General features: G+C 69.3%; 43 protein-coding genes (1 of these 43 running past the window's edge). 22 read left to right on the top strand and 21 right to left on the bottom strand.

Translation table 11 applies throughout. The features are described 5' to 3' along the window. Positions 1 to 8,444, bottom strand: the 5' portion of a protein-coding gene (locus OFY01_RS17690; RefSeq protein ID WP_266601014.1) for a ricin-type beta-trefoil lectin domain protein. 262 nt of this gene lie to the left of the window's left edge; only the first 8,444 of its 8,706 coding nucleotides appear in the window; its start codon is at positions 8,442 to 8,444; its stop codon lies beyond the left edge, outside the window. Between the two features lie 423 nt (positions 8,445 to 8,867). On the opposite strand from OFY01_RS17690, the gene OFY01_RS17685 reads away from it, so the two are divergent. The 3 genes from OFY01_RS17685 to OFY01_RS17675 all read left to right on the top strand — a co-directional run bounded on the left by OFY01_RS17685 (position 8,868) and on the right by OFY01_RS17675 (position 13,923). Then, positions 8,868 to 13,223, top strand: coding sequence for a LamG-like jellyroll fold domain-containing protein (locus OFY01_RS17685; protein ID WP_266601012.1), 4,356 nt, complete (start codon positions 8,868 to 8,870; stop codon positions 13,221 to 13,223). Positions 13,224 to 13,372: 149 nt separating this feature from the next. Beyond that, positions 13,373 to 13,663: a hypothetical protein gene (locus OFY01_RS17680; RefSeq protein ID WP_266601010.1), complete on the top strand. Its 291-nt coding sequence runs from the start codon at positions 13,373 to 13,375 to the stop codon at positions 13,661 to 13,663. Between the two features lie 68 nt (positions 13,664 to 13,731). Next, positions 13,732 to 13,923, top strand: a complete 192-nt coding sequence (locus tag OFY01_RS17675; protein ID WP_266601127.1) for a hypothetical protein — start codon at positions 13,732 to 13,734, stop codon at positions 13,921 to 13,923. On the opposite strand, the gene OFY01_RS17670 is transcribed toward OFY01_RS17675, so the two are convergent. Beyond that, a complete protein-coding gene (locus OFY01_RS17670; protein ID WP_266601008.1) occupies positions 13,916 to 14,440 on the bottom strand; it encodes a type III secretion system chaperone family protein in 525 nt (174 codons plus the stop codon). The genes OFY01_RS17675 and OFY01_RS17670 overlap by 8 nt on opposite strands. Further along, positions 14,433 to 15,788 (bottom strand): D-inositol-3-phosphate glycosyltransferase, encoded by a 1,356-nt coding sequence (gene mshA, locus OFY01_RS17665; protein ID WP_266601006.1) that lies wholly within the window; start codon positions 15,786 to 15,788, stop codon positions 14,433 to 14,435. The genes OFY01_RS17670 and mshA overlap by 8 nt, the downstream gene beginning before the upstream one ends. Before the next feature lie 247 nt (positions 15,789 to 16,035). On the opposite strand from mshA, the gene OFY01_RS17660 reads away from it, so the two are divergent. The 3 genes from OFY01_RS17660 to OFY01_RS17650 all read left to right on the top strand — a co-directional run bounded on the left by OFY01_RS17660 (position 16,036) and on the right by OFY01_RS17650 (position 20,226). Further along, positions 16,036 to 16,839 carry a class I SAM-dependent methyltransferase gene (locus OFY01_RS17660; protein WP_266601004.1) on the top strand — a complete coding sequence of 268 codons (804 nt, stop codon included), beginning with the start codon at positions 16,036 to 16,038 and terminating at the stop codon, positions 16,837 to 16,839. Positions 16,840 to 17,083: 244 nt separating this feature from the next. Continuing rightward, positions 17,084 to 18,268, top strand: coding sequence for a C40 family peptidase (locus OFY01_RS17655; RefSeq protein ID WP_266601002.1), 1,185 nt, complete (start codon positions 17,084 to 17,086; stop codon positions 18,266 to 18,268). A gap of 419 nt (positions 18,269 to 18,687) precedes the next feature. Then, a complete protein-coding gene (locus tag OFY01_RS17650; protein WP_266601000.1) occupies positions 18,688 to 20,226 on the top strand; it encodes a PP2C family protein-serine/threonine phosphatase in 1,539 nt (512 codons plus the stop codon). Between the two features lie 30 nt (positions 20,227 to 20,256). Here the strand turns inward: OFY01_RS17650 and OFY01_RS17645 are convergent, their stop codons facing one another. The 5 genes from OFY01_RS17645 to OFY01_RS17625 all read right to left on the bottom strand — a co-directional run bounded on the left by OFY01_RS17645 (position 20,257) and on the right by OFY01_RS17625 (position 23,782). Beyond that, a complete protein-coding gene (locus OFY01_RS17645) occupies positions 20,257 to 20,604 on the bottom strand; it encodes a DUF2516 family protein (protein WP_266600998.1) in 348 nt (115 codons plus the stop codon). Positions 20,605 to 20,776: 172 nt separating this feature from the next. After that, complete coding sequence (locus OFY01_RS17640) at positions 20,777 to 21,406, bottom strand: hypothetical protein (protein WP_266600996.1); 630 nt, start codon at positions 21,404 to 21,406, stop codon at positions 20,777 to 20,779. A gap of 38 nt (positions 21,407 to 21,444) precedes the next feature. After that, positions 21,445 to 21,852, bottom strand: coding sequence for a helix-turn-helix domain-containing protein (locus tag OFY01_RS17635; RefSeq protein ID WP_266600994.1), 408 nt, complete (start codon positions 21,850 to 21,852; stop codon positions 21,445 to 21,447). A 183-nt stretch (positions 21,853 to 22,035) separates the two neighbouring features. Continuing rightward, positions 22,036 to 22,563, bottom strand: coding sequence for a hypothetical protein (locus tag OFY01_RS17630; RefSeq protein ID WP_266600992.1), 528 nt, complete (start codon positions 22,561 to 22,563; stop codon positions 22,036 to 22,038). Between the two features lie 355 nt (positions 22,564 to 22,918). After that, positions 22,919 to 23,782 carry a hypothetical protein gene (locus tag OFY01_RS17625; protein WP_266600990.1) on the bottom strand — a complete coding sequence of 288 codons (864 nt, stop codon included), beginning with the start codon at positions 23,780 to 23,782 and terminating at the stop codon, positions 22,919 to 22,921. A gap of 1,281 nt (positions 23,783 to 25,063) precedes the next feature. On the opposite strand from OFY01_RS17625, the gene OFY01_RS17620 reads away from it, so the two are divergent. Then, positions 25,064 to 26,322 (top strand): IS3 family transposase gene (locus tag OFY01_RS17620; protein WP_266601125.1). Its coding sequence is split into 2 segments (ribosomal slippage): positions 25,064 to 25,406 and positions 25,406 to 26,322, totalling 1,260 coding nucleotides; the frame shifts between segments, so codons are not numbered across the junction. Positions 26,323 to 26,482: 160 nt separating this feature from the next. Here the strand turns inward: OFY01_RS17620 and OFY01_RS32790 are convergent. Both OFY01_RS32790 and OFY01_RS32785 read right to left on the bottom strand, forming a co-directional pair. Next, positions 26,483 to 26,986, bottom strand: a complete 504-nt coding sequence (locus OFY01_RS32790) for an IS630 family transposase (protein ID WP_266601123.1) — start codon at positions 26,984 to 26,986, stop codon at positions 26,483 to 26,485. Further along, the gene (locus tag OFY01_RS32785; RefSeq protein ID WP_266600989.1) at positions 26,938 to 27,528 is read right to left on the bottom strand and encodes a winged helix-turn-helix domain-containing protein; all 591 of its coding nucleotides are present in this window, start codon (positions 27,526 to 27,528) and stop codon (positions 26,938 to 26,940) included. Before OFY01_RS32785 ends, OFY01_RS32790 begins: the two co-directional genes overlap by 49 nt. A 502-nt stretch (positions 27,529 to 28,030) precedes the next feature. Here OFY01_RS32785 and OFY01_RS17605 point away from each other — a divergent pair. Next, positions 28,031 to 28,951 (top strand): hypothetical protein, encoded by a 921-nt coding sequence (locus OFY01_RS17605; protein ID WP_266600988.1) that lies wholly within the window; start codon positions 28,031 to 28,033, stop codon positions 28,949 to 28,951. On the opposite strand, the gene OFY01_RS17600 is transcribed toward OFY01_RS17605, so the two are convergent. Beyond that, complete coding sequence (locus OFY01_RS17600; RefSeq protein ID WP_266600987.1) at positions 28,938 to 31,100, bottom strand: DNA methyltransferase; 2,163 nt, start codon at positions 31,098 to 31,100, stop codon at positions 28,938 to 28,940. The genes OFY01_RS17605 and OFY01_RS17600 overlap by 14 nt on opposite strands. A gap of 185 nt (positions 31,101 to 31,285) precedes the next feature. On the opposite strand from OFY01_RS17600, the gene OFY01_RS17595 reads away from it, so the two are divergent. After that, positions 31,286 to 31,669 (top strand): GntR family transcriptional regulator, encoded by a 384-nt coding sequence (locus tag OFY01_RS17595; RefSeq protein WP_266600986.1) that lies wholly within the window; start codon positions 31,286 to 31,288, stop codon positions 31,667 to 31,669. 84 nt (positions 31,670 to 31,753) lie between these two features. On the opposite strand, the gene OFY01_RS17590 is transcribed toward OFY01_RS17595, so the two are convergent. Beyond that, positions 31,754 to 33,082, bottom strand: a complete 1,329-nt coding sequence (locus OFY01_RS17590) for a TniQ family protein (RefSeq protein ID WP_266600985.1) — start codon at positions 33,080 to 33,082, stop codon at positions 31,754 to 31,756. A 245-nt stretch (positions 33,083 to 33,327) separates the two neighbouring features. On the opposite strand from OFY01_RS17590, the gene OFY01_RS17585 reads away from it, so the two are divergent. The 7 genes from OFY01_RS17585 (at position 33,328) to OFY01_RS17555 (ending at position 39,106) form a co-directional block, all read left to right on the top strand. Continuing rightward, on the top strand, positions 33,328 to 33,924 hold the full coding sequence (locus OFY01_RS17585; protein WP_266600984.1) for a PadR family transcriptional regulator: 597 nt from the start codon (positions 33,328 to 33,330) through the stop codon (positions 33,922 to 33,924). Next, positions 33,921 to 35,135, top strand: a complete 1,215-nt coding sequence (locus tag OFY01_RS17580) for an FAD-dependent oxidoreductase (RefSeq protein WP_266600983.1) — start codon at positions 33,921 to 33,923, stop codon at positions 35,133 to 35,135. Before OFY01_RS17585 ends, OFY01_RS17580 begins: the two co-directional genes overlap by 4 nt. Before the next feature lie 90 nt (positions 35,136 to 35,225). Next, on the top strand, positions 35,226 to 35,876 hold the full coding sequence (locus OFY01_RS17575) for a hypothetical protein (RefSeq protein ID WP_266600981.1): 651 nt from the start codon (positions 35,226 to 35,228) through the stop codon (positions 35,874 to 35,876). Positions 35,877 to 36,021: 145 nt separating this feature from the next. Continuing rightward, positions 36,022 to 36,552, top strand: a complete 531-nt coding sequence (locus OFY01_RS17570) for a SigE family RNA polymerase sigma factor (protein WP_266600979.1) — start codon at positions 36,022 to 36,024, stop codon at positions 36,550 to 36,552. A gap of 6 nt (positions 36,553 to 36,558) precedes the next feature. Beyond that, on the top strand, positions 36,559 to 37,362 hold the full coding sequence (locus OFY01_RS17565) for a hypothetical protein (protein WP_266600977.1): 804 nt from the start codon (positions 36,559 to 36,561) through the stop codon (positions 37,360 to 37,362). Positions 37,363 to 37,734: 372 nt separating this feature from the next. Further along, entirely contained in the window at positions 37,735 to 38,340 is a 606-nt protein-coding gene (locus tag OFY01_RS17560) for a hypothetical protein (RefSeq protein WP_266600975.1), read from the top strand. 106 nt (positions 38,341 to 38,446) lie between these two features. Further along, positions 38,447 to 39,106: an HAD family hydrolase gene (locus OFY01_RS17555; protein WP_266600973.1), complete on the top strand. Its 660-nt coding sequence runs from the start codon at positions 38,447 to 38,449 to the stop codon at positions 39,104 to 39,106. A 140-nt stretch (positions 39,107 to 39,246) separates the two neighbouring features. On the opposite strand, the gene OFY01_RS17550 is transcribed toward OFY01_RS17555, so the two are convergent. Both OFY01_RS17550 and OFY01_RS17545 read right to left on the bottom strand, forming a co-directional pair. Continuing rightward, positions 39,247 to 39,456 carry a DUF397 domain-containing protein gene (locus OFY01_RS17550; protein ID WP_266600971.1) on the bottom strand — a complete coding sequence of 70 codons (210 nt, stop codon included), beginning with the start codon at positions 39,454 to 39,456 and terminating at the stop codon, positions 39,247 to 39,249. Then, positions 39,453 to 40,286, bottom strand: coding sequence for a helix-turn-helix domain-containing protein (locus tag OFY01_RS17545; RefSeq protein WP_266600969.1), 834 nt, complete (start codon positions 40,284 to 40,286; stop codon positions 39,453 to 39,455). Before OFY01_RS17545 ends, OFY01_RS17550 begins: the two co-directional genes overlap by 4 nt. 106 nt (positions 40,287 to 40,392) lie before the next feature. Between OFY01_RS17545 and OFY01_RS17540 the strand changes: the two genes are divergently transcribed. Further along, positions 40,393 to 40,641, top strand: coding sequence for a hypothetical protein (locus OFY01_RS17540; protein ID WP_266600967.1), 249 nt, complete (start codon positions 40,393 to 40,395; stop codon positions 40,639 to 40,641). Next, entirely contained in the window at positions 40,638 to 40,922 is a 285-nt protein-coding gene (locus tag OFY01_RS17535) for a DUF7848 domain-containing protein (protein WP_266600965.1), read from the top strand. Before OFY01_RS17540 ends, OFY01_RS17535 begins: the two co-directional genes overlap by 4 nt. A 203-nt stretch (positions 40,923 to 41,125) precedes the next feature. On the opposite strand, the gene OFY01_RS17525 is transcribed toward OFY01_RS17535, so the two are convergent. The 3 genes from OFY01_RS17525 to OFY01_RS17515 all read right to left on the bottom strand — a co-directional run bounded on the left by OFY01_RS17525 (position 41,126) and on the right by OFY01_RS17515 (position 43,809). After that, a complete protein-coding gene (locus OFY01_RS17525) occupies positions 41,126 to 41,638 on the bottom strand; it encodes a DinB family protein (RefSeq protein ID WP_266600963.1) in 513 nt (170 codons plus the stop codon). A gap of 49 nt (positions 41,639 to 41,687) precedes the next feature. Further along, positions 41,688 to 42,506: a VOC family protein gene (locus tag OFY01_RS17520; protein WP_266600961.1), complete on the bottom strand. Its 819-nt coding sequence runs from the start codon at positions 42,504 to 42,506 to the stop codon at positions 41,688 to 41,690. A 223-nt stretch (positions 42,507 to 42,729) separates the two neighbouring features. After that, complete coding sequence (locus OFY01_RS17515) at positions 42,730 to 43,809, bottom strand: DUF1259 domain-containing protein (protein ID WP_266600959.1); 1,080 nt, start codon at positions 43,807 to 43,809, stop codon at positions 42,730 to 42,732. 118 nt (positions 43,810 to 43,927) lie between these two features. Here OFY01_RS17515 and OFY01_RS17510 point away from each other — a divergent pair, with 118 nt between their 5' ends. The 4 genes from OFY01_RS17510 (at position 43,928) to OFY01_RS17495 (ending at position 52,896) form a co-directional block, all read left to right on the top strand. Then, a complete protein-coding gene (locus OFY01_RS17510; protein ID WP_407700367.1) occupies positions 43,928 to 45,172 on the top strand; it encodes a cytochrome P450 in 1,245 nt (414 codons plus the stop codon). Between the two features lie 306 nt (positions 45,173 to 45,478). After that, on the top strand, positions 45,479 to 45,628 hold the full coding sequence (locus OFY01_RS17505) for a hypothetical protein (protein WP_266600955.1): 150 nt from the start codon (positions 45,479 to 45,481) through the stop codon (positions 45,626 to 45,628). A 451-nt stretch (positions 45,629 to 46,079) separates the two neighbouring features. Next, the gene (locus OFY01_RS17500; RefSeq protein WP_266600953.1) at positions 46,080 to 48,695 is read left to right on the top strand and encodes a discoidin domain-containing protein; all 2,616 of its coding nucleotides are present in this window, start codon (positions 46,080 to 46,082) and stop codon (positions 48,693 to 48,695) included. A gap of 67 nt (positions 48,696 to 48,762) precedes the next feature. Beyond that, positions 48,763 to 52,896 (top strand): discoidin domain-containing protein, encoded by a 4,134-nt coding sequence (locus tag OFY01_RS17495; RefSeq protein ID WP_266600951.1) that lies wholly within the window; start codon positions 48,763 to 48,765, stop codon positions 52,894 to 52,896. 77 nt (positions 52,897 to 52,973) lie between these two features. Here the strand turns inward: OFY01_RS17495 and OFY01_RS17490 are convergent, their stop codons facing one another. The 4 genes from OFY01_RS17490 to OFY01_RS17475 all read right to left on the bottom strand — a co-directional run. Then, positions 52,974 to 54,023 (bottom strand): hypothetical protein, encoded by a 1,050-nt coding sequence (locus tag OFY01_RS17490; RefSeq protein WP_266600949.1) that lies wholly within the window; start codon positions 54,021 to 54,023, stop codon positions 52,974 to 52,976. Between the two features lie 111 nt (positions 54,024 to 54,134). Next, positions 54,135 to 55,751, bottom strand: a complete 1,617-nt coding sequence (locus OFY01_RS17485; RefSeq protein ID WP_266600948.1) for a glycoside hydrolase family 13 protein — start codon at positions 55,749 to 55,751, stop codon at positions 54,135 to 54,137. A 50-nt stretch (positions 55,752 to 55,801) separates the two neighbouring features. Beyond that, entirely contained in the window at positions 55,802 to 56,707 is a 906-nt protein-coding gene (locus OFY01_RS17480) for a carbohydrate ABC transporter permease (RefSeq protein ID WP_266600946.1), read from the bottom strand. Between the two features lie 13 nt (positions 56,708 to 56,720). Further along, positions 56,721 to 57,671: carbohydrate ABC transporter permease (locus tag OFY01_RS17475; protein ID WP_266600944.1), on the bottom strand; the 951-nt coding region annotated here is incomplete at its 5' end.

Genomic DNA, 57,671 nt, shown 5'->3' with positions numbered 1-57,671 from the left:
TCCTCGGGCATCGCGATCTGCACCACGGCATCGGCGCCGTACTGCTCGGAGTGAGTTGCGAAGATCGTAGCAACTCCCGGATCCGAGGAGGTCGGCGTCACGCCGGCCCTCTGGACTCCCGGACTGCCTCCGTATCCCTTCGTGGTGCCACGGAAAACCGGTCCACAAGTGTTGTGCACCAGGACCGGGACGCCGCCCGGCACAACGTAGTACGTGTGAAGTTGCTGGACGGTGAGGTTCCAGCGGTTCGCCGCACCGGGTGTGGCGTGCAGGGTGACGACGTGGGCGTGGCCGTTGTCGGCGGTGTTGAGGGCGTCGCCGCGGTGGAGTTTCCCGGCGGGGACCCAGGTGTGGGTGGTGTCGTCCCAGAAGGGGTGGTTGGCGGTGGTGTGGAGGGTGGCCTTGCGGCCGTCCTCGGTGCGGATCGTGACGTCGACCAGGTCGTGGTCGTGGTTGATCCACACGTGCTGGACCGTGCGGGGGCCCTGGTGCTTGCCCGTCTTGGGGCTGGCGGATTCGACCTTGTCGCCGGTCTTGATCTTGCCGATCGGCTTGGTCTTGCCGTGGGCCATGAGGACCGGGGTGTCCGGCGAGAAGCTGCACCCCTTCGGCCTCGGCTTGGTTCCCTCGCTGCCGACGTGCGGGCTGTCAGGCTCGGCGGCATGCCTGTTCGCGGCGGCGGAGCCGTCCTGCAGGTCGCGGGGCTTGCCACCCGACTTTCCGCCCCCGCCGCCCGAGTCGCCCTTCGGCCCCTTGGGAGTCCCTCCGCCGTCGTGGCCGAGGCCCTTGGCCGCCGCGTTGCCGCCCGAGACTCCCTCTTCGACGTCGCGGGCCGCCCGCAGGGCCTTCAGGGCCCTGTATGCCTCCACACCCTTCGACGCGACTCCGACGCCGTCGGCCACGAATCCGCCGACGAAACCGGTCCAGTTTCCGGCCTTGTAGGAGGTGCTGTTGGTCTTGACGCCGAAAAGGTGGGCGAACGGATGGTTGTGGTTCGTCCTGAACGGGTGGGCGTGCGTGTTCAGGTGAGGGAGACCCCAGGAGGAACCCGACCTGTTCACGGACCAGTTCCACCCCATGGCGAGGCCGTCCGCGACATGGTTTCCGAAGGCGCTGCCCAAGTTCCAGAAACTGGTGAACGCGTCGCCGGCGAACCCGTCCAGCACACCGGTGAGGAAGTGGCCGATGCTGCCCCAGCCGAACAGGCCCGTCGGGTCGCTCAGGCTGACCGGGTTGTCACCGGCGTAGGTGTATCCGCCCATCTGGTTGGGGTCGCCGGCCTCGAAGAGCGGGTCGGGGGTGAGGAAGCGGCCGGTCGTCGGGTCGTAGTTGCGGGCCCCGAGGAGGTCGAGGCCGGAGGATGGGTCGGTGGGCTTGCCCAGGAAGCCGTGGTTCTCGTCCGGGGCGACCCACGTCGAGGGCTGGGTGCCGCGGGGGTTGCCCCACGGGTCGTAGGCACGCCGGGTCACGGCGAGGCTGCCCGCGTCGACCGCGGTGGTCGCCGTGCCCTGCGTGGTGGCCATCTCGTAGTTGACCGAGCCGGTGGAGGAGCGGGTGATGCGGGTGCCGTCGGGGCCGGTGTAGAAGCGCAGGCCGGTGAAGGTCTTGGCCCTCACGTCGAGGGTGATCTGTTCGGCGCCGCCGAAGAGGTAGAGGACGCGGGTTCTGGGGCTGCCGTCGACGGAGGCGGTCTGTTCGAGCAGTCCGCCGTCGGCGTCGTAGAGGTAGGTGCTGGTGTGGGTGTGGGTGCCCTGCGTGGTGGCGACTGTGGCGGTGTGGCCCTCGGCGTCGTAGGTGAAGTCCTGTTGCTGGCCGGGCAGGACCGGGCCCGCCTTGATCGTCGTCCACACGTCACCGCTGGAGGAGCAGCCCGAGACGGTCAGCTGGGTGCCCTTGGTGGCGGAGGCGGAGGGGTCGGTCAGGCACAGGTTGTTGTTGGCGGCCAGGGCGAGTTTGCCGCTGGTGGTCGTCCTCCACTGCTGGGTCGGGTCGCCGTTGCAGGTGTCGATGACGACCTTGGTGCCGGAGGTGGTGGCGTTGCCTGTGGTGTCCAGGCACATGCCGTGGACGCGCACGGTGTGGTCCGTGCCGATCGACCATTTCTGTGCGCTCGTGCCGTTGCAGGTGTAGACCTGCACCTTGTTGCCAGGGGTGGTGGCGGACAAGGCGTCGTCGACGCACAGCTTGCCGCCGCTGGAGAGGGTGAACGCGGTGACGATCGGGCCGACCGTGGTGACCTTGCGGTCCATCGCGTTGCCGGCGTTGACGTTCGGGCTGTAGCCGGTGTCGGTGTGGGTCTCGGTCTGGGTCGCGGTGCCCAGGGTGGGGTTGGTGACCGTCTCCGTGCCGGTCTGGTCGGGGTGGGTCGCTGCCGTGGTGCCGTCGGTGCCGGGGTAGGTGATGGCCTGGGTGGTGTTCGCGAGAGCGTTGCCGGTGGTGTCGTGGTCGACCTTGCCGGTGCGGTCACCGAGCAGGTCGTAGCTGTAGGTCTGCCAGTACGGTGCCGGGCCGCCCACGGTCGTGGAGGCGTCCTGGACGCGGCTGGTGGTGCAGCCGCCGACCTGGCCGGGGGTGGCGGTGCCGGGGTTGGTGATGCCCTTGGTGTCGGTCCAGGCCGCGGTCAGGCGCTGGAAGGAGTCGTAGGAGAAACACTGTGTGTCGTGGGTGGTGTTGTCGCGCAGGTCGTCGATCGCGGTGATCTCGCCGGCCTGGTTGTAGCGGTAGTCGACCACGTCCAGCGCGCTGGTCTGCGTCTGCAGCATGCTGGAGGTCTGGGTGAGCCGCCCGGTGGTGGAGTCGTACTGGGCGTAGGTCGCCAGCTCCTGCCCGTTGGGGCCGTAGTTGGCCTGGGTGGTGCGGCCGAACGCGTCGTGGCGGGTGTCGTCCAGGTACGACGGGGTGTTGACGGGCGTGATGAAACCGCCGAAGCCCGTCAGCGTGCCGTCCTGGTTGTAGCCGTAGCCGATCTCCTCGGCCGGGAGGTTGCCGTCGGCCTGGTAGGTCGTGGTGTTCAGCAGCCCGATCGTGGGGGTGTAGCTGGACGACAGCGTGTAGGTGACAGTGCCCGAGGACGGCGGGGCGGACTGCCCGGCGGCGGCGAACCCGTCACTGGCGGGGATCGTCAGCGTGCTGCCGGTGGGCTGGTAGGCCGTGTTGTAGCCGGTCACCGCCTGCGTGTACGCCTTGCCCGAGGCACCGCCGACATAGCGGGTTCCCGAAGTGGGGTAGCCCTTGGCAAGGGTGTCGTAGCTCCAGGCGGCCAGCTGCTTGGCCGCGTCCGGGCTCGACGCGTAGGCGGAGGCGTACTCGGCGGTCTTCCGGTTGTCCCAGTCGTAGTGGTAGGAGAGCACCTGCCCGCGCGGGTCGGTGAACTGCAGCAGGTTCCCGGCGGTGTCGTACTTGTCGTAGGTCGTGGTGCCGGTGTTCGGATCGCTCTGCGAGGTCAGCTGGCCCAGCAGGTTGTAGGAGTACGACCAGGTGTTGCCCGCGCTGTCCTTGACGGTCGAGGTCTGGCCCGCCGTCGTGTAGGTGTAGCGGGTGCTGGCATCCGCCGCCGTGGCCTGACCGGCCGTGCCGGAGGACCAGAGCGAGGTGCCGGCGCTGTTGTACACGGCCAGGTCGGCGTCGTTCTGGAGCTTGAGCACCGAACCGCTGGTGGCCGCCAGACCGGTGGACCACAGCTGCGTACCGGAGGGGCTGTAGACGGCGAGGTTGCCGTCGGTGGTGAACTTCGCGTACGCGCCCGCGCTGGTGGAGGTCGCCGCGAACAGTGTCTTGAGCGTCTTGTTCGTGGCCAGCGAGGACAGGACCAGACTGCCGTCGGCCCGCATCTCAAGACGGGTGCTGTCCGACGTCAGCGAGGTACCCGACGGGATGATCTGCCCACCGGTGAGGGTGACAGTCGAACCGGTGTTCCTCACCACCGACTTGGTGGTCTGCCCCAGCGCGTTCTTGTACGTGACGATGGTGCGGCCACCGGCCGGGCCGGTAGAGGTGGCCTCGTCCGCTCCCGGATAACTGGTGGTCGTGCTCCACTGCTTGACCGCCTGGTGCCACAGCGTGGAGGCGGTGGGGCGGCCCTGGCCGTCGTAGGTGGTGGTGGTCTCGGCGGGGATCTGGTTCTCGTTGGCCGCGTACAGCGTCGTCGACGGGTCCGTCGTCGGCTCCGAGTACGGCGCGTACGTCGCCGCCAGCCAGCCGTGGGAGTCGTAGAACGTGTCGGAGATGATCCGGCCGGTGCTTGAGTCGCCCAGAGCCGGGGTCTGGGTCTGGCGCGGCTGGAGCATTCCGTCGTAGATCGTCACCGACGTGCTGTAGGTGCCGTCCTCGCGCAGCGTGTGCGTGGTCACCGACGACGGGGCGCCCGGCTGCGTGATGGTGCCGCCCGGCGCGGCGACCGCGCCCGGGTCGATCGAGTACAGGAACGTCTTGTCCGCGCTCTGGCCTGCGGACTTGTCCCGGCCCGGCAGCCACACCGCGGTGCGCCGCCCGAGCGCGTCATAGGTCATGTCCGTCTTGCGGCCGTTGACGTCCACGTCCTCGGTCGGCAGACCACGCAGCGGGCTGAGCGTCGTGGACACCTGCCAGCCCTGGCTGTTGGTGGTCGTGTACGAGGTCGGGTTGGTGTTGCCACCCGCCGACGACCAGGCCGGGCTGTACGCGGTCGTGGTCGTCTGGCCGGTGGCGTCCGTGGTGGCGCTGACCCGGCCGGCGCCGTCGTACTTCACCGCCTGCGTCGTACGCCAGGTCTCGGCGCCGCTGGTGAAGCCGTCCGCGACCTGTGTGGCGGTCGGCCGGCCGGTCGACGAGAGCGCGCCGAACGTGCCGAGGTTCGACAGAGTGCCGTCACCGGTGTAGTAGACCTTCTGGTCCGCGATCAGGCTGGTGGCGGAGACGGCGGTACCGCAGGCCCCCGCCACGGCCGTGGTGCGGTCCGGGTAGTCCAGCATCATCGGATTCGCCGACGGTGGGCTGGCGTACGTGGTGGTGGTGCACTTCTCCTGCGACGTGTCGCTGACGTCGCCGTGCGCGTCCACCGTGGACGGGCGGCCCTGGCTGTCGTAGGTGCTGTCGGTGCGGGTGTGGCGCCAGGTGCCGTCCGTGAGCAGCGCGTAGCCGTCGGTCCGGGAGGTCTTCATCCGGTACGCGGCCTGGTCGGGCAGTGTGGACAGGGCGGGCTTGGTGCCGGTGTTGTCGGTGGTGTTCCAGCTCGACCATGCCGTCTGCGCCGCGTGCGCGGTCGTCGTGAACGTGAACGGGCCGTTGACGCTGACGGCGTTGATGGTGCCGCCGGCCTTGGTGTAGGTGTCGGTGTCGAGCACCGTGCCGGCCAGCTGGGCGGAGTCGGTGACCGTCTCCACGGTGGAGCCGCCGACGGTGGCGGTGCGGGTGACCGAGCGGCGGGTGCCGTCGGCCAGGTAGTCACCGTCCATGCCCTGCAAGTAGTGCGTGGTGGTCTGCGTGACCGGTTCGGGCGCGGTGCCGGTCTGGACCGTGACCGTCTTGAATCCGCGGAACTGGTCCCAGGTGCGGTACTGGTCGTCCGTCAGTGACGAGTCGTTGCGGTGCCAGGCCGGGCCGCTGTACGTGTAGCGGGTCGTCTGCGGCTCGGAACCGGCCGGGATGTTCTGCGAGTCGGGCTTGTACTGGGCGGCGACCGTCAGATCGGAGACGGTCACCTCCCGCACGGTGGTCAGGTTGAACCAGTCCGCGGTCGGCTTCGAGGCCCCGGCCACGGTCCAGTACACGGGGTAGCACGAGTGCGTGTTGGTGTCCGCGTCGGCCATGGTCAGCGTCAGGCCCGCGCACGGGTTCAGGTTGTAGTCGACCGCGATGGACTCGCCGGTCTCGGTCTGCACGCTCGCGATACGCGGCCGGTACAGCGGCGGCGCGGACGGCGAGGCGTCATTGACCCGGTTGTCGATCTCCGTACCGGTGAAGGCGACCTTGTTCAGCGCGATGTCGCTGTTGCCGTTGCCGTACGTGTCCTTGCCCGTGTGCTGGACGGTCTGCAGCCACATCACCGCCTGCAACTGCCCCGCGTCCTTCGGGTCCACCGACGTGCCGGTGACCGGGTCCACCGTGCCGCCCGCGTCCGAGTACACCTGGTGCAGGTGATACGAGTCCACCGGCTCCATCGCGTCGGTGGAGGAGTCCTTCACATGCACCTTGGTCGTGATGTCCGACAGCCGCGTCGTCGTCCAGAACGTCGGCGCCGGCACGATGCACACGTTCGACGGCACACTCGTGGCGTCGGACGCGAGCACGGTCGTGTCGGTCGAGTCGCAGTGCAGGTCCCAGGGCACGTCCGGCCAGTGCGTGGCCGTACTGTCCTTGAGATTGCCCGCCGAGCAGTCGGTGAAGGTGCTCGTGGTCTGGCAGCGCTGAGCCGGCGTGAAGTCCACCTCGGCGGACGGCTTACGCCCCGCCTTCTCATCGGCCAGCGTGTAGCCGTAGCGGATCGACGTCAGCGCCCCGCCACGCGTGTAGGACGTCAGCGTGCCGTGCGAGCCGCTGGCCGCCTGGCCGCCGCCCAGGTCGTAGTAATTGCTCTGCCGCGCATAGCCGTAACGCTGCACCGAGCCCGACGGCGCGACCACGAAGTCCAGGTTCCAGCGCCAGCCCTCCGGCTTGGCGCACTTGGACTTCTTGCCGTCCGTGGAGTTGTAGCAGGGGTCCCCGGACACCGGGTGCAGCACCGGCACGCCCCACGCGGAGGCGGTCGAGGAGTCGGCGGGGCTGGACGGGATCGTCGCCGACCCGCCCGTGCCGCTCGGCGCGTGCTCCGCCCCGAAGTAGGCGGCCGTGCCGTCGGTCGTCAGCACACGGAAGTAGAGACCGTCCTGAAGACCGTTCGGCGCACCGGACAGCTCCTGCACCAGCGTGCCGTCATCGCCCTGAAGCCGCCACTGCTTGATCTCACCCGTCACCGACGAGTCCACCCCGTCCGGCACCAGCCGCCCGGAATGCGAACCGAACGACAGGATGGCGTTGTCGCCACCCCAGCACTCGTCGCCCGAACCCTTGAGGATCAGCTTGTCGCTGGAGTCGACCAGGCTGCCGCACGACCGGTAGGAACGCTCGACGAAACCAGGCTCGTAGGACCAGCCGTCCCCGACCCACGACGCCTGCGAGTTGCGGGCCGAGGTCTCCCCGTCCTGCGACTGCGAGTCATAGCCGAGCGACACCGCCGGCGCACTGCCGTCGGCCCCACTGGGCACGTCGATCGGGTACGAGTACGTGAAAGCGCCGGAGGGCGAGGTCTTCCACGCTCCTGCCGGGTTGAGCGAGGTCGCCGAGTAGTCACCCTGCGAACCGGAGGTGGAGGAAGTCACCGCCAGCGTCGTCGACGAACTCGTACTCGTGGTCGACATCGGGGCGAGGGAGCCCAGTTGCGAGCCAAGACCGCCCTCGCCGGACGCGGCCGCGGAGGACGAAGGCGCGGACGGGGCGCCGGGAAGGGTGACCGTGGCGGTCAGCTGGTTGGCGCCCACCCGGTTGGTGAAACGCACCGGGGTGCGCTTCTGACAGGCCGCGTCCTGCGGCGTGGTCAGCACACAACTGGGCAGCTGCACCAGCTCAAGGCGCGAGCCGTACCCGCCGCCGTACGCCTTGGCCAACTGGGCGTAGTCCACGACGACCTCGACCTTGCCACCCGCACTCCCACCAGCGGGCCTCAGCGTGAGCAGCATGCCGTTCGCACCCGCCCGCAACGCCGCCTTGTGCGAGGCGACACTCACATCCACCGCCCGCGGAACCCCGGCGGCCGCCGCCTTCCTGGCCTGTCCACCCGTCTTGGCGTGTCCACCCGTCTTGGCGGGAGCCAGCCACACCGGCAACCCGGCCGCCTTCACCGGCCCCTCGACCGGCATCTGGGCGGACTGCGGCGTCACCGAGCTCTGCGGAGCGGCACCCGCACCGGCGTCGGCCGACGGCGCGGGGCTGCTCGCGGACGCACTCGGGTTCGCACCCGAGGTCGCACTCGCGGACGCGCCCGACGACGCCCCCGGTGACGCGCTCGCCGTGCCGGAGGGCGTGACCGAAGAGGTCGGTGAGGCCGAGGACTTCGCGGTGGACGTCCCTGCGGGAGTCTTCGAGGGCGCCTCGGTCGGCGCTCCCGCCGGCGCCTTGTCCGGCGTCTTGGTGACGGTCCCCGCGCTCGTCCTGTCCGCATGCGTCAGCCGAACCGTCGCGGTGCCCGCCTTGGGCCACACCGGCGCCTTGCCTCTGTACGTGCCCAGGGGCTTGACGTGCTTGCCGCGCGGGGTGACCTGACGGGCCGTCAAGGCGTGTCCGCTCACCGGCGGAGCGGTCTGCGGCTTGTTCGGCCGCCACACCTTTCCGTCGAAGTGGTAGCCGCTCGCGAACGGATCGATGTGCTGGGCGAACAACCCCGTGCCGAGCCCCTGGGAGATCCCCAGCGGCACCAGCAACGCCAGCACCACAGCCGCGACCGTCCAACGGCCGATTACCGAGCCCCAAAGGACTCGCCACAAGCGCGCCGACGCACGCCGATTCCCCGTCACGCGGACCCCCACGCAGAACAGCGGCCCTGTTCAGGGCCGCTGTGAAGCCAATGACCGTACGAACGTGCGATCGCTGAGGGAGAGTATTGATCAGCCATGACGTGGCTCAATAGTCTGCGCCGACGCCATGGACCGGGTGTTCCCCACCAGTTGTCGCGCTTCCCGCATCAATGCGAGGACGAATCCCGACTCTGCATGACAATCCGGCACGCGGCATCACCCGTCACACCCACCCCACACCTCGGGGGTGACGGATGTCACATCCGTTGAGCGTTCCTGAGAAGAAGGAATCTTTCCTCAGTGTTTAACAGATCTTTCCATATACCCCCGAGGCACCGGAAGTTGAGACGCCGCACGCCACTCGTGGCGGCCTTCGCCGGACTCGTGCTCGGCCTGCCCGCGCTGCCCGCCGCGGCCGACGCCGCCACCACACATCCCACGGACCCGATGCTCGCCGCGCGGCAACAGGCCGTGGACAGCGGTCACAGCGTGCGGGTCGACTCGAAGACCACTCAGACCACCGCCGTCGAGGCCAACCCGGACGGCACGTTCACCGAGACCACTCATCTGCTGCCGGTCCGGGTGAAGAAGAACGGCGTCTGGACGAAGGTGGACGCCACCCTCGCCCGCAACAGCGACGGCACGTACTCCCCCGCCGCCACCCCCAACGCCGTCACGCTCTCCGGCGGCGGCACGGGCCCGCTGGTCACCCTCACCCACGCCGACGGCGCGCGCATGCGCCTCGCCCTGCCGTTCGAGCTCCCCGCCCCGCAGGTGACCGGTGACACGGCGCTGTACAAGGCCGTCCTGCCCGGCGTCGACCTGTCCGTGTCCGTCACGGACCAGGGCGGATTCAGTGATGTCCTGATCGTCCACGACGCCGCCGCGGCCGCCGACCCCCGCCTCAAGTCCCTCACGCTGGCCGCCACCACGCACGGCCTCTCCCTCAAGCCCACCGATTCCGGGGGCATGCGGGCCACCGAACCGGACGGCACTCTGGCCTACACCAGCCCCCGCCCGCTGATGTGGGACTCGTCCCTCGGGGCCACCGCGCTGACCACCCTCCCCGCGGCCGCGAGGAAGGCCACCGACACCGGCCTTGCCACCGGTGGCCGGGCCCCCGCCTCCTCGGCGCACGGCCCGGGCGCGGGCGCCGTCGTCGATCCGGTCGCGATGAAGACCGGCTCCCGCGGCCTGACGCTCACCCCCGACCGGTCCTTGCTCACCGGCCCGAACACCACGTACCCGGTGTACATCGACCCCTACACCAACCCGGTCTCCTCCACCGCCGGGCACTACGACGAGGTGTACTCAAGCTCCACCTGCCACAACGCCCCGCAGTACGACAAGCCGCAGACCGGCGGTGAAGGAGTGGGCTACCAGCGCTGGGGCGGCTCCTGCGGCACCGGCCTGGAGCGCACCTACTACGCCATCAACACCTCGGGCCTGCACTCCTCCTTCGTGATCTACGACGCCAAGATCGCCATCTCGACGACGTACGCGGCCAGTTGGTCCTGCTCCCAGAACCAGCCGATCACCCTGCACACCACCAACGCCATCAGCTCGTCCACCGACTGGGACAGCCGGCCCGGCACCCACGACGTCGCCTTCCCGACGGTGACGACCCACGTCCCGTCCGGCGCGAACCCCAACAGCAGCTGCAGCAACCACAGCGCCACCTTCACGGTCACCGACGAGGCCCAGAAGATCGCCGACCAGGACGGCGACGGCTACAACTCCTCCGGCACCTTCGGCGCGCAGACCAACACCTGGACCATCGGCCTGTACGGCGACGAGTCCACCTCCTCCAGCAACAACGACTACCTGCGCACGTCCCAGACGCTCACGCTGACCACCAAGTTCGACATCAAGCCGAACACCCCCACCAGCATGCACACCGTTCCGGCCGCCACCGGCGCGAGCAGCGCGTGCACCATGAGCGGCGACGGCTGGATCGGCGCCACCACGTACTCCGACGCCGGCAGCAACGTGCACCTGCACGCCAACGTCACCAGCAACGTCTCCGGCGAGCTCGTGGCCGCCCACTTCCACGTCTGGGACCGCACGGTCGTGGACTCGAGCGGCAACGCCCTCTCCAAGTCCACTCCGGCCACCTCCTACCTGGCCTCCGGTTCCGACGCCTGGGCGTCGATCGGCTTCACGCTCCTGGACGGCCACGAGTACGGCTGGGACGTGTACTCCGAGACGAACTCGACGCTCCACCTGAAGTCGTCGATCAGCGGCCACTGCTGGTTCAGGACCGACCTCACCGCGCCCGACACCCCGACCGTGGCCACCAACCCGTCCTTCCCGCCGGTCGGCAGCGGCCCGGCCAACCCCGTCGTCTACGCCGGCAGCGGCAAGACCACCACCTTCACCATCCACGGCACCGACGCGGCCGCCACCGACTCCACCTGCTCCCCCAACCCGTGCCTGGCCTCCGGCATCGACCACTTCCTGTGGAAACTGGACGCACCGCCGACCGCCGCCGACAGCACCACCGCGGCCGTGACCAGCACCAGCAACGGCGTCGCCACCACCACACTCACCGTCCCGATCACCACCTGGGGCGTACACACCCTCTACGTCGCCGGTGTCGACAAGGCCGGCAACATCTCCACCGCCCCCACCAGCTACACCTACACCGTCCCCTGGAACCCGGCCACCAAGGCCACATCCGGAGACGTCACCGGCGACGGCATCCCCGACCTGCTGACCACCACCAAGGGCGGCAACCTGCTGGTCGTGCCCGGCAACACCGACCCCGCCCAGAACGCCCTCAAGACCACCGCCCCCACCACCAGCAGCTACACCGGACCGCTGGTCGCCGCCGACACCGACCACACCCCGGCCGGCACCAGCGGTGACAGCTGGGCCAACTACCTCATCGCCCACCACGGCAGCCTCACCGGCCACGACGTGGACGACCTGTTCGCCCTGCACACCACAACAACCCCCAAGCAGCTCTACCTCGTCCCCAACGACATCAACTACGCCACCACCACCTACGGCTACAGCGACTACGCCGACAACACGTCCGACGTCATCACCAAGCCGTCCTGCCAGTCCTTCACCCCTGCCGACCGTTGCAGCGCCGCGAACTACACCACCGACTGGAACGCCACCAGCAAGATCGCCGCTCCCGGCGACGTCTACGGCACCGGTCTGGCCGACCTGATCACCGTCGAGAACGGCCGACTGTGGCTGTACCAGGGCCGCAGCGGCGGCGCCCTCGTCAACCCGGTCCTGCTCGGCGACGGCGACTGGTCGGACTTCGACCTGCTCAGCCCCGGCACCGTCGACAACACCCCCACCCTGTGGGCGCGCAACCGCTGGACCGGCGTGCTGTACACGTTCCCCCTCACCGTCGACACCACCACGTACCTGCCACCGCTGCTGCACGCCCCGGTCAGCACCCCGCTGCAGTCCGCCGTGACCCCCTCAAGCGGCCACCTGTGCCTGGACGTACGCGGCGCGAACACCGCCGACGGCACCCCCATGCAGATCTACACCTGCAACGGCACCCACGCCCAGCGGTTCTCCCTGCTCTCCGACAACACCCTGCGTGTGTACGGCAAGTGCGTCACCGTCGCCCAGGGCGGCACCGCCGACCACACCCTGGTCGAACTGGACCACTGCACCGGCTCGGCCGCCCAGCAATGGCAGCCCTCTGCCACCGGCGGCCTGACCAACCCGCAGTCCGGGCGCTGCCTTGACGACCCGTCGGCCTCCACGACCACGAGCACCCAGGTGCAGATCTACACCTGCAACGGCACCGCCGCCCAGAACTGGACCTCCGGCGCGAACACCGGCTGGGACACCAACACCGCGGCCGCGCTGGACACCGGTGTGCCCACCCTCGACTACCCGCTGATCGCCACCGACGGCGACACCACCAGCCCCGCCGGCGGCCCCGACGGCCACCCCGACCTCTACACCACCGACACCTCGGGCCAGCTCCTGCTCCACCCCGGCGGCGCCCTCAGCAACGGCGTGCCCACCCTCACCACACCGGTCTCCCTGGGCAGCGTCACCGACGCCGCCCGTGACTGGTGGAACCTCGACGAAGGCACCGGCACCACACTGACCGACAGCAGAGGCAGCCTCGACGCCACCCTCACCGGCGACTACACCTGGGCCACCGGTACCACCCACGGCACGGTCCTCAACCTCAACGGCACCACCGGCTACGCCGCCACGACCGGCGCGGCCATCGACAACTCCAAGAGCTTCTCCGTCTCCGCCTGGGTCAAGCTCAACTCCCTCACGTCCAACTCGACGTTCGTCTCCCAGTCCGACACGGCGGGCAACGCCAACGGCTTCCAGCTCTACTACTCCTCCTACGCCCACGCCTTCGCCTTCAACCGGCACAACGACGACACCACCGGCAACAGCTTCTCCGCCGCCTACGGCGGCACCCCGACCACCGGAACCTGGACCCACCTCGTCGGCGTCTACGACGCCACGACCAAGCAACTGAGCCTGTACGTCAACGGGCACCTGGCCGCCACCAAGGCATACACCGGCATCACGTGGAACGCCTCGGGCGACGTCCAGATCGGCCGCCGCCTCTACCAGGGCACCTACGCCGAGTACACCAACGGCCAGCTCTCCGACATCCGCATCTACGACACCGCCCTGCCGGCGGCGGACGCCTCGGCCACCAACGACCTGCCCAAGGCGGTCCGCATGAGCTGAGCCGACACGCCGGACACACTGCACCACCGGCACCACCGGCACCACCGGCACCACCGGCACCACCGCATCAGCAGGCACGGGCCCGCTCCGATCCATGTCGGAGCGGGCCCCTCGCGTGAACCGGCGAGCCGGCGGGTAACTGCCCCTACATGTCCGACGCACCACGGCCCGGGTCCCGCCCCCGCCCCCGCCCCGAAGAACCGCCCAGAACGCTGGTCGGCGGCGTGGAGGTCGACGTTCCCAACAGCATCCCGGCGATCCGCGCGGCGCTGCCCGCCACCCGCCGCACCGAGTTCGACAAGGCCATCAACGGCGCCGGGGTCGACGAGATCCACGCCGTGATGCGGCACTGGATGCTGGAGGCCGTACCCGATCCGGAGGCCGACGCGATCCTCGCGCGGCTCGCCCATGACGAGGCGGAGCGGCGGGGCTCGGTGTGAGCCGGCGACGCAGGCGCAGCGCCTGCCATATCGCGTACGCGCCGCCCGCCGACGACACCCTGGCCAAGATGGCCGACCCCGAACGGTTCCGCGCGGAGATGGCCCGCACGGTCGCCCACGACCCGTACGGGTTCGGGTCGAGTTCGGTCTGCGGCGAGCGGGACCGGCGGGAGGCGACGGTGGGCGGGGCGATAGTCCTGTACTACGTCTCCGGGTCCGTGCTCACCGTGACCGTCGTACGGATGGTCGCGCTCAGCTAGAGCCGGTCCGGCGGGTCAGGTGGGCGAACGCGTCCAGGTTGCGCGTGGACTCGCCGCGCGAGACCCGCCACTCGTACTCCCTGCGGATCGCGGACGCGAAGCCCAGCTCCAGGAGGGTGTTGAAGGCGCCGTCGGCCGCTTCCAGGACCGAGCCGAGCAGACGGTCCAGTTCGTCGGGCGTGACGACGGTCAGCGGGAGTTTGCCGGTGAGGTAGATGTCGCCGAGCCGGTCGACCGCGTAACCGACACCGTAGAGGCGCAGATTGCGTTCGAGGAGCCAGCGGTGGACTCCGGCCTCGTTCTCGTCGGGGTGTCGGATCACGAAGGCGTTCAGGGACAGGCTGTGGCGGCCGACGCGCAGCGAGAGCGTCGTGGAGAGCTTGCGGGTCCCGGGCAGTGTGACGACGTACGCGCCCGGTTCCGGGCTCTCCCACTCCAGGTCGGCGTCTTTGAGGGTGGCCTCGATGGTCCGCGCGGCGGAGTCCGTGGTGTCCGTACCGTTCGTGTCGTCAGCCATGGTGCGAGGGTATGTGACGGCGGTGCTCGTGCACGGCAGCGGTGTACACGTCCGCCGTCTCGGCCGCCGACCTGTCCCAGCCGAAGGAGCGGGCGTGCCGGGCCGCCGCGGCGCCCATGCTGTCCACAAGGTGGGGATGGTCGGCGAATTCGCGCAGCACGCGCGCATAGCGGGCGGGTTCGTGGCCGTCGATCAGGAAGCCGGTTTCCTCGTTCCGTACCGCCACGGGCAGGCCGCCCACCGACGCGGCGAGCACCGGCGTGCCGGTGGCCTGCGCCTCTATGGCGACCAGGCCGAACGACTCGTTGTAGGAGGGCATGACGAGGACGGACGCCGCGCGGAACCAGTCCGCGAGCTGCTCCTGGCCGACCGGCGGCTGGAAGCGTACGACGTCGCTCACGCCGAGCTGCGCGGCGAGCTTGTGCAGGGCGGCGGGCTTGGCGAGGCCGCTGCCGCTGGGGCCGCCGACCACCGGCACGACGATGCGCGAGCGCAGCTCGGGCCGCTCGGCGAGCAGCGCGGCGACCGCCTTGACCAGGACGTCCGGCGCCTTGAGCGGCTGGATACGGCCCGCGAAGAGGGGGATCAGGGCGTCCTGCGGCAGGCCGAGGCGGGCGCGTGCGGCGGCCCGGCCGTCGCCGACCGTGAACCGCTCCAGGTTGACCCCGGGGTGGACGACGGCGACCTTCTCCGGGTCCGCGTCGTAGTGCCGGACCAGCTCGTCGGCCTCTTCGGCGGTGTTGGCGATGAGCCGGTCGGAGGCGCGCACGATCTGGGTCTCACCGATGACGCGGGCGGCCGGTTCGGGGGTGTCACCGACGGCGAGGGCGGCGTTCTTGACCTTGGCCATGGTGTGCATGGCGTGCACGAGCGGCACGCCCCAGCGCTGCGCGGCCAGCCAGCCGACCTGCCCGGAAAGCCAGTAGTGCGAGTGCACGAGGTCGTAGTGGCCGGGTCGGTGGCCCGCCCACGCCTGCATGACGCCGTGTGTGAAGGCGCACAGCTGGGCGGGCAGGTCCTCCTTGGCGAGGCCCTCGTAGGGGCCCGCGTCGACGTGCCGTACGAGGACTCCGGGCGCGAGCTCGACCACCGGAGGCAGGCCGCCCGCCGTGGCGCGGGTGAAGATCTCGACCTCTACGTTGATCGCGGCCAGGCGGCGGGCCAGCTCCACGATGTAGACGTTCATGCCGCCCGCGTCGCCGGTGCCCGGCTGGTGGAGCGGCGAGGTGTGCACGCTGAGCATCGCCACCCGGCGGGGGCGGCGCTGGATGCCGGGGAAGCGGAGCCTGGCCGCCGGGGTGGTCCCGGTCGCCCCGGTGCGGCGGAACCTGGTCACGTACTGACTCACGTGGCGGGTCCTCCTCGTGGGGCTCACTGCGGGCACGGCTCACAGAGGGCGCGCCCTCTTCCTACGGCGGAACACTGGAGCGCTCTGCTCCATTTCCACCCCTCCTCCACTTTGCCCAATCATTACCTTTCCGAGCTCAACCGAGGGCCGGCACGGCAGGTGGGGCACACCGGAGGGGCGGGGCGGGGCGGGCCGCGGCAGGGGCGGGCCCGCAACCGAGGGGCGCGCACCGCATACCCTCGTACGCATGAGCCCGCGCCACCCGTCCCGCCCCGTGGGAACCGTGACGCGCGGCACCACCAACCCCAACCGGCTGCGCCGCATGGACCGCTGGATCGCCGCCACGCACGGCGCCGCGCTGCGCCGCGCGGACGACCCGGTGGCGGTCGACCTCGGGTACGGCGCCGCGCCCTGGACGGCGGTCGAGCTGCTCACCCGGCTGCGCGCGGCGGCGCCGCACACGCGCGTGGTGGGCGTCGAGATCGAACCGGCGCGGGTCGCCGCCGCGAAGCCGTACGAGCGCGAGGGCCTCACCTTCCGGCACGGCGGCTTCGAGCTCCCGCTCTCCGCGCCCGCCGGGCCGCCCCTGCTGATCCGCGCGGCGAACGTGCTGCGCCAGTACGACGAGGCACAGGTCGCGGGGGTCTGGGAGCGGCTGTGCGGGCGGCTCGCGCCGGACGGGCTCCTCGTGGAAGGCACGTGCGACGAGATCGGGCGGCGCCACGTGTGGGTGGCGCTCGGCCCCGAGGGGCCGCGCACGGTGACCTTCGCGACCCGGCTCGGCTCGCTCACCACCCCGTCCGACCTGGCCGAACGGCTGCCCAAGGCGCTGATCCACCGCAATGTGCCGGGGGAGCCGGTCCACGCGTTCCTGCGCGACTTCGACCGGGCGTGGGCGGCGGCCGCACCCTACGCCTCGTACGGCGCGCGGCAGCGCTGGATCCGCGCGGTGCGGGACCTGACGGCGGACTGGCCGGTGACGGACGGTCCGGCGCGGTGGCGGCAGGGCGAAGTGACGGTGGCGTGGGAGGCGCTGGCGCCGCGGGGGTGACGGTGGCGTTTCGGACGAGCCTGTCGCGCGAGGCGAGGCCGCCGCGTGCGGTCGCGCGAGGCGAGGCCGTCGCGTGAGCGGGAACGATTTCGCACCGGACGCCGGAACGATCTCGGCAGGCCGTTCGTCACAGGCTGCGGGGTCTGTCGCTTTTCGCCCACGCGTGGCACCATCCCCGGAGCATTCGAAGTTACTGACGAGACATCAGATGTACGGGCCTGTCCGGGCCGTGGGGGTAGAGCGGATGAACAGCCGGAACAGGCAGAACAAGCGGAACAAGCGGAACAGACTCGGTGGTGGCAGGCGGGGTACGTCGATGGCGGTGATCGCGGCGGCGATCGGCGCCGTGACCGTACTGACGGCGGGCGGCACGGCCCAGGCGGCACCGGAACCACCCCCGACGCCCACCCCCGCCCCCGATCCCACTCCCAATCCCAATCCCACGCGTACGCCCGGCGAGGCCGCCGGGAAAGCGTCCGGGAAGAGCGCCGCGAGCCCGGACCTCGAAGCCGTCCGCAAGAAGCTGGACACGCTGTACCACCAGGCGGCCGTCGCCACGGACGAGTACAACGCGGCCCAGGAGGAGGCCGACCAGCAGTCCACCGCGATCGTCGACCTGGCGAAGAAGATCGTGGCGGGCCGGCAGAAGCTGGACCGTCTCAAGTCCGGCGCGGGCGCGACCGCACGCGAGCAGTACCGCACGGGCGGCATCCCGCCCGAGGCCCAGTTCCTGCTCTCCGGCGACCCCGGGCAGTTCCTCGACACCGCGGGCCGCGTCTACCAGGGCCAGCAGGCGGCGAAGAACCTGATGACGCAGCTGACGAACACGCAGAAGACCCTCGCGGACTACGCCGACCGGGCCTCCGCCAAGTGGAAGTCACTGGACGAGGAGAGCCGGAAGAAGGCCGCGGCGAAGAAGCGGATCGAGGCGCGGATCAAGGCGGCGAAGGCGATAGAGGACCACCTGAAGAAGCAGCAGCGCGAGCGGCTGCGCGAGCTGGAGGCCCAGGCCGAGCAGAAGGCGCAGACGGCGTGGCTGTCGTCGGGTGTGCTCAAGGAGATCAAGGCCAAGGCGTCGTCGGCGGGCGAGAAGGCGGTGCGGTTCGCGACGGAACAGCTCGGAAAGCCGTACGTGTGGGGCGCCGAGGGACCGGACTCGTACGACTGCTCGGGCCTCACGTCACAGGCGTGGGCCGCCGCCGGGCACCCGATCCCGCGGACGTCGCAGGAGCAGTGGAAGCAGCTCAAGCACGTCGACATCAAGGACATGCGGCCCGGAGACCTGATCATCTACCACGACGACGCCAGCCACGTGGGGATGTACATAGGCGACGGCGCGATCATCCACGCCCCGCACCCCGGGCGGAACGTGACGATCGCCGGAGCGGGCTCGATGGCGATGCTGGGCGTGGTGCGACCGGACGCGTGACGGGCACAGGCGTGCCGGGCGCAGGCTCGACGACCGAGGGCGCGCCAGGCGCAGGCTCGACGGACGAGGACTCGACGGACGCAGGCTCGACGGACGAAGACTCGGATTCCAGCGGTTCGGGTCCCTGATTCCGCTTAGCCCGCAAGTGACCCGGACCACCCGTAACGCGTGACCCGTCCCACGTGACGCACCGCACGTGCCCGCCTGCGGTTCCACAGTCATGGCGTGATGTTCGTCATCACGTATCCACCCGTCACGGGCCGGAACCAGTCAATTCCGGCCTCCCGAGCGGCATATGACTCCGGCAGCGAGCCGCTCACCATTCCGTTGCCCGCCCCGGTACCGCTAAGGTCCCCGTCGGCGGACCGAGGACTTTCGTTCCGCCGCGCCCTCGGGGGGAGGGAAGGAAACCAAGAGCGATGCCCGTACCCATACCGCGGCAGAGAGCGATCCCGGCCGCGGAAGGTGGTCAGGCTCCACCTCGGACGAACCACACGAGCCCGGAGACGGCACGGAAGACGGAGACGACAGCGAACACGGAGCCCGCCGGCAAGGCGACAGACACCACAGCCACCGCACGCACGGCAGACACGGCAGACACGGCAGACATGGCGGTCACGACGGTCACGGCCGACACCGCGGTGACTGCCGTGAGCGCGGACACGGCAGAGTGGTCGGCACAGGGAACGCCCCGAGCCGACGACTCCCCCAGCGCTGCCGAGGAACTGTCCGACGCGGGAAGCGGCTCCACCGGCCTGACCCTCCTCCTCATCGAGGACGACCCGGCCGGGTCGCTCAGCATCCCGGAGATGCAGGACGCCGCGGGCAAGCCGGTCCGGGTACGTACGGCCCGTAACCTCACCGAGGCCGAGCGGCTGCTCACGGACGACGTGAACTGCATCCTGCTCGACCTGGCGCTGCCCTCCTCCGCCAAGCCCGCCGACGCCACCGGCAAGGACGCCACCAACAAGGACGCGGCCGACAAGCACGGCGCCGAGCTGGAGACCCTGCGCCACGTGCTGCGCCTCGCGCCCCGGCACGCCGTGCTCGCACTGACCACGTCCGGAGACGCCGAGCGCGGCGCCGAGGCGGTACGGGTCGGGGCGCAGGACTACCTTTTCCGCGAGGAGCTGGACGCCCGCCTGCTGGGCCGGACCATCCGCTACGCGGTCGAGCGCAAGCGCGCCGACACGGCCCAGCGCAAGCTCACCGAGTCCAGCCTCCACGCCCAGGAGAACGCCCGCCTGGAGCGCGGTCTGCTGCCGACGCCGCTGCTGGACGGCTCCCCGCTGCGCTTCGCGGCCCGCTACCGCCCCGGCCGGTCCCGCGCCCTGCTCGGCGGCGACTTCTACGACACCGTGCGCACGCCCGACGGCGTCGTGCACGCCATGATCGGCGACGTCTGCGGCCACGGTCCCGACGAGGCGGCGCTCGGCGTCGAACTGCGCATCGCCTGGCGCGCGTTGACCTTCGCTGGCCTGGTCGGCGACCGCCTGCTCTCCACCCTCCAGCAGGTCCTGGAGCACGAGCGCCCCGACGACGAGATCTTCGCGACGCTCTGCACGGTGGACATCTCACCGGACGGCCGCCGCGCGGGCCTCTGCCTGGCCGGTCACCCCTCCCCGCTGATCGCGAGCCCCGGCCGACCGGCGACGCTCCTCCCGTACGAGAACAGCGGCCCGGCGCTCGGCCTGCTGCCCAAGGCCCGCTGGCCGCGGATGCAGGTCGAGCTGGGACCGTCGTGGAGCCTGATGCTCTACACGGACGGGCTGATCGAGGGCCGCGTCGGCCAGGGCACGCAGCGCCTGGGCCAGGAGGGCATGGTGGAGATGATCCGCCGCCAGCGCGCGCAGGGCCTGCGCGGTGAGGAACTCCTTGAGGCGGCCATGAACGAGGTCCGTGACCTCAACGGCGGCGACCTGACGGACGACGTGGCGGTACTGCTGCTGGACCGGTGACGTGAGCCCGCGGCCGCCGTCGGGGCGCGCTCAGCGCCGCCCGTTGTACGGCCCGTACGGACCGTCACTGCTGGAGCCGCCGCCGCGGTGGCGCCAGCCGCCACCACCGCCGCCGCCCATCTGCCGGATCGCGGGTCGCACGTCCACCATGTACACGATGGTCGCGACGAGCCCGATGATCGGCAGGAACGACAGGATCGGGAACAGCAGGTTCACGACGAACGCGAGCCCGAGGACGATCAGCCAGAACGGCTTGGTCTTCTTGTCGGCCGCCCGATAGGCGTCCTCACGCCGGATCGCGGCGTCGACGAACGCGAAGCCGCTGAAGACGATCAGCGCCATGCTCAGCAGCCACATGAGACCCGCGAACCCCTGCATCAGCACAACGCCACCACCAAATCCAGTTCCGGTACGTCCTGACGTCCCGATGTCCCGATGTCCCGATGTCCTACGGTACGGGCTTTCGATCCCCTCTTCGGTCACCGTACCCGCACAACGAACCGGGCACGCCGTACGTGCCCGGCCCGTGACACGCCACCGGCCCGACCGGCTACTCGGCCTTGCCGCCGGGAGCGGCCTTCTTGGCGGCCGTGGTCTTCTTGGCGGCCGGCTTCTTCGCGGCGGCCTTCTTCGTGGGCGCGGCCCCGGGCTCGGCGTCGGCAGCGGGGGCGGGGGCGGGGGCGGGCTTCTCGGCCACGGGCTCGGCCTTCTCGGGCTCCGGCTCGACGGCCTCGGCGATCTCCACGACCCCGTCGGCGGCCTCGCCGCGCCACGCCTTCACGGCCTCCTCGCCGTGCTCGGCGACCTTCTCGTACGTCTCCCGCGCCTTCACCGCGGCCTCGGCCGCGAACCCGACACCGCGCAGGGCGAAGTCCTGGGCGGTCTCCTGGAACTTCTTCATGTCCTTGCGCACGTCGGTGTCGAACGCGGCCACGAACTCGTTCACCTTCGCGGTGACGGTGGCCTGCACCTCCTTGGCGCGCGCGGCCGCCTTCTCCTGCACGTCCTTGGGGTCGGTGCCGCGCACGGCCTCGAACCGCGCGGGCGCCTCGGCCCGCAGCTGCTCGACGAGCCCCGGCACCTTCTTGGCCTGCTGGTAGGCGAGGTCTGCGGTGCCCGCGGCGAAGTAGAGCGGGGTGGGGTCGGTGAACGTCTTGCGCAGGTCGTCCTTGATGGCCATGGCGTGGTCCTCCCGGATCACTTGAACTGCTGCTACTGCTACTGCTCGGAGGGCTCGGCATCGCTGAAGTCGCCTGCTGCGGCCGCGTCCGCCGCCTCGGTCCCGTTCTCTTTCCGAAAGGACTCGTAGATCTGCAGCAGCACTTGCTTCTGACGCTCGTTGAGCGAGGGGTCGGCGAGAATCACCGCACGCGTCTCCACCTCGTCCCGCTCCCGCTCGGCGTCCAGAATGCCCGCGCGCACGTACAGCGTCTCGGCGGAGATCCGCAGCGCCTTGGCGACCTGCTGCAGCACCTCGGCGCTCGGCTTGCGCAGCCCGCGCTCGATCTGACTGAGGTACGGGTTGGACACCCCGGCCGCATCGGCGAGCTGCCGCAGGGACAACTGCGCGGTGCGACGCTGCTCGCGCAGGTACTCGCCGAGGCTTCCGACGTTGAGCGATGCCATGCGTCGATACTGCCGCACCTCCGCTAACTATTGCAAGCATGCTGCTTGCAATAGTGTCGCTACACACCTGCGCTAAATAGTGTGACTCGTCACGCTAACTGTCCGTTCCCGGTGAAGGTGAGCAGTTCCCGCAGCATCTGATCGGCGAGCTGATCGCTTCCCGGGGGAACTGATTGGTGCCCGTCACGCTTGGGTGGTGCGGTTGAGGAGTGAGCCGGGCCTGTTCTGCTCGGATGCGAAGAAGCCCTTGATGTAGTCGAAGGTGATGCGTACGGGACGGCCTGCCAGGAATTGGTCGTACGCCTCGCGCTGGTTCCGGTGCTCCCGGTTCGGCGCTGGCATCTCGTCGGCGGGTCGCCACACCACTTCGACCAGCGTCTCGGGATCGGGCTGCGGGTACTGCGGGCCGTCGGAGTGGGCGATGACGAATGCGAGCTGGTGGGTGGCCTGGTTACGTGCCCAGCGTGCCCCTTGGATGAGCCTCCGACCGTAGTTGTCAGCGTCGCTCAGGTACGTCGGGTCGTTGTCGCGCATCTGCTCTTCGAGTGAGCACGCCCAGAACAGGCACTCCGTTGCGGAGGCGAGGGCGACAAAGCCGTCGTTGTGCTCGGTGACCCGCGTCGCGTCCCGCAGGAAGCGCTGCACAGCCTGGTAGTAGCCGATCATGGCCGCGCCCAACATCTCTGGGTCCGGCTGGAGGGTATTGGTCATGTCACTTCCCCTTGTCAAGTGCGAGGCAAGACGGGTCAGGATGCACGCCAAGACTGCAAGAGGCGAGGGATTTGAGGTGAGCTAAAGTCCCGAGTTCCGCGTTCGTCCGCAGTTCCCTGGCGCCACTGAGAGTGCCTGGACCTGGGCCCGTTGATCGTTCAGAGAACATCTTCTTCGAGAGCGGCCGGCTGATCGCAAGCTGCGACGGGAGCGGGTTCGACCACAGCGGGTTCAACGACAGCGATCGCGGCTGCTTCGAGATGGTCGCGTGGAACCCGACGACGAGGGCGTGGGAGCCCTGCTGAGTTCGGGCATAGTGCGGGCCTCGTTCTTCGGAGCGGGGCCCGCACACTTTTCAGAGCACGCGGTGCTCCGGGTCATTGGCCAGCCGGGTGAGCAAGCCGGCCACCAGGGCGTTCAGCGTGACGGCCTCGGAGTCGGGCCACTCGAACTGGTCTGTGGTGCCCGGGTCGTCGTGGGCCGCGCCACTCAGGAGGGAGAACGCGTCCTCCACCAGCAGGGCCCAGCGCTCCTCCTTGGTCCGGTCGTGCGCGTCCTTCGCGGCGGCGGTCTTCGTCAGCGCCCAGGTCCGGTACGCCTTCCGGTACCGCTCCAAAGCCTTCCGGGTCTCCCCAATCCCTTCCTCCGCGTGGCCAGCCTGCGTGAGTTTGCGGGCCTGGCGGACGCGCCCGGCCGCCTTGGCCAGCTTCGGGTCCGCGGTCACCGGTACCAGCACCTCGACGTACGCCGCCGAGCTCACTTTCTCCAACTGCTTCGCCCACTGGCTGATCGGGATGTCGAAGCTGAGTGTCGCCTTCTTCGAGACCATTCGTAGCTCGGACTCGCGCTCCAGGTAGGTGATGCGCACCTCGACGCTGAACCACAGCTCCTTGTTGCGGCGCAGTTCCTCGATAACGCGCAACTGCGCGTTGGACACCAAGCCCACCAGTTCGACCCGCCCGCCGTTGACGCTGGGCTGGTGTATGTCGGCCGCGGTGAGCTCGCACAAATCCCTCAAGTCGGTCTGCGGGTGCGTGCCCACGGAGAGCCAGCCGCTCACCTGGATCTGCAGCGGCTCCTTGAGGTCGGGGAAGACGGACGTCCCGAGTGTCAGCACCAGCTTCGCGCCGTCGACGGCGGGCCACAGACGGAAGCCGTCACGGGTGGCCTCGAACTTCAGGTGCTGACCGGTGGCGATCTCGATGCTGGTGTAGCTCACGATGCAAGGACTCCTTGCTGACTCGATGTGAGATGAACTGATCAGTGTCCACCCCGAAACATCATCCATCAACCGAATTCGGAAGCCTCGATTCCCCGCTCGCATGCTCGGCAGGCGGGCTCGGAGATGGGCAGGGTGTTCTTCAACATCCACTGCACGCGGCCGCCCGCGCCGTGGTGGATCCGGTCGCGGCGCTCGACCTCCACGGCCAGGCCCCCATCGTCCCGATGCTCGCGGTCCTTGCGCCGATGCCGCCCACTCCAGGGTGATCGACTCAACAAGCGGAGCCAAATATTCCACCCTGGATCAGGCGCGATAGAAAGCGGGAAACAGGCAGGTCAGAATCCACGGAATTGACACCCTAGGCAGAGCCGACGACACTTTCCCTCGCTGACAGATAGAAGCCTGAAGGTGAGTCAGCCTGCCAAAATCCAGGCACACTTGACGGCCAGACAGGTCGGGGCTAAGGTCTTACTTATCAGCCCGGTGGAAACGCCGAGGACTTAGCACCACGCGCACCACCCGAGTACTACTAATCTCCGGCCGGAGATTAGTACGTCCTGGTACCTGCATCACTGGGTCAAGGATATCGGGTGTCTTTTTTGTACCATTTCAAGAGAGGGCAGTTTGTCATGCCCAAAAACAGTCGAACTCACAGGAGGATACATATAATGTCCAGCCACCCCACGCCCACGTTTCACATCTCTGACGGTCAGGTCTCTTTCCACTCCCCCGTCCCATCTTGGAAGAAGGTCAAGGCCGCCGCGGTCACACTCCTCATCGGAATCCTACTGCCTCACGGCTATCAGCTCGTCAATTCATTGGAGCACAATTCTTTGCCGAACAAGCCACCTGCCGTCACGGCGCCAGACAGCTCGAATTCCCGAGCCAGTCGAAGGTAGAGATTCCAACTAGAATTTCAGACCGAACCGTGAAGCTGCATTGCTTCGCGGATCTTTTTTACCCTCATTATTCCGATTTGCACTGTTATGCCACAATGCGGTGGGGGCGCCTGGGGTGGGCTTGCTTGTGTAGCTCCACCCCGCGCTCGCCGACCGGTTCCGCTCGTCGCGGAGGTCGGGCAGCAAGCACACGGCATCTCCCACGCTCGCGGAAGCACCGTTCGGTAGTTGTCGAGCATGAGAGAGCCTGCTGTTGTTGGTGACGGCTGAACTCCGGCCATTACCGGAAGCTGTTCGGCTCACAGTCGGGGCCTCCCCCTGAGTGGTGGACACGCTGATACTGGATCTGCTTGATCCGGAGGAAGCGAGAACACCGCCGATGGCGATGAAGGACTACTCGGACGAGTTCAAGGCCGATGCCGTGGCCCTGTACGAGTCCACGCCCGGGGCGACCTACAAGAGCATCGCCGCTGACCTGGGCATCAACAGGGCGACGCTGCGTGAGTGGGTGCTGCGGGACAGGGAGCGTCGCGGCGTCGCCCCCGCGCCGGCTCGGGCAGGTGGGGCAGCGCCGGCCCGGGCAGGACAGCTGGCACCGTCCGCCGACCCGGACGAGCGGATCCGGCAGCTGGAGGCCCGGGTGGCCGAGCTTGAGGCGAGCGAGCGGAAGCTGGCCACCGAGCGGGACATCCTGCGCAAGGCGGCCAAGTATTTCGCCGGGGAGACGAACTGGTGAACCGCTTCCAGTTCGTCCACGACCACCGGGACGCCTTCGGCGTGAAGCGGTTGTGCCAGGTGCTGGGCGTGAACCGGTCCAGCTACTACAAGTGGCGGGACGGGGCCGACGCGCGGACCGCGCGGCAGGCCGCCGACCGGGCCCTGGCCGAACGGATCCGTGCCGTCCATGCCGACTCCGAGGGCGCCTACGGCTCTCCGCGGATCACCGCCGAGCTCCGCGCCGACGGCCGGAAGATCAACGAGAAACGGGGGGCTCGTGTGATGCGCAGGTTCTCCATCCAGGGCATACGCCTGCGCAGACGGGCCCGCACCACGATCCCCGAGCCGTCGGCGACACCGGTGGCGGACCTGTTCCAGCGGGACTTCACCGCCCCGGCGCCCGGGGTCAAGTACATGGGCGACATCACCTATCTCCCCACCGGGGACGGCCAGTTCCTCTACCTGGCCACGGTCCTGGACTGCTTCAGCCGCCGGGTGGTCGGCTGGTCCATCGCCGCCCACATGCGCACCGAACTCGTCGCCGACGCCCTGCGGATGGCAGCCGCTACCCGCGGCGGTCTCAGCGGCGCGGTCTTCCACTCCGATCACGGTGCCCAGTACACATCGCGTGAATTCGCCGACCTGTGCGGCGAGTTGGGTGTCACCCAGTCCATGGGCGCGGTAGGCACCTCCGCCGACAACGCCGCCTGCGAGAGCTTCCACGCCACCCTCAAGCGGGAGACTCTGCGCGGCGCCCACCACTACCCGGGAGCGGAACTCTGCCGACGCACCGTCTTCCGGTGGCTCACCCGCTACAACACCCGCCGCAGGCACTCCGCCAACGGACACCTCAGTCCCGTCGACTACGAACACCAGCACCAGCACCAGCAGGAGTTCGATAAGCTCACGCTGGCCGCATAACCACCCGAACGCGTGTCCACTTTCTCGGGGGAAGGCCCAGGTCAACAACCTGCCCGGCGTCACAGGAGGAGCCAAGAGGCTGGCTCGCCTGGCCAAGGCGTGGAAGTACTACAACAAGGTACCTGCGTCCTCGTTCTATTGGTCAGAAACTCATGGGGGTTCACTCGTCGAGGATGTAGCGGACGTACTGGCCGCCGAAGTATCCGCGCACGATGTGGGGCTGGCGTTGTCGGCGGTGGAAGAACCTGCTGGTTTCGGTGGCGAGTTCGCTCTGGTTCCTGGCCCGGTGGGTGTGCGGCAGACTGCGTTTGAGGTCGGCGTTGACCAGCTCGTCCGGGTTCAGCTCGGGTGAGTACGAGGGCAAGAAGTGCAGCTCGATCTCGTCCTTGTGGTCGGCGAGCCAGGCCCGGACGGCCTTCGAACGGTGGGCCGAGTGCCGGTCGACGATCAGGTGGACCTTGCGGTCGAAGTGCCCGGCGAGCCGGGCGAGGAAGCGGCACATGACCTTCGCGTCGAAGGACTCGGTGAAGACCATGAAGTGCATCCGCCCCTTCGTGCTGATCGCGGACATCGCGTTCACGGAGAACCGGTTCCCGGTGCGGCGGACGACCGGGGTTATGCCCTTGGCTCCCCAGGTGCGGCCGGTGACCTGGTCCGAGCGGATCCCGACCTGGTCGGCGAAGAGAACTTCACCGTTGTCCGCTTTCGCCCTGCCCGGATCGCCGGCCAGGTCTCCTCGCGCCAGAGGCGGACCGCTTCCGCGTCCTGCTCGACGGCCCGCTTGTCCGGACGCTGGAAGCTCAGCCCCCACCGCTTGAGGTACTTGCCCACTCCAGGCTCGGTGAAGCGGACCTGATACAGCTTGAAAATCAGCTCGCCTATCAGCCGCCGCGTCCACAACTGCCCGGAAAGCCCCAGGTCACAGGGCGTGTGATCGAGTATGGCCTGCCGCACAGCGGCCTGCTCGGCCTCGGACAGCACCTGATGCTCGCCCGTGCGGCGGCCTCGCGGCCGCGACAGCAGCGCGTCCCGGCCACCAGCTTGCCACCTCGCCCACCAGTTGTCCACGGCCCTGACCGACACCTTGAACAGGGCGGCGACCTCTACCCGGTCCCGGCCCTCCACCAGCGCGGACACCGCCAGCAACCGCACAGCCTCCTGCGCGTCCGGCGACCAGGTCCGCGCATCCCCCACCAGATCACTCACGCACCGTCAACGAGCCTGAACCCAAAGCGTTTCGGATCAATATCTGGAGATGAGGGCAGCACGATACATGTCGACACAGTCATCATTCGTGCCTGTATGGGATGTATGCGGCTTTCTTGAGCACCTGCACTCGATCCAGCTGGCGGCGATGAACGATCCGAAGGGGCTCGCCGGGAGAGTCTCCGCATACTCGACACCAGCAGGAAGGACAGAGGCCCTCTCCAAGCTGGTCAACGCTGCCAGCCGTGCTCGCAGGGCGCTCGACGCCCATAACAACGGCGACGCGGCAACCGCGTTCCACAACCTTGATCTTCTGTTCGGAGGGAGGTTCCCCTCACGCTGACCAGCACCACCAGTCCGCGCGCGACCGGCCCTGGCCGTTTCCTGCCCACCGAGGTGCCATCCTGGCCGCAGGGAAGCGACACGTCGCCCGGCAGGTCGCCTGCAGTACTTGTGATCATCACCCTGCGAGGCGGCGCATCTATGTGCTACCCCTGACGTCATGAGCTCTGATGCGCACGACAGGGTCCGCCCTGGAGACTTGCCGGCGATGGCCTTCACGATTCTCTCGGAGGCGTTCTTCGATGATCGGGGACGTTCGGTTCCCTTCCAGCTGCGGGACAAGCGGAACACGCAGGATGACCCGTTCGACGAGTACGTCGCCGATCTTCTCCACGAGCAGTTGCCGACGGGGGCCATTGTTCTCCGGGCAGACAAACCCTTGGTCAGCCCTGACGCTGTCATTGCGAGGCCCGAGGAGTACGAGCTCCTGAGGCAAGGTGGGGTCGACTACGACCCCGGAGCGATCTTCGGCCTCGAGGTCAAGAAGGTCGACTTGGGCAGGAATGGGAAGCCCGCCCGTTCCACGGGTCTCGACTACAACAGCACCCCGCCTTGTGCAACCGTCCGCGTGTACGCCGAGGACGGCAACGAGATCCGCATCCCTGGCTTCTACCTGTTTGTCGCTCTTCAGGGAAACGAAGAGGGCGGCATGGTGCAAGTGCATTCGATGGCTCTGGTGGCTGGCGCTGCCCTGAACAAAGATGTGGATCTCTACGACCGCATCACGGGAACGCGTACCAAACAGATTGGACTTGGCACTTACGGTGACGGAGCAAACCGGGTAAGGCCAATGCTGCTCTTCTCCAACCCGCTAGGTTGGGAATGGATGCTCGGCACGGCGACCCTCATCAGTGAGCGCAATGACCTTGCGGACGACCCGTCTCTTGCTCACGTACGCGACATGACCCGTACCGTCTCGCCAGGGGTGTCCGAGCTCTTCCATTGTTATCGGCTTGCCAAACTGTCTCCCCCAGTCGAGGAAACCGCGCACAACCCCTTCCCGCAGCCATCGAAGCGAAAGGAGGAGACAGCTCAGCGGGGCCGGTTTGAGATCGATCTGCGGACACTCACCCTCGGTTAGAACGCACGCCGAGAGCGGCGGCGGCTACAGCGACCGCCGCTCCGGCCTCCGCCGCCAGCTCCTCGACAGACAGCGAGTTTCCGGGGACGGTATGCAGACCGAGGACAGACCCCCTGACCACGGATTCGACGTCCGCATACCCGACCTTGACACCGGTCTCCTTGCACTCACGCAGCGCGATAATGGCACGTTCCCTCACCGTCTCTACCGAGCGCCCCTCGGACCCCACGTGTCCGATCAGCCGGCACACCACGATCGAGTCCAGGTTCGACGGATCGGCCGCACTTGACTTGATGGTGCTCGTGCTCATTTCTGCCTTCGCAGGCTGCACTGCGGTAATGACCAGTCCCGCGTTCTCCAATGCCTTGACCAGTTCAACCCATCCCGCAATTCGAGCCTGATGAAAGGTGAACGCAAGCAGGCCGTTCGGCTTAAGGAGTCGGGCACATTCCTTCCATACGGCGGCAATGGCATGGCCAAACTCGGCGGGATCTGCTGACTGAACTTCCTCTGTATGGCGCGTGGTGATGACATCTGCCGGATAGCTCTCGAATGGCCGGAGCTGCCGAAGCCATACGTGAAAGAAGTCGGCGAGTTCACTGTAGTGGACGTTGTCCATGAACGGGGGGTCAGTGATGACCAGATCTACTGACGCATCTGGGAGATCGAAGGATGCCGATGATCCACAGTGAACATAGGCACTCGTACTCCCTTGAACGAAGGACTCAGCGTCACCGATCTCTAGCGAAAGAGGCTGAGACAGCCCGAAGACACGCTCCGAGTTCTCGCCCACGGGCACGAGATCATGCGGGGCACGCTTGTACTCCCACGCGCGGATGATACGAGACTGATAGAGCGTCGAGAAGGCGCCGGAGGATGCGGGAGTACCCCAGGGATGCGCTTCGAGTGGAGTCCGTTCGGGCTTTAGGACATGGTTGGAGAACATGTGACGGACGGCCCCAGTCCCTTCCCCCTTGAACGAGCAGAATAGGTTATTGAATTCAAGTACGCCAGAGAAGAGCGCGGCCAACGCCTCGCGCTCCGGTCCGGATTCAAGGTCGCGGATTGCCTTGCCAAGCAACCCAAGGCTATAAAGCTGACGAGCGTTGAAGAACTGGCGCCACTCGCGATAGTTCCAGCGGATCGCCTGTCGTGTGTTATGGCCGTCATCCAATGTGCCAGCTGGAAGTACGAGCTCCTCGCCTCGCTCCTCAAGCAGCTTCTCAGCCTTCGCGTAAAGCGCGAGGTCGAAGTCATCGATGGGTTCGTACAGCCGCGATCCGTCTGCATCAAGCACTTGTTTCGCATACATGCGGAGCCGCGGAGGCTGTCCCCCCAAAGCGTCGACGACCTTCGCCGTGTGGCCCTGAGAACAAGTCATGGTCGCGCGGTTTACCGGTCCGGCAAGGTCTGAGACCTGATTGCAGGCAGGACATGTCAGCTGCGCATCTTTCACCACATCGACGATTGCAATGGCGCGACAGTGCGGACACGTCGCCTTGCTTGCCGGATACTTCTTCGGATAGGCATGTTGAGCAAAGACGTACCGACTGAATAGCTCCACGGGCGGCACGCCGGGAGGACATTGGGGGCACTGGGCCAGGGCAACCCAGAAGTAGTAGAGGACGGGCCGACCACGCTCATCCCTGTGCAACTGATCGATTTCAGAGCGGACCTGAGACTCCACTTGCTTAAATGCCCGGTCCAGTCGAGTCCGATCCCACGGTGCCAGCGCCTGCCGCTGAACCAGCGTCGCCACCGGGTTGATGTCCCTGCCGATCACTCGCGCACCCAGCTTTGCGGCCTCCGCGAGCGTAGTGCCGGAGCCGGCAAAGGGGTCGCAGACAGTAAGACCTTCGAGCCGAAGCGCATTGCTGTAACACTCGATGGCATCTTGTTCATCCCGCGCAACAGCTGCGGCCAGGATCCCACGGAAAACAGAGCCAAGCCGTTGCGCCCACCACTTGTGAGTATGCGTGGCCGGTCGGTGCACCTCCTTGCGCCAGGACTCTCGCTCGGCCGCGGCCGACACGATCCCGGCAGGGAAAGCCGTCTCCAGCGCTGTCACCGCAGGGATCGAACTCCGAACGATCGACGTCGGGCCGCCTTCCGTAGCGCTGAAGATGCTGTCCTGCTCAAAGATCGTCATTCATACCTCCAGGTTCCGCTCAAGTATCCCCGGATTCCGCTGCTGCACCGCGGACTCACTGGGGCACCCAGCTAACGATCGGCACACACCCTTGCAACCGATACAGGTCGAACTAGTTCAATCAACCTTACCTAGGTGACCAGCAGTCGGCAAGTGGACTGACCTAGGCCGACTAGGATCACCGTATGGAGCTAAGCCCAGACGACCCGCGCCCCGCCTATCTGCAGATCGCCGCTGCTCTACGTGAGCAGATCTTGGACGGCAGGCTCGAGCCCGGTTCTCGGCTTCCGTCCGGCAGGGAGCTCGCGAAGGAGTTCGGCACCGCGTTGATGACCGCCCAGAACGCCCTTCGGGTTCTCCGCGACGAGGGGCTAGTAAGTCCTCAGCAAGGCCGGGGCGTGTTCGTGCGTCCCGCCGAGCTGCATGAGGCCGATACACAGGTCCACCACGCGCAGGCACCCCTGGCATCACAACTGGAGGCGATCCTTGTTGAGCTGCTCAAGGTGAATCAACGCCTGGCCGCCATCGAGAGGCGTCTCGACAATGAGGCGCATGGGGTCGTCGATTGATTGTCCGACGCCCCTCGTCCGCTCTCGAGTCGTCACTCGGGAGCGATGTTGGTAGATGCCAGCTCTTGCCGCGCGCCGTGCCGTTCAAGCTACATGCCGCGTACGCTGGCACTCCCGCTCGTGAAGTGCGTCGGCAAGCCACTGCCTGCCCGCTCCTCGTGGCGCGCACGAGGTGAGGGCCAGCTGGAGGGGGAGTGAACTCCCCGGGAGGTGCCGCAGATAGCTGGTGAGCGCCGTAGCGCGGGAAGCAGCGGCTTCCGTTAAGGGCGCCAGTGCGTCGCGAGCCTGTGCCTCGTCCAGTCGCAGGAGGCGATCGGCCACGTGCAGAACGGCGGCTCCGGCCAGGGCGTCGACGGCGGGGCGCAGGAACGCCTGGGAGCTGTGCTTCTTGGCGCCGCGCAGCAGCCGCTCGTACTCGTGCTGGCGCCAGGCGGCTTCGGCGTCGAGGGCCTGGGCGAGCAGTGGCGTCGCGCACAGGGGGCGAGCGGCGGGCCAAGACAGCAAGGTCAGGGCGGTGACGGTTCGCAGGTCCATGAAGTACTGGGCTGCGGGGATCGGCCATCCGGTGCTGCGGACGGTGGGCGGTGCGGAGGGGGACAGCAGCCTGGCGAAGCGGCGCTGGAGGCGGTCGAGGACGCGTCGGGTAGGCGCGTCCAGACCCGGTTCCGCATGGCACTGGGGATCGGCCAGTTGGGTGCCGCACCCGCGTCGTCGGCACTGGGTGGGATGGAGGTCGTCTTCGTCGGTGCGGTCGATCATCTCGGCGGTGGCGACGAGCGTGTGGCAGCCGGGACACAGATGCCGTAGGAGCCTGCGGTGGGTGAGGCAGGAGAAGACGGGCGGCAGACGCCAGTGGCGCCGCCAAGCCCCGCCGTGGAGCTGCTGGATGGCATCGTCCGGATCGCCGGCGAGGCACTGGGGGCAGTAGCGCCAGGTAGTGGTCCATACCCAGGGGTTGTTGTTGATGACGCGCATCGGGGTGGCGCGGCGGGTGTAGTGCGGGTCCAGCGGGCCGTAGCGGGCGGCGAGAGGGCCCAGGAGCAGGGAGTGGGCCTCGGCCGGGGTCAGCCGGGTCGCCTCCGCTAGGGCCTGCAGCCGGGTTTCGTCGAGAGTGTGGAGGTAGCCGAGGAGCATCGGGTTCCGGACGCGCGGGCCGCATAGTCGGGTCCCTCCCGAGACGGGCGCATCCGCGAGCGCCCGTACCGGGCTGACGACCGGCGTCTCCCCGGCCCGCCAGGAAGCCGTCCAGCGGCGCGTCCACCCGTCCCTCAAATCGAGATCACGGCGTCCCGCCTCGACCGACACCGGCACCAACAGGTCCGTCCACCGGCAGTTGTGCGACCACAGCGCACTGGTGGAGGAATCCGCACCGTCCCCACGGCCATAGGTGGGGTTCTCACCGACAGCGCTCACTCCTCCAGGGAAGAGCACCGCGTTCGTGGGCCTCCGGCACTCTTCGAAATTGGTGCCCGTCCATGCACGGCTCGCACGGACACGACAACAAGAGCGCCAAATCGGCGACAGTTAACTTGCCAATCCCGATCGACCGTCGCTGCTCCGCCCCTCGGGCAGACGACAACTACTGAGACGAGTCACAAATAGTTGACACTGACTATTCAGTGCCGCATAGTCGATCCTGACCAAGAAAGAAGGACCTCGTGGCGAAGCGACGCAAGGTGGCCAACCCGCTGGCTCTGGCGGTACTGGCCGAGCTCACGGCCGAGCCGATGCACCCGTACGAGATGGGGCGCCGGCTCAAGGAGCACGGCAAGGACCGCGACATCAAGTACACGCGCAGCTCGCTGTACATGGTGGTGGAGCAGCTACGGAAGGCCGGTTTCGTCGCCGAGCGGGAGACCGTGCGGGACACCCAGCGGCCCGAGCGCACCGTGTACGCGCTCACCGAGGACGGCCGGCACGAGCTCCACGACTGGATGCGCCAGCTGGTCGCGGAACCGCAGCACGAGTACCCGCACTTCGGGGTCGCGCTGTCACTGCTGTCGGTGCTCCCGCCCGTCGAGGCCGCCGAGCTGCTCGGCCGCCGTCTGGAGACGCTGGACGGCCAGGTCGAGGAGGTCCACGGCCTGCTGCGGACAGCGAAGGAGCAGGACGTCCCCTGGATCTTCCTGATCGAGGAGGAGTACCGGCTCGGACGCCTTGAGACCGAGCAGCGCTTCGTCACGCACCTCATCGAGTCGCTCAAGGAGCCGGACCACATCCGGGCCTGGCAGGAGTTCTTCGGGAGTCGGACATGACTGGAACAGCACGGAAGGCGTTGGTCATCGGGGGCGGGATCGCCGGACCCGTGACGGCGCTGGCACTGCGCAAGGCGGGCATCGAGGCGAGCGTCCACGAGGCGTACGAGTCCGCGGCGGACGGGATCGGCAGCGTGTTCATGGTCGCGCCCAACGGGCTGGACGCGCTGCGGACCGTCGGCGTCGACGAGCAGATCCGGGCGATCGGCCAGCCGATCCAGCGGATGGTGATCGAGGACGGCCGCGACCGCACCCTGGCCGCGTTCGAGGGCGTGCCCGGCCTGCCGCCCAGCAGGGTGATGTGGCGTTCGCAGCTCCTGCGCGTACTGAACGAGGAGCTGCGGGCGACCGGCATCCCGGTCGAGTACGGCAAGCGACTGGTATCGGCGGAGGACACCGGCACGGGTACCGGCACCGGCATCACCGCGCACTTCGCCGACGGCAGCAGCGCGACCGGGGATCTGCTGATCGGCGCGGACGGCACGCGCTCGGTCGTGCGGTCGCTGATCGACCCGGCGGCGCCCGGACCGCAGTACACCGGCCTGCTGGGGGTGGGCGGGTTCAGCACCCACGAGGCGGCCGGACGGCGGGCCGACTCCATGTATTTCGCCAACGGCAGGCAGGCGTTCTTCGGATACTGGCCGCTGGCGGGCGGCGGCACCGCCTGGTTCAGCAACATCCCGCAGCCGGAGCAGCTGACGACGGCCCAGGTCCGGGAGGTTCCCCAGGCCGAGTGGCTGCGGAGGGTGCGCGAGCTGCACGCCGAGGACCTACCGGCCCGGGACATCCTGCGGAAGACCGCGGCCGAGAAGATCGAGTGCTATCCGAGGCTGGAGATCATGCCGTCCCTCCCGCACTGGCACCGGGGCCGGATGGCCCTGGTCGGCGACTCCGCGCACGCGCCGTCCAACAGCTCGGGACAGGGCGTCTCACTGGCGGTCGAGAGCGCGGTCGAACTGGCCCGCTGCCTGCGCGACCTGCCGGACCTGGCGACTGCCTTCGCCACCTACGAACAGCGGCGCCGCCCGCGCGTCGAGAAGATCGCGGCCGACGCCGCCAAGACCAACAACCAGAAGGCGGCGGGACCCGTGGCCAGGACGCTGTTCCGTCTGATGGCACCACTCGCGACGAAGACCTTCATGCGGCCGGAGAAGATGCTGGGGCCGGTGCACGGCTACCGCATCGACTGGGAGGAGACGGCGGCGGCTTGACGGAGGACGTGCAACCTTTTCGAGCCGGACGGGGTGAGTAGGGCGGAGAGGGGCCCCTCCTGCACTGACGAACCCAGGCCGAGAAGGAGCATGATGTCCCTGAGTAAGATCCTTTCGATCGCCGCGCTGTCCACGGTGGCCGTGCTGACGCCGGTGGTGGCGACCGCCGCCGCGCCGACCTCCGCGACGACGACCGCGCCCGTCGCGTTTGCCGCGTCCGGCAAGGCGGCCCCGATCGCCCGGTCGGTGGCCGCCGTCGCCAGGACCGCCGCGGCCGTCGACCACCAAGCCGCCGCCACCGCCGGCGCCACCACCGCCCCCAAGGCCCCGCCCGTCACCGTCGTACGTTCCGGTCAGCGCCTCGACATCGGGCACGGTGCCTGGATGACCCTCAGCCCCACCGAGCGCTGCCTGAACGACGGTTCCGACCACGCCGTGACCGTGTGCACGGACGTCACAAACGGCAACCAGGCCCCCGACTCGGTCAGCCTGCGCAGCTCCGGCGACCGGACCCGCACGCTCTACTCGCCCCTCTACATCGGTTCGGGGGACGCGGCCCGCATGACGGTCGAGGCGGGCCACCGGACGTACCAGGTCCACGTCGTCACACTCGCCGGTCACCCCGGCTACGCCGCAGGCTACGTCTGGGGCACGCCGACACACCAGTCGCCCACCGGCGGCCCGAGCAAGGTCAAGGTCACCGTCTACGACGCCTCCGGCGGCGTGCTCGCCCGGCTCTGAGGACCTGAGGCACCAAGGGCCTGAGGAACTAACGACCTCAGGACCTGAGGACCTGAGGACCTGAGGACCTGACATACGCGCATACGCGGTTCCGGCCCGGAGGCACCCAGCCTCCGGGCCGTGAGGAGAGAGGTGGGAGGGGCAAGTGGTCGACGACCGCACGGACTTCGAGTCCTACGCGGCGGCGAGCTGGACCAGGCTGCTGCGTACAGCCTTTCTGCTCACGGGGGATCACCACGAGGCGGAGGACCTGGTCCAGGGCACCCTGGTCAAGGTCTACCTGGGGTGGTCCCGGATCCGACGCATGGACGTGCCCGACGCGTACGTCCGTCGCGCGCTGATCAACAACAACCTGAGCCGCCACCGCAAGCGACGCGTCGTGCAGTTGCTGACCCCCGTCCTCCCCGAACGCGTCGGTGAGAGCGGCCACGGTCGCGGCCCCGATCACGAGGAACGTTCCCTGCTCATGGAAGCCCTGGCCACCCTGCCGCCCCGCCAGCGCGCGGTCGTCGTGCTGCGCTACTGGGAGGACTTCAGCGAGCGCCAGGTCGCGGAGATCCTGGACTGCTCCCCGGGGAACGTGAAGAGCCAGGCCAGCCGTGGGCTGAGAAAACTACGTGACCATCCGGCTCTGGCCGAATACGCCGCCGCCGACGGTACGCCAACGAGGAGGTGACCCACGATGAGTACGCAAGAGCCGACGTCCGGCACCACGGCCCACGGCCCGGACGCCAGCGATGAGACCACGGGAGCCGAGGACACCGAGGAGCGCGTGCGGCGGGCGCTGCGCGACGCCGCGCTGAACATGAAGCCCTCCCCCTGGCCCGCTTCCGCCGTCCGGGAAGCGGGCGACCGCGTCCGGCGCAGGCGGCGCCTGGCCGTCTCCGTGCCGCTGACCGCGGCGGTGGCCGTCGCGGTCGTGGTGACCGGCGTACGGATGGAAGCCTCGGAACTGCCTGCCGACAGGACACTTCCCGCGGCATCCGTCCCGCCTTTCCCTTCCCGCTCCCCCGCCCCCTCTGCCTCGACTCGTGTCTCGCCGCCACCCACACCTGTGGTGGCCAAGTCCGGCGAGCGCGTCGAGATCGGGCACGGCCGCTGGATGACACTCACCGCCGACCAGGTGTGTCTGGGCCAGACGCAGACACAAGGACAGGGGCAGGGACAGGGCGGCACCCCACTGTGCAAGTTCACAGCCAACGGCAACCAAGCCACCGGCACGGTGAGCGACCAGACGGACGGCGACGCCTCGCGCACCCTCTACCGACCGCTCTACATCGGCCCCGGAACCCCCGCCCACATCACCGTCGAGTGGGCGGGCAAGGAACACGCCGCCCAGATCGTGACACTGCCGGGCCACCCGGGCTACGCGACCGCCTACCTGTGGGGTCCGCCCGCCTCTACGGCGACCGCCGACCGCGTGAAGATCACGGTCTACGACGCGCAGGGCCACGTACTGGCGTCCCTGGCGCCCCCGGGCTCCTGACGTTCGCACCGGTCCGCGGGGGAACCGGGCGATCGAGGCACAGCACCACCAGCGCGATCAACTTGAAGCCCCGTGTCCACAGCGGACCGGCATCACCATGGGTCGCGTCCGTGGAATCTCCGAAGCCGTCCCCCGTTCCACCGACGTCGTAGAAGTCTCAGCCGTCTCCCGGTCCGGCGGCTCCAGCGGACTGACCTGGACGTCGCGGTCGTGACCGACGGCCGACAGCGACGGTCCCGGCGGACGATGTTCGGCACTTCCTCGCCGAGCAGCCGCGGTGACAGTCGACATACGCATGGCGGTAGCCGGACGCTGGGCACGTGGCCGGAAGGCGGACGGCACCTGCCTGCGTAGCCTCATAGAGTCCTCTCCATGCAGTCCTCCAGACCCGGATATCTCGCGGCGAGCGCCCTGTTGCTGGGTGCCGCCCTGACCCTGACCGGCTGCGGCACGCAGCACGTCGGCCCCGGGGCGGGCGGCCCGTCCCCGACGGTCACCCGCTCCTCCACCGGTCCCTCCGGCCCGGCCGGCCCCGCGCGGGGCAACGTGGAACCCGATTCTCACGACGGAGCCCCGCACTATCACGAGAACAACGGCTTCAAGACGCCCAAGAAGATGTCTCCGGCCGACGAGAAGCTCGCCCAGCGGGAAGCCGACCGCATCAGGCCCGTCGTCGCGCGCCTGTGGAAGGCCAAGGTCTGGGACCCGAAGCACGTACGGGCAGCGCTGTTGCGGCTCGGCTACCGCGACGAGGGTCCGGACAGCGACGAGGGCCGTGGTTCGCTCTTCGTGAAGGAGATGGACATGCGGCTCGGACTCACCGACGACCACCCCGTCAGGCCCGAAGGCTCCCGCATCGCCCTGCGCGTGCGGGACGACGCCTGCGTCACCGCGTTCACCCAGCCGTCCAACTACCAGGTGTCGGTCAACGGCCGCTTCCTGGAGACCGGCTGCTTCGAGCCACTCGGGGGCCACTGACCATTCCGTGAACTGCCGCTTCATCCCGCCCGACGGCAGTCGTCGTCCGAAGAGAGTTCGCCCCTGCGCAGGTATCCGGTCACTGCTGTGTTCTACGCTGCCGCCCGTGATTCGCGCGGTGGTGTTCGACGTCGGTGAGTGCCTGGTGGACGAGACCCGTGAGTACGGGACATGGGCGGACTGGCTGGGGGTGCCGCGGCACACGTTCGCGGCGATGTTCGGGGCGGTCATCACGCAGGGGCGGGACTACCGCGAGACGTTCCAGGTCTTCCGGCCGGGGTTCGATCTGACCGAGGAGCGGGAGAAGCGGGCCGAGGCCGGGCAACCCGAGTGGTTCGGTGAGGACGATCTGTACGCCGATGTGCGGCCCGCGCTGGAGGCGCTTCGCCGGGACGGGCTCTGGGTGGGGATCGCGGGGAACCAGACCGTACGCGCCGGTGGGCTGCTGCGCGGGCTCGATCTGCCTGCCGACATGATCGCCACCAGTGACGACTGGGGCGCGTCGAAGCCGGATGTGGCGTTCTTCGAGCACGTCATCGAGGCGACTCCGGCGGAGGCCGGGGAGATTCTGTATGTGGGTGACCGGCTGGACAACGACATCCGGCCCGCGGCGCAGGCCGGACTACTGACGGCGCTGGTCCGGCGTGGCCCCTGGGGGACCATCCAGCAGCACGAGCCCGACGCGGACGCCATCACGACGATGCGGATCGGCTCGCTGGCCGAACCGCCGGAGGAGGTCGCGAAGTTCAACGCCGGGGAGCGCTGACCGTGGTGACCCGGCGGCCATGGGATCCACGGTCACCCACGGGCACCCACGGGCACCCACGGGCACCCACAGGCATCCGCGGCCCCCACGGGCACCCACGTTCATCCGCGGCGCCCCCCGGCATCCGCGGCGCCACGCGATCAGGCGGCGCCGAACTCCCCCTGCCTGACCCCCGCCACGAAGGACGAGAACGCGCCCGCCCCCAGGTCCAGGACCGGCCCGGCCGGGTGCTTGGAGTCGCGGACGGGGACCACGCCGCGCGTGGCGGCGAGGTTCGCGGCGACCTCGACGCAGTTGCCGCCGTTGTTGCTGTAGGAGGACGTGAACCAGCGGGGGGAGTCGGTCGTCACGGGATGCCCTTTCGTACCTCATCGATCATGGCCGCAGACGCCGCCTGCGACAGTGCTTCGGCCTGTAGTTGATGGTAGGCCGCCAGCAGGGGAAGCACGGCTGCGGAGTCTCTTTCCAGATGTCCTCGCAGCTGGGACTCCGCGTACGCGACCACGGACAGGTCCGACAGCGTCAGCAGGTTCATCGGGAGGTCGAACGGCCGACGTTCCCCTATGTCGTACGGGGCGATCTGGAGCACGGTGTTCGGCAGTTCGGCGAACTCGGCCAGCCGGTCCAGTTGAGCGCGCATGACCTCGGGGCCGCCGACCTGCCTGCGCACGCAGCTCTCGTCCATCACCACCAGCATCATCGGTGGCCGGGAACGCACCAGGGCCGCCTGTCGCTCCGCCAGGAACGCGACGCGTTCATCCGCGTGTTCGGAGGTGATGGAACCCCGCCGCGCGGCACTGTCCGCCAACACCTGTGCGTACGCGGGTGTCTGGAGCAGACCCGGGACGATCCCGATCTCGTACAGCCGGATCTCCGCCGCCCGCCCCTCGTACTTGACGTACTCCGGGAAGCCCTCAAGCAGGTGGCCGTGTTTGATCTCGCGGTACTCGCTCTCGAACGAGTTCGCACCCTCTGCCCCGAAAGCGCGGTCAAGTCCGCGCGCGAAGCGGAGGGTTGGAGGCTTCCGACCATTTTCGACGGCCGAAACATGCACGCTGGAATATTCCGTGCGTGCGGCAACGTCTTCCTGAGTCCAGCCACGAGACTCCCGCATGCTGCGTAAGCGCGCACCGAAGGCCGCCTCGGGGGACGCGTCCGGGTTCAACTCGTTCTTGTTCACGGCTCGTTCGGCTACCTTCCGTCCCGCACCGACACGTTGAAGGAGCTTCGACTGTAGGCCACGATCGATCCGCTGGGTAGTGGAAGCACTACGGAGAGGAGCCGTCATGCCTGCACCCCTTCCAGTTCCAGAGCCACTTCCAGTTCCAGAGCCACGCGCCCTGGTGCTGGACACCCGGCTCGACCAAGTGGGCGTGTTCTGCGGCGAGTGGAACGGCACGTGGTTCCTGCGGCCCCTGACCGGGGGCAAGGAGTGGGAGGCCAGCCCCGACGACGTGCGGCCGGCCGACCCCGGACAGCGCCTGCACGCCGAGACCGCCCGCGCGAACGCGCGAAGCCGGGGTGAGGTGCTGTGAGCGATCCCGCGAGCCGTACGACACCCCGCACCTTCGGGTTCGTCAACTGGACGCTGCGTCCTGACCTCGACGACGACGCACCGCCGACACTCCACTCGTTCCGGTGCCTCACGCTGACCGAGAACGACACCGCGTGCGCGGCGGCGTCGGAACCGAGTGCCGACCCGGCCGAGCAACAGTCGTGGGCCTTCGACCACATGCGCAGAAACCCCGAGCACACCAGCTACGCCGAGGTGATCGAGCGACCGTGGGTCATGTGGCGGCACCAGGGTCCGGCATGAGCAGGTCCGGCGGAACGGGACCCGCGGAACAGGACCGGTCGAAGAAGGCCGACAGAAGAAGACCCGCAGACGAAGACCGGCAAGCGGAACCATCGTGCGTCTGCCAGACTGCGCGCGTGATCGTCAGACTCGCGCAGGGGCAGGACCTGCCTGGCATTCTCGGCCTGGCGGCGCAGGTCGAGCACTGGTTCGGCCCGATGGGGCTATACGCCGGTGGCGCCGTCGATTCGTTCCCGCAGCAGGTCCGCGTGGCCGTTGTGGCGGGCGTACTCCTCGATCATGTGGACGTAGATCCAGCGGAGGTTGACGTCCTGCTTCATGAAGCGGCCCGTGTCGGTGAGCGGGCGGTCGGCGCAGTGTTCACGGGCGCGGGCGATCTCCTCCCGCCAGGTCGAGAGGGCGTCCCCCAGTGTGGCGCCCTCGGCCAGGTCGAAGCCGCCGGAGGGGCCGTGCGGGTCGGCCTGCGGGTCGTGGATGGGTGGGGCCTGTTCTCCGGCCAGGACGCGGCGGAACCAGTACCGCTCCACTTCCGCCATGTGCTGGACGAGGCCGGTCAGGGTGAACTCCGACGGTGGCACGGACGCGACGGCGGCCCGCTCGTCGTCCAGGCCCTCGCACTTCATGGCGAGGGTGGCGCGGTGAAAATCGAGCCAGCCTTCGAGCGTGGCGCGCTCATCGGCGTTCAGGGGCGGCATGGGGCGGTTGACGGAAGTCATCCGCCGATTATGCCCAGCGGCCGTGGGAAGCGTCGTGCCGCTGGAGGGACTACCGACCGGTCTGACCGGTCTGACCTCCCTGACCCCTCCGATCGCTCTGGAGAACGGCGAACAACGCGTCCACCGGGTCCAGGAACATCGCGAAGCGGCCGATGCCCGGCGCGTTCGTGGGGGGAATCAGCGTGGCAGCGCCGTCGTCGACGGCCTTGGTGGCGGCCGCGTCGCAGTCGGCCACCTCGAAGTACGGGTGCCACTCCGGGGTCGAGCCCGCCTCCAGGTTCACCGGCAGGAGCTGCATCAGGCCGCCGTGCTCGGTACCCGGGCCGCCGCCGGAGGGGCGCAGCAGCGCGTAGGTGAGCCCCTCCCCCATCTCCTTGTCGTCCATCTGCCAGGAGAAGACGGCCCGGTAGAAGTCCTTCGCCGCCTTGGCGTCCGTGGTGTAGAGCTCGGTCCAGGCGAGGCTCCCGGGTACGGCGACGGCCTCCAGACCGCCCGTCTCCTTGGGCTGCCAGACGGCGAACTCGGCTCCGGTCGGGTCGGTGAAGGCGGCCATGCGGCCGTGCGAGAAGACGTCCTTCGGTGCCACGCGGACTCGGCCGCCCGCCGATTCCACCGCCTTGGCGGTCGCGTCGGCGTCCGCGGTGTGGAAGTAGACCGTCCAGGCGGGGCGCGCCCCCTTGTCGAGCGGGCCGAGCCCGGCGACCGTCTTGCCGTCGCTCGTGAAGAAGCCGTACCCGCCGCCTTCCGGTCCGGCCGACCGGAACTCCCAGCCCAGGACGGCCGCGTAGAAGGTGCGGCTGGTCTCCAGGTCGGGGCTGCCGAGGTCGAGCCAGTTCGGTGCGCCGGGCACGTACGTCGTCGTCAGCATGAGAACCACGGTAATGACGATCCGCGCGGTCCGCTCAGCGAGCCGGGCCGACCAGGCCCTGCGTGCCGCAGGACAGCCCGACCGGCGGCTACTTCGACCGGAGCGGGCCGATGCCGTGGAGAGCCGAGGGGCCTGCCCCGGACCTCGGGACCGGACCCGCCCCGTGAGCCTTGGGACCGGGCCCGCCCCGGTGAGCCGGGAGATCGGCCCCGGTGAGCCGAGGTCAGCCCCGATGAGTCGGGGTCGGCACCACGTCCGTCAGGTCCACCGCCTTGCGCAGCGTCTTCGCCATCCGCGTGGCGTTCCCGACGGACCACACGTGGACGAAGAACAGGCGCGGCTCGTCGCGCAGGTTGTGGTGGTGGAGCTCGACCAGGTGGAGGCCGCCGCGGCGCAGGGCGCTCAGCACTCCCTGGACCTCGTCGGCGACCATGACCAGGTCGCCGTGGAGCGCCGCACGGCCACCGCCCAGCGGCTGGAAGACGAACGCCGAGGTCGAGCCGAGCCCCGGCGGCAGTACGCGCGGCCCGTCCAGAATGGTCTCGCGGCGCCGGAAGACGTATTTGCGTACGGTGCCGACGTTGTCGCCCTCGCAGCCGAACGCGGCGTCCATCGCCTTGGCGTCGAGGTCGATGTGGTGCCGGACGGCCGGGGGCGGGCCCGGCGTTCCGGTGACGTCGAGGGCCTTGCGCATGCTGTGGGCGAGGGCTTCGGCGTCCTGGTCGGTGCCGTGCACGTGCATCCACCAGACGTCCGGGGTGTGGGCGAGCAGATGCTTGTGGATCGCGGCCTGTTCGATCCCGGCCGCCTGGAACCTGTCGGAGATCGGCTGCAACTCGTCCTCGGTGACCAACAGGTCGCCCATGACGAGCACGGTGTCGTCGGAGTAGCGCACGAAGGCCATGTGCGAGCCGAGCGCGAGGTCCGGTGTGATGCGGACCCCGTACGAGTGGACGCGCAGGTCGTTGCGGGGGAACGCGGTGTGGTAGGCGAGGTTGCCGCCCAGCATGTTGCCGGGCCGGCCGAACGCCTTGGCGACCCCGGCCCAGTCCGACTGGTCCGTCGGCACGGGGCGCGCGAGCCCGTCCGCATCCGAGCCCGTAGCGGCCCCGGCGCTCGCACCTCCGCCCGCGTACGTGCCCGTGTACGCGTCGGCGTACGCAGACGGGCCCGGCGGGCCTCCGTGCGCCGGGGCGGCGGCCGCGGCCCCGGCCGCCATCCCGGTCAGCGCCGGGGTCAGCGCCGCCGCCTTGAGCAGCCTGCGTCGGGCCAGGTGCGTGTCTCTTGCGGTTTGCGGGCTCATCTGCCGAACTGTGGTACAGCGCGGCGGCCGGGAGGCGGCGCGGCGGGTCCCGGGCCCGGCGATCCACTCGCACGGGGGACGTGCGCCATACGGATGGGGGCACGGCGGGACCCGCTGGATGCGGAGGACGGACGGCTGCCCCACGGTGGGGAGGGTGACAGCACCCACCACCGCCGCGTGCCCCTTCGACTTCAACCAGGCCCTGGAGTTCGACCCGACGATGGCCGAACTGGCCGCGCGGGGCCCCGTCACCCGGATCCGGCTGCCCTACGGCGAGGCCGAGGCGTGGCTGGTCACCAGCTACGACGGCGTACGCCGGGTGACCACCGACGCACGGTTCAGCCGGGCGGCCATCGTGGGCCGCGACTACCCGCGCCTGACGCCGGAGCCCATCGTCTCCCCCGAGTCGATCAACGTGCTCGACCCGCCCCGCAGCAACCGGATGCGGCACGTCGCCTCGCAGGCGTTCACCCGGCAGCGGGTCGAGCGGATGCGCCCGGCCATCGACCGGGTCGTCGCCGAACTCCTCGACGAGATGGCCTCGCACGGCCCGCCCGCCGACCTCGTACGGCACCTGTCGGACCCGCTGCCCATGCACGCCATCTCGGAACTGCTCGGCGTACCCGCGGCCGACCGGGCGGAGCTGCGCGGGTACACGACGCGGATGCTCAACACGTCCGCCGCGAAACGGGACCAGGCCGCCGAGGCGAAGGCGCGGCTGCGGTCCTACTTCGCCGACCTGATCGCCGAGCGGCGGCGCGCGCCCGGCGACGACCTGCTCAGCACCATGGCCGCGGAGCGGACCCCGGACGGTGACCCGTTCCTGAACGACGACGAGCTCTCCGTCCTCGCGGTCACCCTCATCCTCAGCGGCAACGACACCGCCACCTGCCAGATCAGCAACATCACGTACACGCTGCTCACCCGCCCCGACCTCCTGGCGGCGCTCACCCGGGCCCCGGAGCGGCTGCCGCGGGCCCTCGACGAGCTGTTGCGCCACATCCCGTTCCGCAAGGGCGTGGGCATCCCCCGGATCGCCCTGGAGGACGTGGAGCTGGAGGGCACGCTGATCCGCGAGGGCGACTACGTCCACGTCTCCTACCTCACCGCCAACCGCGACCCGGCGGCCTTCGCCGAACCGGACGAGGTCGACCTGGACCGCGCCTCCCCCTCCCACATGACGTTCGGCTGGGGCGGCCACCACTGCGTCGCCTCACGGCTCGCCTCCGCCGAACTCGCCGGCGCGATCGGCTCGTTGCTCACCCGCTTCCCCGGGCTGCGGCTCGCCGTGCCGCCCGAGGAGATCCGCTGGGACACGGAGACGATCCGCCGTTTCCCGATCGCGTTGCCGGTCGCCTGGTAGCAAGGGGCAGGGGAGAGTCGTAGCTGGGGCGAAGGTGGGTCGTAGGCGGTCGCAGGCAGGTCGTAGGCGGCTCGTAGGCGGCTCGCAGGCAGTTGGGCAGCCCGCCCACGTCCGGGCGTTGACGGCGTCGGCGGAACCGACCTCCCCCACCGCCTCGGCGAACGCGCCGCACCAGCGCATCACGTCCTCGATGTCCGCCTCGCCCAGGAGCCCGGACCGCCCCTCCGGCGGCGGCCGCGGCGGAGTGAGCGTGCCCAGGCGGTACAGGCGCAGCCGCGTGTCACGGATACGCGGCGTCGCGCCCGTGTGCCGCTGCCACGCCTCGGCGAACGCGCGGGCGGTGTCGTGGTCCGCGCCGACGGAGGGCGGCGCGTGTCCCAGGTCGGACAGGCGGGCGGCGGGGGTGTCGGCCTGGCCGGGGGTGAGCGGCGTGAGCCCGAGGCCGCGCGGCGGTAGCCAGTAGAAGACCGCCTGAGCCGCTCCCGCCCGTTCGAGGGCCCCGAAGAGCGGCGTGCCGAGACCGAACGCGCCCGCCCCGCGCGCCCGCAGCCGGGCAGCCCAGGTGAGCGGCATGACGTGCGACCCCGGCCGGGAGCGCAGGAACTCCCCCGCTCGGCCGAGGAATTCGTCCACGCCTTGGGTCAGACACCAGCCGTCGGGGCGCATCGGCTCATGGTCCCGCGCCGCGCCGGACACCGGAAGACGCCGCGACATCCGTTCGCCGGGCACGAGCCGGACACCGCCATCGATTACTTGCGTAACTGAGTTCAAAAATTGACGATCATTCGTCGATGTATTGCCCTCGTCTCTTCTCGCCGTTACCTTCCAGTTGCATCGCCGTCACACTGGCCGAAACACGATCACCGTCAACTCCCGGCGTGTGACGGCTTCCTCGCACCCGCGACGAATGGACCGCAACGTGCCGAAGACCGACCACATGTCCGACCGGCCACCGAGGCGCCGGCGCGGCGCCGCCGCCGTCGGCTCCGCTCTCCTCCTGGCGGCCGGGGCGCTGGTGGCGATGGGGGCGCAGGCCGCGCCCGCCGCCACGGCCCCGGGCTCCACCGCCTCGACCGCCTCGACCGCCTCCGCCGCCGCCGCCGACACCGTGACCGGGGGCAGCGGTGCCGGGCTGCCGTACTCCGAGGTGCAGGCGGAGGACGCCGACACCGACGGGACGGAGATCGGGCCGAGCTACACGCAGGGCAAGCTCGCCGACGAGGCCTCGTACCGGAAGGCCGTGACGCTCAAGGGCAGCGGGCAGTACGTGACGTTCACGACGCCCGTCGCGACCAACTCCATCGACATCCGGTACAGCATTCCGGACAGCTCGGACGGGTCCGCCTACACCGCGCCGCTCCACCTCTCCATCGACGGCGCCCAGCAGAGCGATCTCCAACTGACCAACGCCTACAGCTGGTTCTACGGCAGCTACCCGTTCACCAACACGCCCGGCGGCAACCCGCACCACTTCTTCGACGAGGTGCACCGGCTGCTGCCCACCACCTATCCGAAGGGCACCACCTTCAAGCTGGCCGTCCCCGCGAGCGGGGCCGCGTCCTCGTACACGATCGACCTGGCCGACTTCGAGCAGGTCGCCGCGCCCGCCACCCAGCCGTCCGGCTCGGTCTCCGTCGTCGACAAGGGCGCCGATCCGACCGGGAAGAGCGACTCGACCGCCGCGTTCAACGCCGCGATCAGCGCGGCCGGTCCGGGCGGCACCGTCTGGATACCGAAGGGCACCTTCAAGGTTCCCGGGCACATCGCCGTGAACGACGTGACGGTCGCGGGCGCGGGCATGTGGTACTCGACCGTGACCGGCGCCGCCCCCGGGTTCTACGGGAACTCCGCCCCGAACCCCAGCACCAAGGTCCACCTCAAGAACTTCGCGATCTCCGGCGACGTACGGGAACGCAACGACAACGCCCAGGTCAACGGCGTCGGCGGCGCCATGAGCGACTCCACCGTCGACCATCTGTGGATCGAGCACATGAAGGTCGGCGCCTGGATGGACGGGCCGATGGACGGCCTGACGTTCAGCGGCATGCGCATCCGTGACACCACCGCCGACGGCATCAACTTCCATGGCGGCGTGACCCATTCGAAGGTCACCGGCAGCGACATCCGCAACACCGGCGACGACGGCATCGCCACCTGGGCCGACTCCAGCATCGGCGCGGACTCCGACGACACCATCTCCGACAACACCGTGCAGCTGCAGATGCTCGCCAACGGCATCGCGCTCTACGGCGGCCACGACAACACCGTCTCCGGCAACCTGGTGCGCGACACCGGCATCACGCAGGGCGGCGGCATCCACGTCGGGCAGCGGTTCACCTCCACGCCGGTCGGGCGGACGACGATCTCCGGCAACACGATCGTGCGGGCCGGAAGCCTCGACCCGCACTGGAACTTCGGCGTCGGCGCGCTCTGGTTCGACGCCAGCCAGGGCGCGATCAACGGCCCCGTCGATGTCTCCAACACCCTCATCCAGCAGAGCCCGTACGAGGCCGTGCAGTGGGTCGAGGGGACGGTGAGCGGCGTCTCGCTCAAGGACGTGAAGATCGACGGGACGGGGACGTTCGCCCTGCAGGAGCAGACCGGCGGCGCCGCGACGCTCAGCAACGTCACCGCCACCGGCGTCAACGGCCCGGCCCCCGTCTACAGCTGCGAGGGCGGCAACTTCAAGGTCACCGACGGCGGCGGCAACTCCGGCATCGGCGGCACCCCGTACTGCGGCGGCTGGCCCGACCCGGTCTACCCGCCCTACCCTGGCGGCACCTCCACCCCGCCGGCCCAGGTGAGCGTCGCGCCCGGATCGCTCGACTTCGGCGACGTGAAGACCGGTTCGACGAGCTCCGCCAAGACCGTGACCGTGTCCAACCCGACCGACGCGGCCGTCGCCGTCGGGACCGTCGCCGCGAGCGGTGACTTCGCGCAGACCAACACCTGCGGCTCGTCCGTGGCCGCGGGCGGCTCCTGCGCCGTGAAGGTCACCTTCTCGCCGACCGCCACGGGCGCGCGTACGGGCACGCTGACCGTGCCGGTCGCGGGCAGCGACCACACCGTGAGCCTGTCCGGGAACGGGGTCAGCGCCACCACGAACCTCGCGGCGGGCCGCCCGGCGACGGCGTCGTCGAGCAAGTACCCGTACACGGCGGGCAACATCACCGACTCCGACGCGTCCACGTACTGGGAGAGCACCAACGGGTCGTTCCCGCAGTGGGCGCAGGTCGACCTCGGGGCGAACCACAGCGTCGGCAAGGTCGTGCTGCGGCTGCCGCCGTCGACCGCCTGGAACACGCGGACCGAGACGCTGTCCGTGCTCGGCTCGACCGACGGCTCCACCTTCTCGACGCTGCTGCCGTCGGCCGGCCACACCTTCGACCCGGCGGCGAACAACAACACCGTCACGCTCACCTTCCCGGCCGCCACCGCCCGGTACGTGCGCATCCACATCACCGCCAACACCGGCTGGAACGCGGGGCAGTTGTCCGATCTCGCGGTGTACTCCGCGTCCTGAGCGCAAGGAATTGCGCGCTTTCATCACACCGTTTCGTACGTCTCGTCCAGACAGGAGTTTTGTGATCATGTCCAGAGACAGGGCCAGAGACAGGTCCAGAGGCCGAACCAGGGGCAGGGGCAGGGCCAGGGCCGGAGCCGGAGCCGGAGCCGGAATCAAGTGGCAGGGCACCGCCGCGGCCACCGCCACCGCCACACTGACCGTCGCCGCCCTCGCGGCGTTCGGACTGCCCGCGGCCGCCGCACCGCACGCGGCGACCGCGACCTCGCACACCGACCTCGCCCACGGCCACAAGCGCACCGCCTCGGCCCACTGGGTCCAGACCGACCTCGGCGCCACCCGGCGCGTCACCGAGGCCGTGCTCCGGCTGCCCGGCTCCGGCCACGACGCCAAGCGGCTGCTGCGCGTCCAGGGCAGCACCGACGGCCACGACTTCACCGACCTGACCGCCCCGAAGGTCTACCGCTTCACCGACGCCACCCACCACCGCGCCGTCATCCCGCTCGGCGGCATCACCACCGCCCGGTACATACGCGTGCGGACGAAGACCGGCGCCGCCGCTCCCCTCCGCCTCTCCGTGTACGGTCCGGCCAAGGGCGACAACCAGCCGCCCACCGCCCCCACCGGCATCCGCCTCCGCGGCAAGGCCATCACCTGGAAGGCCGCGCACGACAACAAGTCCGTGACCGCGTACGACGTCTACGCGAACGGGAAGTTGCGCACCAGCCTCCCCGCCTCCACCCGCACGTACACGGACACCGCCGCGACGCGCGCCAAGACCACCTACGTGGTGCGCGCCCGTGACGCGGCGGGCAATCAGTCCCCCGACAGCAAGCCGCTCACCCAGAGCGCGCACCGCACGATCACACCGGCCGCGGCCACGTCCGCGTCACCGTCCGCGACCACGGCGGACACGGACACCAACCTCGCCCTCGGCAAGGACATCACCGCCTCGTCCGTCCAGCAGAACTACGTGGCCAAGAACGCGGTCGACGGCGACACCGGCACCTACTGGGAAGGCGCCCCCGGCACCTACCCCAACACCCTCACCGTCCACCTCGGCGCCGACGCCGACACCAGCGCCGTCGTCCTCAAACTCAACCCCGACAGCGCCTGGGCCAAGCGGACCCAGCACATCGAAGTCCTCGGCCGCGCACAAGGCACCACCACCTACACCACCCTCGTCGCCGCCAAGGACTACACCTTCGACCCCGCCAACGGCTCCAACACCGTCACCATCCCGGTGACCGCCCGCGTCGCCGACGTACAACTCACATTCACCGCCAACTCCGGCGCCACCGGCGGCCAAGTCGCCGAGTTCCAGGTCCTCGGCACCCCGGTGTCCGGCACTGGCTCAGGTTCCGGATCCGGATCCGGCTCGGGCTCCGGCACCGGTACGGGCACCAACCTCGCCCTCGACAAGGACATCAGCGCGTCCTCCGTCCAGCAGAACTACGTCGCGAAGAACGCGGTCGACGGCGACACCGGCACCTACTGGGAAGGCGCCCCCGGCACCTACCCCAACACCCTCACCGTCCACCTCGGCGCCGACGCCGACACCAGCGCCGTCGTCCTCAAACTCAACCCCGACAGCGCCTGGGCCAAGCGGACCCAGCACATCGAAGTCCTCGGCCGCGCACAAGGCACCACCACCTACACCACCCTCGTCGCCGCCAAGGACTACACCTTCGACCCCGCCAACGGCTCCAACACCGTCACCATCCCGGTGACCGCCCGCGTCGCCGACGTACAACTCACATTCACCGCCAACTCCGGCGCCACCGGCGGCCAGGCCGCCGAGTTCGAGGTGATCGGCACCCCGGCGCCCAACCCCGACCTACAGGTCAGCAGCATCACCACCGCGCCGCAGAACCCCAGCGAGTCCGACGACATCACCCTGTCGGCCACGGTCCGCAACAGCGGATCCGCCGCCTCCGGCGCCACCGGCCTCGCCTTCAAGCTCGGCGACAACAAGGTGGGCACGGCCGACGTGGGGGCGCTCGACGCGGGCGCGTCCACGACGGTCAGCGCGAAGATCGGCACGCTGAGCGCGGGCAGCTACCCCGTCAGCGCCACCGTCGACCCGGACAACAAGGTCATCGAGACCAACGAGGGCAACAACACCTACACCGGCCCGGACGACCTGGTCGTCAAGCCGGTCGACAGCTCCGACCTGGTCGCGTCCCCGGCGAGCTGGTCGCCGAGCGCGCCGTCCGCCGGTGACGACGTCACCTTCTCCGTCGCCCTCAAGAACCAGGGCACCATCTCCACGGCCTCCGGCAGCCACGCGATCACGACGACCGTCACCGACTCCGGCGGCACCGTCGTCAAGAAGTTCACCGGCTCGTACGACGGGGTCATCGCGGCCGGTGACACCACCAGCCCCGTCAAGATGGGGAGCTGGACCGCCGCGAACGGCAAGTACACCGTGAAGACGGTCATCGCCGACGACGCCAACGAGGTGTCGGCCAAGCGGGCCAACAACACCAGCACCAAGCCGCTGTTCGTCGGGCGCGGCGCCAACATGCCGTACCAGACGTACGAGGCCGAGGACGGCGTCCTCGCGGGCGGCGCCAAGGTCGTCGGCCCCAACCGCACCATCGGCGACCTGGCCGGTGAGGCGTCCGGCCGCAAGGCCGTCACCCTCGACGACACCGGCGCGTCGGTGTCGTTCACGACCAAGGATGACGCCAACACGCTGGTCACCCGGTTCTCCATGCCGGACGCGGCCGGCGGCGGTGGCACCAGCGACACCCTCGACATCTACGTCGACGGCACCTTCCTCAAGGCGATCGACCTCACCTCGAAGTACGCCTGGCTGTACGGGTCGGAGTCGGGCCCGAGCAACTCGCCCGGCGCCGGGCCCGCCCGGCACATCTACGACGAGGCGCACATCGCCCTGGGCCGCACCGTGCCCAAGGGCAGCACGATCACCCTGAAGAAGGACGCGGCCAACGGCTCCCGGTACGCCATCGACTTCATCAGCCTCGAACAGGCCACCCAGCTCCCCAACCCGGACCCCGCCTCGTACGTCGAACCGGCCGGGTTCACCCAGCAGGACGTGCAAAGCGCCCTCGACAAGGTCCGTACGGACACCACCGGCAAGCTCGTCGGCGTCTACCTGCCCGCCGGTGACTACGAGACCACCGGCAAGTTCCAGGTCTACGGCAAGGCGATCACCATCACCGGCGCCGGGCCCTGGTTCACCCGCTTCCACACCCCGGCCTCGCAGACGAACACGGACGCCGGGTTCCGCGCCGACAGCACCGCCAACGGCTCGACGTTCTCGAACTTCGCCTTCTTCGGGAACTACGTCCAGCGCATCGACGGCCCCGGCAAGGTCTTCGACTTCTCCAACGTCGCCCACATGACCATCGACAACGTGTGGAACGAGCACACGGTCTGCCTGTACTGGGGCACCAACACCGACAACATCACCATCGAGAACTCCCGCATCCGCGACACCTTCGCGGACGGCGTCAACATGACGAACGGCTCCACCGGCAACCACGTCGTCAACAACGAGTCGCGCGCCACCGGCGACGACAGCTTCGCGCTGTTCGCGGCGACCGACTCGGGCGGCGGCGACCAGAAGAACAACGTCTTCGAGAACCTCACGTCCCTGCTGACCTGGCGCGCGGCCGGTATCGCCGTGTACGGCGGCTACGACAACACCTTCCGCAACATCCGCGTCGCGGACACCCTGGCGTACTCGGGCATCACGATCAGCTCGCTCGACTTCGGCTATCCGATGGAGGGCTTCGGCCCCGACCCGACGACCTTCGAGAACATCAGCCTCGACCGCACCGGCGGCCACTTCTGGGGCGCCCAGACCTTCCCGGGCATCTGGATGTTCTCGGCGGACAAGACGTTCCAGGGAATCCGTGTCAACAACGTCGACATCACCGACCCGACCTACAGCGGCATCATGTTCCAGACCAAGTACAACGGCAGCCAGGCGGAGCAACCCGTCAAGGACACCGTCCTCACCGACGTCACGGTCACCGGGGCGCACAAGAGCGGTGACGACTACGACGCCAAGTCCGGCTTCGGCATCTGGGCCAACCCGATGCCCGAGCAGGGGCAGGGTCCGGCGGTCGGGCAGGCCACGTTCAACTGCCTCAAGCTCAGCGACAACGCGACGGACATCGAGAACACGACCACCACGTTCAAGATCGTTCGCAACGCCTGTAGCGGCTGACGTCGGAACCTGACATCCGGCTCCAGCCGCAGGCCCCAGGCCACTCGTCCAGTGGCCTGGGGCTTCAGGCTGCTCGCTCACCCGCGCATCAGCTGCACCAGGCCGGACACGCGGCCCCAGCCCGCCACCACCACGGCCGCCAGCACCGCGGCGCCGAGGACCAGCCAGGGCATCAGGCCGTCACCCACGCCCAAGGCGGCGAACAGCCTCGCCGCGCCGGTCGCGGCTCCCATCGCGGCCAGGATCGCCACCGAGACCTGCGCCGATTCACGCCACTGACTGCGAAGGCGGGAGACGGGCTGAACCCCCTGAAGCCGGTCGGCCGGCACAAGCGCCGCCAGCCTGCCGTCGAGATAGTTCTCGGCCATGGATATCTGGAGCCGGGCCAGGTCTCGCAGCGCCTGCCGTGGATCGACGTCGATCCGCCGCAACGCGTCGCGCTGCGCACCGGCCACCAGGGCCGCGTGCCGCTTGATGGGCGCGTTCCTCGGTGATCGCCGTGCCACGGACCGGGAGGCTCTGTGCACCCTGAAGAGGTGGCGCTCCATGATCTGGCAGTGCTCGTCGACCCTGCGCAGCGCCCTCGCACGAGAGGGTCCGAGGGTGGCGTCCGCCTTCGCGCACGCGATGACGGAGTCGACGCACCGGAGAACGAAGGTGTACCTGAAGCTTGTACTGCGCTGTGCACACCACACGATGGGCGGCGCCACCCACAGGGTCAGGAGCAGACACAACGCCGCCCAGGAACCCGGCCCCAGGCCGGTCCCGCCCGCGTCGGCCTGAGCGATGAGCCACCGGTAGTTCGCGACAGCCTGCTCGGCGGCATGCCAGCCGACAGCTCGCGCGGCCCCGTCCACGGCTTGGGTGAAGACCTGCCACACCACCGCCATGGCCAGGAAGATTCCGAAACCGATGACGACCAGTTCGGGCGCGGGGCGCCAGGACCGCAGGGCGCCGAGGATCTTCGCGGCGTCGGCGCGGGGTATGCCGAGCGCCGAGAGGGCGGACTCAAGGTCTGTCCGCCGTTGGGCGGCCCAGTTCTGCTGACTCTGCTTCCTCAGCCGGCGGCGGACCCTGCCCCAACGCCGCAGAAGCCACCATCGAGCTCTTGAGAACTGTGAGTTCATACGCACCACCCCCGAACCGCGGCGCCTTCGCGCACCCGCCAGGCGCAACGTCAGCGTCGCACACGGGCGTGCGGTACGGAGGGGTGTTGTCCTCGATCGGTCCTGCTCACGTCACAGGCGCAGCCAGACCGCCGTGTCCCGCGGCAGACCCCCGTCGCCGGCCAGGGGGCCGCTCGTCAGCAACTTGGCGGCGTGCGGAGGGAGTTCGACCGGCTCGGCGTCCAGATTCACGACGCACACCAGCCCCCCGTCGCCGCCCCGCGCGAACGCGAGCACCCCGTCGGGTGCCGCCAGCCAGCGCATCGGACCGTCGCCGAGGCGCGGCTCCGTGCGGCGCAGGCGCAGCGCCTCTCGGTACAGCGTGAGCATGGAGGTGGGGTCGGTGGCCTGGACGTCGGCTGCGTACCGGCCCCAGCCGTCCGGCTGCGGCAGCCACGGCTCGGCGGGGGCGCGGGTGCCGAAGCCGTGGTGCGGGGCCGCGGCCGACCAGGGCAGCGGGACCCGGCAGCCGTCGCGGCCGGGGTCGGTGCCGCCGGAGCGGAAGTGCATGGGGTCCTGGATGCGGTCGAGCGGGGGCGTGGCCTCGGGCAGGCCCAGCTCCTCGCCCTGGTAGAGGTAGACCGCGCCGGGCAGGGCGAGCGTGAGCAGCGCCGCCGCGCGGGCCCTGCGGGTGCCGAGGGCCGGGTCGGACGGGACGCCGAAGCGTTTGGCCTCGAAGGCGAAGCCGGTGTCCGCGTCGGCGCGGCCGTAGCGGGTGACCGTCCTGGTCACGTCGTGGTTGCACAGCACCCACGTGGCCGGGGCGCCGACCGGGGCGTGGTCGGCGAGGGTCGCGTCGATGGAGCGGCGCAGCTCGGCGGCGTCCCAGCGGCGCGAGAGGAAGTCGAAGTTGAAGGCGGTGTGGAGTTCGTCGGGGCGCAGGTAGCGGGTGAAGCGGTCGCGGTCGGGGAGCCAGACCTCGCCCACGTAGATCCCGCCGTACTCGTCGGCGATCGCCCGCCACGAGCGGTAGATGTCGTGCAGTTCCTCGCGGTCGACGAAGGGGTGCGGGTCGCGGCCCTCGACGAAGTCGGGGAGGGCCGGGTCCTTGGCGAGCAGGGCGGCGGAGTCGATGCGGACGCCCGCCACGCCCCGCTCGAACCAGAAGCGCAGTACGTCCTCGTGTTCGCGGCGGACCGCCGGGTGGGCCCAGTTGAGGTCGGGCTGCTGGGGTGTGAAGAGGTGCAGGTACCACTCGCCGTCGGGGACGCGGGTCCAAGCCGGTGCGCCGGGGAACTCCGACGGCCAGTCGTTGGGCGGCAGTTCGCCGTTCGCGCCGCGTCCTGGCCGGAAGTGGAAGAGCTCGCGCTCCGGGCTGCCGGGCCCGGCGGCGAGCGCGGCGCGGAACCAGGGGTGCTGGTCGGATACGTGGTTGGGGACGATGTCGACGATGGTGCGGATGCCCGACTCCCGGGCCTCGCCGATGAGTTTCTCCGCTTCGGCGAGGGTGCCGAAGGCCGGGTCGATGGTGCGGTAGTCGGCCACGTCGTAGCCGCCGTCGGCGAGCGGCGACAGGTACCAGGGGGTGAACCAGAGGGCGTCGACGCCCAGTTCGGCGAGGTGGGGCAGGTGGGCGCGGACGCCGGCCAGGTCGCCGGTGCCGTCGCCGTCGCCGTCCGCGAAGCTGCGTACGTAGATCTGGTACACGGCGGCGCTGCGCCACCAGTCGGCTGTGCTGGCTGCTTCCATGCAGGTGTTCCTCACCCTTCGTCTCAGCCCTTCGTTTCAGCCGGTTGTTTTCAGCCCTTCGTGCTGCCCGCGCTGATCCCGGCGATGATGTGCCGCTGGAACACCAGGAACAGCAGCACCATCGGGATGCTGGCGATCACCATCGAGGCGATGAGCACGGTCAGCGGTATGTTCTGCGACAGCTGCACCAGGGCCACGCTGATCGGCTGCTTGTCGGTGTCGGAGAAGACCATCAGCGGCCACAGGAAGTCCTGCCAGACGTTGACGAGCGCGAAGATCGACACGACGCCGAGCACGGGCCGTGACATCGGCAGCACGATCGACCACAGCGTGCGCAGCCGGCCCGCGCCGTCGATCTCTGCCGCCTCCAGGACGTCCGCGGGGAGCTGGTCGAAGAAGCGCTTGAGGAGGTAGAGGTTGAAGGCGTTGGCCACGGCCGGGAGCCAGATCGCCACGGGGCTGTTCAGGAGGTTCGTGTGGGTGAGCGGCATGTCGGCGACGGTCAGGTACTTGGGCACGACCAGCGCCTGTGCGGGCACCATCAAGGTGGCGAGGATGCCGCCGAGGATCACCTTGCCGAAGGCGGGCCGAAGGCGGGAGAGCGCGTAGGCGGCCGCCGTGCAGAAGACCAGTTGCAGCAGCCATGCCCCGGCGGCCTGCACCACTGTGTTGAGCAGGTGGCGTGGCAGCTCCATCATGCTCCACGCGTCGGAGTACGAGGAGAAGTGCCAGGTGTGCGGGATCAGGCTGGGCGGCGTGCGGGTCACCTCGTCCGGGGACTTCATCGCGCCGGTGACCATCCAGTACACGGGGAAGAGGAAGGCGAGCGCGAAGGCGACGACGACCGCGCCGAAGACGGTCCAGTACGCGACCTTGCCGCGCCGCTTGGAGAGCGCGAGCGGGGAGACGAGGGTGCGCACGGCGTACCCGTCGCCCCCGTCCTGTCGTCCGGCCATGGGGGCGCTCCTGTCAGTCGTCGTCGCTGCGGGTGAGCCGCAGGTAGAGGGCGGAGAACGCGCTGAGCAGGACGAGCAGCATGACGCTGAGCGCGCAGGCGCCGCCGAAATCCTGGTAGAGGAACGCGTACTTGTAGATGAGGTAGAGGACGGTGACGGTCGAGTCCTCGGGGCCGCCGCCGGTGATGACGAACGGCTCGGTGAAGATCTGCATCGTCGCGATGATCTGCAGCAGCATCAGCATGAGGATGATGAAGCGGGTCTGCGGGACCGTGACGTGGCGTACGCGCTGCAGCAGGTTCGCGCCGTCCAGTTCGGCGGCCTCGTACAGCTCGCCTGGGATGCCCTGGAGGGCGGCGAGGTAGATGAGGACGGTGCCGCCCATGTTGGCCCAGGTGGCGACGATGACCAGCGACACGAGGGCGGTGTCGGCGCCGTTGGACCAGTTGGAGGTCGGCAGGTGCAAGAAGCGCAGCGCTTCGTTGGCGAGGCCCGCGCCGGGGTCGTAGAACCATTTCCACAGCAGGGCGCTGACCACCGGGGGGATCATCACCGGCAGGTAGACGACGACGCGGAAGAACGCGCGGGCGTGGCGCAGCTCGTTGAGGACGACCGCCATGACGAACGGCACGGCGAAGCCGATGGCGAGCGCGAGGAGGGTGAAGGTCAGGGTGTTCTTCCAGGCGGCCGTGAACTCGGGGTCGTGGAAGACGTGCGTGAAGTTGGCGGTGCCGATCCACTGGGGCGGTGAGCCCGGCGTGTACTTCTGGAAGGCGATGACGACGGCGCGGATCGCCGGGTACCAGGAGAACAGGGCGAAGCAGAGGAGGCCGCCGAGGAGGAAGCCGTAGGCGCGGGCCTGCTCGGAGAGCTTGCGGCGCCAGCCGGGGGCCTCGGCGGGCGTGCCGGAGGGTCGGGAGGAGTTCGGCTTTCGGGTCCGTGGGCCGCCGCCCCGGCGGCCCGC

This window comes from Streptomyces beihaiensis (genome assembly GCF_026274175.1).
GTDB classification, from domain to species: Bacteria; Actinomycetota; Actinomycetes; order Streptomycetales; family Streptomycetaceae; genus Streptomyces; species Streptomyces beihaiensis.
This window is presented reverse-complemented; position numbering and strand designations above follow the sequence as displayed.

Coding starts and splice junctions, on each gene's coding strand:
- OFY01_RS17680 (WP_266601010.1), top strand. CDS start 13,373: ATGTCCGACGCACCACGGCCCGGGTCCCGCCCCCGCCCCCGCCCCGAA.
- OFY01_RS17490 (WP_266600949.1), bottom strand. CDS start 54,023: ATGAACTCACAGTTCTCAAGAGCTCGATGGTGGCTTCTGCGGCGTTGG.
- OFY01_RS17630 (WP_266600992.1), bottom strand. CDS start 22,563: ATGACCAATACCCTCCAGCCGGACCCAGAGATGTTGGGCGCGGCCATG.
- OFY01_RS17650 (WP_266601000.1), top strand. CDS start 18,688: ATGCCCGTACCCATACCGCGGCAGAGAGCGATCCCGGCCGCGGAAGGT.
- OFY01_RS17515 (WP_266600959.1), bottom strand. CDS start 43,809: ATGAGCCCGCAAACCGCAAGAGACACGCACCTGGCCCGACGCAGGCTG.
- OFY01_RS17660 (WP_266601004.1), top strand. CDS start 16,036: ATGAGCCCGCGCCACCCGTCCCGCCCCGTGGGAACCGTGACGCGCGGC.
- OFY01_RS17575 (WP_266600981.1), top strand. CDS start 35,226: ATGATGTCCCTGAGTAAGATCCTTTCGATCGCCGCGCTGTCCACGGTG.
- OFY01_RS17605 (WP_266600988.1), top strand. CDS start 28,031: ATGAGCTCTGATGCGCACGACAGGGTCCGCCCTGGAGACTTGCCGGCG.
- OFY01_RS17635 (WP_266600994.1), bottom strand. CDS start 21,852: ATGGCATCGCTCAACGTCGGAAGCCTCGGCGAGTACCTGCGCGAGCAG.
- OFY01_RS17495 (WP_266600951.1), top strand. CDS start 48,763: ATGTCCAGAGACAGGGCCAGAGACAGGTCCAGAGGCCGAACCAGGGGC.
- OFY01_RS17670 (WP_266601008.1), bottom strand. CDS start 14,440: ATGGCTGACGACACGAACGGTACGGACACCACGGACTCCGCCGCGCGG.
- OFY01_RS17640 (WP_266600996.1), bottom strand. CDS start 21,406: ATGGCCATCAAGGACGACCTGCGCAAGACGTTCACCGACCCCACCCCG.
- OFY01_RS17500 (WP_266600953.1), top strand. CDS start 46,080: ATGGACCGCAACGTGCCGAAGACCGACCACATGTCCGACCGGCCACCG.
- OFY01_RS17525 (WP_266600963.1), bottom strand. CDS start 41,638: ATGACTTCCGTCAACCGCCCCATGCCGCCCCTGAACGCCGATGAGCGC.
- OFY01_RS17595 (WP_266600986.1), top strand. CDS start 31,286: ATGGAGCTAAGCCCAGACGACCCGCGCCCCGCCTATCTGCAGATCGCC.
- OFY01_RS17540 (WP_266600967.1), top strand. CDS start 40,393: ATGCCTGCACCCCTTCCAGTTCCAGAGCCACTTCCAGTTCCAGAGCCA.
- OFY01_RS17675 (WP_266601127.1), top strand. CDS start 13,732: ATGGCCGACCCCGAACGGTTCCGCGCGGAGATGGCCCGCACGGTCGCC.
- OFY01_RS17600 (WP_266600987.1), bottom strand. CDS start 31,100: ATGACGATCTTTGAGCAGGACAGCATCTTCAGCGCTACGGAAGGCGGC.
- OFY01_RS17510 (WP_407700367.1), top strand. CDS start 43,928: ATGCGGAGGACGGACGGCTGCCCCACGGTGGGGAGGGTGACAGCACCC.
- OFY01_RS17480 (WP_266600946.1), bottom strand. CDS start 56,707: ATGGCCGGACGACAGGACGGGGGCGACGGGTACGCCGTGCGCACCCTC.
- OFY01_RS17655 (WP_266601002.1), top strand. CDS start 17,084: ATGAACAGCCGGAACAGGCAGAACAAGCGGAACAAGCGGAACAGACTC.
- OFY01_RS17565 (WP_266600977.1), top strand. CDS start 36,559: ATGAGTACGCAAGAGCCGACGTCCGGCACCACGGCCCACGGCCCGGAC.
- OFY01_RS17560 (WP_266600975.1), top strand. CDS start 37,735: ATGCAGTCCTCCAGACCCGGATATCTCGCGGCGAGCGCCCTGTTGCTG.
- OFY01_RS17485 (WP_266600948.1), bottom strand. CDS start 55,751: ATGGAAGCAGCCAGCACAGCCGACTGGTGGCGCAGCGCCGCCGTGTAC.
- OFY01_RS17520 (WP_266600961.1), bottom strand. CDS start 42,506: ATGCTGACGACGACGTACGTGCCCGGCGCACCGAACTGGCTCGACCTC.
- OFY01_RS17645 (WP_266600998.1), bottom strand. CDS start 20,604: ATGCAGGGGTTCGCGGGTCTCATGTGGCTGCTGAGCATGGCGCTGATC.
- OFY01_RS17580 (WP_266600983.1), top strand. CDS start 33,921: ATGACTGGAACAGCACGGAAGGCGTTGGTCATCGGGGGCGGGATCGCC.